The sequence below is a fragment of the Parapedobacter composti genome, from assembly GCF_900112315.1.
GTDB classification, from domain to species: Bacteria; Bacteroidota; Bacteroidia; order Sphingobacteriales; family Sphingobacteriaceae; genus Parapedobacter; species Parapedobacter composti.
Window position 1 is genome coordinate 1 of record NZ_FOLL01000003.1, and the last position, 57,671, is coordinate 57,671.

The following is a 57,671-nucleotide window of genomic DNA, read 5'->3' on the forward strand; positions in this document are numbered from 1 at the left end:
CAATCCGACCCAAAAACCCAAACAAACAACCGGAAAAAAAACCTCAACGAACAACCGCCTCCTCCGAAACGGGACGCAAAGGTAGAAAGGTTATCAACTATTTCCAAGCACTATCGCCTATTTTTTTTCAACGAATCCATTACATCCTCAAAACCAGCCAATAAAAATTAAACGGCAATTCTTTACTGTTTCCCTACCGTCGATACATTGCATAGCATGGCCAAAGCGGGCAAAGCCAAACAGAAATTTATGCTATATTTATTGACCTATTTATATTTCCAAAATGGAACCAATCTACTATATCGACCTGTTGGGCACAATGGTCTTTGCCATTTCCGGCGCCATGGCTGCTATGCGGCATAACATCGACATTTTCGGAGCCGCATTTACGGGATTTGTTACCGCCATCGGCGGCGGCAGTCTCAGAGATATTTTTCTTAATCTTCGGCCCGTGTGGGTAGATGACGGGAACTATCTTTTAGCGATATTGGCTGGTGTACTGGCCTCGGTCTTGCTAAAAAGGCAATTAGATAAGCTGGCCCGCACGCTCACCCTGTTTGATGCACTCGGCATCGGCTTTTTTACCATCGTTGGCGTTCAAAAATCACTCGCATTCGATAGCAGCTCAGCAGCCGCTGTGGTCTTAGGACTGTTTTCTGCGGTGATGGGTGGGGTCACCCGTGACACCCTATTGAACGAAACACCCTTGATTTTCCGTAAAGAAATCTATGCCACGGCATGCCTTTCCGGCGCCATCCTTTTTGTCGTACTGAACCGCTTCGGGGTTGACTACAACCTAAATGCCTTTCTGAGCGCTAGTGTAGTGGTTATTATTCGCATTATTGCCGTGAAATACCGGCTGGCCCTCCCTATCGTGGGAGGATAAAGGCATTCAGCGTTTCCGCTTCAATGCTGGAAACTTCATTCGGTAATCTACCGTCACATGTCCGCGAGAAATTGCATCTAATTTACTTTTAATCAAAGCTTTCCGCAACGGACTCAGTTTATCGGTAAACAACTTGCCTTCAATATGATCATACTCGTGCTGGATAATCCGCGCCGCTAACCCAGTATATTCTTCCTCATGCATTATCCATTTCTCGTCAACATAACGGATACGGATGTTCGGAAACCGGCTGATGTCCTCGCGGATATCCGGAATGCTCAGGCACCCCTCATTAAATGACCATTTATCACCGTGCTCATCCAATAACTGTGCGTTGATGAATACTTTTTTAAAATCCCGGAGGGATGGTTCATCATCGGCAAATGGACTTGCATCGATAACAAACAGTCGGATCGACAGGCCTACCTGAGGCGCAGCCAAACCAACACCATGTGCAGCATACATGGTTTCGAACATATTGGCAATCAACTCGTCCAAGCCCGGATAATCCTTCTCAATAGCCGCACTCTTCCGCTTCAGTACCGGGTCGCCATAGGCGATGATGGGTAATTTCATTCAAAAAAACATTTAATAATGTAAAAAGGTCTCGTAAGCCCACAATCCTTCGATCTGTATATGAGACACAGAATTTACGTTTTGCAAGGCACAAAGGTAGTGATTTTATGGAAAAAGCTTATCTTTGGTTATGCCGGAGAAACTGCCAGACAAGATTATTTTTTCCTTAGCGGAGGTCGCCCGCAGCATCCAGAAAACTATTTCAGAACGCTATAAAAGCGTTTACTGGATAAAAGCGGAGATGAATAAGCTCAACTACTATAGTCATTCAGGCCATTGCTACCCCGAGCTAGTTGAAAAAAAGGAAGGCAAAGTCATTGCAGAAATGCGATCGGTATTGTGGAGCGGCGATTACCAGCGAATCAACCGACGATTTATCGCTCTCACAAAAGAGACCTTGAAAGACGGTATTACTATTCTCTTCCAAGCAGCCATAACATATGATCCTGTATATGGCCTCAGCCTCCGCATTGTAGATATCGACCCCGCCTATTCATTAGGCGAGCTTGAGCGGGAAAAGCTGGAAAGTATTGAACGGCTCAAACGCGAAGGGTTGTTTTATGCCAACAAACAATTACCCTTTCCACTCGTTCCCAAACGATTAGCTGTGATATCGGTAGAAACCAGTAAAGGTTATTCAGACTTTCTGAAGATTATCACAGGGAATCCCTGGGGTTACCGATTTGAGCACAAGCTGTTTCCAGCCCTGCTACAGGGCGAAAAAAGCATATCTTCCATTGTCAATCAACTGACTGCCATCGAACAACAGCTTGACCAGTATGATGTTGTCGCTATAATCCGGGGTGGCGGCGGTGATGTAGGGCTATCGAGTTACAACAGCTATCTGCTCGCCTCGGCCATTGCACGCTTCCCTATCCCGGTGCTGACCGGCATAGGACATTCAACCAACGAAACCGTCAGCGAAATGGTGGCGCACCAAAAAGCCATCACCCCTAGCGAGCTGGCAGACTTTCTTATTCAGCGGTTCCATGAATTTGCTGCACCGGTTATACAAGCCCAGGAAACCATCGTGCGTAAAGCAACGCTATTGTTAGCTAACCATAAAGACACTCTTAATAACTGCGCGCGCTATTTCCGCTTAAACAGCATTCACCTGCTGAACCAACAGCGAAAAATAATCGAACATAACACCATTCGGTTAGGCATTGCCGCCTCCACTGCAACAAAGCGTCAGCACCAAGCCCTGCAATACCCCGCGCAGGCATTGCAAACGGCGTCCATGGCTGCGCTCAAAAACAACCATATAAGCCTAAATGCCATGGAAAAGTCCATTGAGCTTTTGGACCCCCAGCAGGTTCTAAATCGGGGATACAGCATTACGCGGCACAATGGTCGAGCCGTTAAGTATGCGGCAGAAATAAGTAAAGGCGATATATTGGAAACATTTTTCGCCTCCGGAAGTATCAAAAGTACCGTACAGAGTAAATCCGTACCTAATGAATAAATAATGAATAAATCGTATACCTATACAGATGCATTCAATGAATTGCAGGCAATTGTTTCCGAAATCGAGCGGGGAGATATCTCCATCGACGAACTCTCAGACAAAGTAAAACGGGCAACGTTGTTAATACAAACGTGCAAAACCAAACTCACGGCCACAGAAGAAGAGGTAAGCCGTATACTGGCATCATTGGCAGCCGACGAAAACCAGTGAACGTCAGTCGCCCAATTCTGACTCCAGCTGCTGCATATCCAATTCATTCTCCCAACGGGCCACCACCAACGTTGCGGCAGTATTCCCAATAAGATTAGTCAACGCTCGTGCTTCGCTCATGAAGCGGTCAATGCCAAATATCAACGCAACGGATTCCACCGGCATGTGCCCTACCACCGGTAACGTGGCTGCCAGAATAATAAATCCGCTCCCGGTTACACCCGCCGCTCCATTCGAGGTAATCGTCAGTACAAACAAAAGGAACAACTGTTCCCCCAAATCCATGGGCATATCCAGGGCTTGCGACAGAAAAATGGCTGCCATTGTAAGATAGATAGTAGTACCGTCCAAATTGAAAGAATACCCTGTAGGAATGGTCAGCCGCACAACGGGCCTAGAACACCCCATCTGTTCGAGCTTCTGCATTATGGCAGGTAAGACGGACTCTGACGAGGAAGTGCCCAGAACCACCAATAGCTCTTCCTTTATGTAACGCACCAACTTAAAAATACTTATTCCATGGTATTTTAAAACCAGTCCAAGCGCGAGGAATATGTAAAGCAGGCACGTAACGTAAAAGGTTACCATCAGCATACCCAAAGAAGAAAGCGAGCCGATACCGTATTTTCCGATCGTAAAACCCATGGCACCCATCGCACCTATTGGTGCCACTTTCATGATCATCTTGATAACGGCGAAAAGTCCATCTAAAAAAGACTGCATCACCCGCATTGCCGGCTCCGCTTTAGTGCCTATTTTGGACAGTCCATAACCAAACAACACAGCAAAGAAAAGTACCTGCAATAAATCCCCTGAAGACAAAGCCCCGAAAACATTTTCGGGAATAATATTCAGCAAGAAATCCTTAATCCCGCTCCCCCGATTGCTTTGATCGATATATCCGGCCACCTCCGTGGTATCCAGCGCATCCGCGTCTACATGCATCCCTGCTCCCGGCTTGACAATATTGATGACCACTATTCCCAAAACCATGGCGATCGTAGTGGAAACCTGAAACCATAGCAATGCTTTTACACCTACTTTTCCTATTTTTTTTACGTCTTCCATTCCCGCAATACCTAATACGATACTGCAGAATATCAGCGGTGCAATCACCATCTTAATCATCTTGATAAATCCATCGCCCAACGGCTTTAGTTGCACACCCAACGATGGATAAAAATGGCCGATCAAGACGCCTATGATTATCGCAATAATAACTTGGAAGTAAAGCAGACTAAACAGTTTTCTCATTGGGGCGAACCTCCCAAGAATACATGTTTAACTGAATATTGCTGGTCAAAAACAACGAGGTTAGCTACACTCCCCACCGATATCCGGCCCAAATCTTCCTCGCCGATCAATAAAGCCGGATACAACGACGCCATTCGCAAAGCTTCGTCCAGCGGAATACCCACGCGCTCCACACAGTTGGCTACTGCTTGCATCATGGTCAACGAAGAGCCGGAAAGCGTGCCGTCCGGCAGACTATAACGGTCTCCATTGAATACATGCCTGTAGATCCCGGTCTGTGTTTCGGCTACAGCATCGGTAATCAAAAACAGCCGCTCGTTCAGCAACTTTTTGCTAATGGCAATTACTTCATAATCCACGTGGATACCATCCGCTATGATACTCGCCACCACCTTATCCGACTGGAAAACGGCCGCCGGCAATCCAGGATTGCGGTGGTGTAGCGGAGACATCGCGTTGAACAGATGGGTAACGGCTTGGATACCATGGCTAAATCCGGCGGTGGCTTCTGAAAAGGATGCGTCGCTGTGGCCGGCAGAGAGCACCACCCCAGCGTCCAAAAGAAGCCGGATAGTTTCGCCGTTAAAACGCTCCGGCGCGATGGTCATCATTCGCAAGCGCCCCTTTGCTCTCTTCAGCAATGCGGCTATTTCCCATTGTTCCGGTTGACGGATATACTCCGCGGGATGGGCGCCCCTTCTGTTGGGATTAAGATAAGGCCCCTCCAAGTGCAGTCCAAGCAAAGCTGGATGGGTATAACCGTTCAATACCTGCAGCGATTGGTCTACCACCGCCATCGTATTCGTTGCCATGGTAATCATAAAGCTGGTTGTCCCGCCCGCTACCAAGGCATTCGCTATCTCGTCCAGCGCATCGCCAGCAGGATCAGCCGAAAAAAGCCTCCCGCCGCCTCCGTATACCTGTAAGTCGATAAAACCCGGCGCTACAACATCTCCTCCGACATCAAAAATTTCAGCCTCCTCGGGAATTCCGTCCGGGGGAATTAACCCTGCAATTTTACCGTTCGTTATCATCACCGCCAAGCCTTCAACAAAAGCGTTGCCCGTAAAAACGACCCCATTAGTGATTACAATTGGTGGTTCCACTATTCTATTTCCTGCCTTTAATTCCTATTGACTCATGTTACTGGGGCGTAATTATACTCATTTTCCGTTATTTTTCTATCTTTACCCAATTAAATAAACCGCTTATATCATGTTAAAAGAGGAACGGCAAGCCTTCATCATCCACCAGATAAACCTGCACAATAAGGTTTTATCTTCTGATCTCAGCGTCCAGCTTAATGTATCTGAAGATACCATCAGGCGCGATTTGAACGAACTGGCTGAAAACGGCCAAGTACTCAAAGTATATGGCGGCGCGCTCTCCAAATCATTCCAGTATCCGTTTCAGGAAAACAACGTATATGCACGTGACGCAAAAAAACAAATAGCGGGTAAGGCGCTTAAGCTTATACAGAACGGTATGACCGTACTGGCGGGTGGAGGCACAACTATGCTCGAATTGGCACGCATCGTACCAGAAAGTCTGCAATGCACATTTTTTACCATCAGTCCGTTGGTAGCCCTTGAATTGGCGGAACGAACCAATGCCGATGTCATTCTCCTTGGCGGTAAATTGTCCCGCAACACCAACATCAGCATCGGATCACAGGTAATCAACCAATTATCCGAAATCCGCGTAGATTTGTGTCTTTTGGGCACCAATAGCTTGTCTGTGGAAGACGGTGTTACGGATTCTGATTGGGAGGTGGTACAAATCAAGAAAGCGATGATCCGGTGCTCCAGTAAAACCGCCATCCTCAGTATAGCGGAAAAACTCAATTCCGTGCAGAAGATGAAAGTATGTAGCCTCAATGCTATTTCTTACTTAGTAACCGATTTAAACCCCAAACATCCCAGCTTGGCTGGATTCGGCAAAGTGGTAGAAGTCGTTTAAGGGGTAACGTCCATGAAACTTCCGTCCTTACCCGGGTTCAACCCCGACGCGTTCGATAAATACATCAAAAATACCGGTTGGTTGATGACGGCACGTCTGGGATCCATTATCATAAAAATGGTTGTAAGTGCCATGGCCATTCCCAATTACCTTGGAAGCGCACAGAACGGCACACTAAACTATCCCTTGGTTTTGGTCACTTTCTTTAGTGCGGCCTGCACACTCGGGATGGACAGTTTTGTAACACGGCAGTTGTTGCAACAACCGGATAAACAGGAGGCGATTCTGGGTACTGCGTTCCGGCTCCGGCTACTTGCCGGCATCGCTGCCCTCCCGCTCATCTATATCACTTACCTGTTAATTGACGGGCTTGGAGGCGCGCCCGCGGCACCCTACCGGTACGTTGCTATCGCATCGTTTATTTGCCTGTTCCAGTCTGTTAACATTATTGACAGCTATTTCCAAGCCAAAATACAGGGAAAACACATCATGCGCGTTCAAATAGGCGCCAATCTTATATCTGCCATGTTTAAGCTGGCACTCATCTGGTGGCGTGCGCCACTTGAATGGTTTGTATGGGGGCTTCTGCTGGATGCTGTCTTTCTCGCGATTGGATACTTGTACGTTTACCAAGGGCGTGGCAACAGCGTTTTCCGCTGGAAATTCGACCTCGGAATCGCAAAGCACCTATTACGGTATTCCTGGCCTTTGGCACTTTCTTCGTTTGCCATCATCCTTTACATGAAAATAGATCAATTGATGCTTGATGCTTACTTGGGCGAAGCCATATTCGGTGTGTATGATACGGTGGTGAAGTTGAGCGAAGGGTGGTATTTCGTCCCCACCGCTATCGTCAGCGCCCTCTTTCCGGCTATCATGAATGCCAAGCGGGATGATCCGGTTCGCTATCAACGCCGGTTGCAGCACCTGTATGAACTCATGACAATCATTAGCGTTGGCATCGCATTAGCTACAACATTCGCTGCTCCGTTCATTTATAAAAACTTTTATACATCAGACTATGCTCAGGGAGCGCAAGTGCTCACCATTCATATATGGGCCGGCGTATTTATGTTCCTTTACGTCGCAAGCGGTCAGTATTTATTGGCAGAAGGCTACACCATCCTTTCTTTGGCACGGGCGGCCACTGGCGCTGTGGTAAATATCACATTGAACATCTGGTGGATTCCTCAACACGGCATGACCGGCGCAGCCTATGCTACATTATTGACATATGCGAGCACAGCCCTGTTTGTTATCTTTGTGCCGAAAACGAGGGCCCAAGGATGGATGATACTGAAAGCGCTGTTTTTTATTCCAATGATTCAACGTTTATTGAGATAATATGCCCGTAATCACTTTTGACACATCGATTGCTACAACCAACTTAGGTGACCATATCATTATGGATGCCGTAAAGCAAATTGTAAACGAACTTTTCGTAGACGACTTTGTCATTAACATTCCGACACATTTTTCCATTCATCCCAAAGATCTTCCCAAGCTTCGCAAATATCAACTGGGTATCGTAGGGGGAACTAACCTGCTTAAAAACGATACGCTGCTCAACAGTCAATGGAAGGTCGGTTTGAAAGACCTCATCGTACTGCGCCATAAAGCGGTTCTACTGGGTGTAGGCTGGTGGCAATATCAAGAAAAGCCCGTCTCTGCCTATTCTCGAATGATGTACCGTAACCTGCTTTCCACTCGTTACAATCACGCTGTGCGGGATAACTACACACTACATAAACTGAATAACATCGGTATTAAAAACGTAATCAATACAGGTTGCCCTACCGTATGGGAACTAAATGAACCTCACTGTTCACAGATAAATCCCAAAAAACGAGATAAAGTGGTCACCACGGTGACCGACTATATGCGCGATCCAGAGCGTGATCGCCGAATGCTTGAAATTTTAAAAAAACATTATCAGGATGTCTACGTGTGGATACAAGGCGCTAAAGATCAAGCCTACATCGAAAGTCTGGCCCCTGATATCCGTTATCTGCCACCCAAACTCTCGGCGTTTGACACGTTCCTTGAACAAGAGCCTTGTGAATACGTGGGTACGCGCCTGCACGCCGGTATACGTGCGCTACAGAAAAAAAGGAAAGCTATCATCATCGGTATTGATAATCGTGCAATAGAAATGCGCAATGATATCGGATTAAACGTACTCGAACGACAGTACATAGATCGCCTGGAAGAAAAAATACATGAAGAAACAAGCACCAAATTGCATCTTGACACTGCCGCAATACAGCGGTGGAAAGCACAATTTGCACATTAGAAAATCACTGAAGTGTTTGCAGCTTCAAAGAACTATGTCATTCCGGTACAGAAACCCAAAAGCTTAATGGAGCCCCAATGAATACCGCTGCGCCCAAACTTTCTGTCATCACCGTAGTGTACAACAATGTGCGCGACATTGAGCGTACCATACAATCGGTCATTAACCAAACATATCCCCATATCGAATACCTAATCATCGATGGCGCCTCTACGGACGGTACCGTAGATATCATTAAACAGTATGCCAAACACGTAACTCGGTGGATCAGCGAGCCAGACAAGGGCATATACGATGCCATGAACAAGGGCCTTACCGTAGCCACTGGCGACTATGTGCTGTTCATGAACTCGGGTGATGAGATTTATGCGCCGGATACGGTTGCACAGGTTTTTGCTTCGGCACCCGACGCAGATATTTACTATGGCGAAACCGAACTGTTTAATGAGCATTGGGAGTCGCTCGGCCTGCGCCGGCACTCCGTCCCTGATCAATTTTCATGGCGGAGCTTTCGCTACGGGATGAACGTCAGCCATCAAGCGCTCTACATCCGCCGCTCACTTACCGGACCTTATGATGTGCGATATCAGCTCAGTGCCGATATCGATTGGGTGATTCGGGCCGCCAAACGTGCTGAAAAGACCGTTAACACCCGGCTCTTGGTTGCCAAATACCTGGTTGGCGGCCTATCAAAGAAAAGGCATTGGCAAAGTCTCAGGGAGCGCTTCCTGATTTTCAGCAGACATTACGGCTTGATACCTAATCTCATTAATCATGTGGTGATTGCCTTTAACCTTGCCGTGTATTATATTCGTCATGGCAAAACTAACGACTGATACGATGAAATCCGAAGAAGTTCTGCAAGACCTTGTCAGCACCAAAATGCCTTTCGGCAAATACAAAGATTCCTTCATTTGTAATCTTCCGGAGGCATACCTCGTGTGGTTCCATCGACAGGGATTCCCTGCCGGAAAACTCGGGATGTTGCTGGCCACAATGTATGAGATAAAGCTCAATGGACTGGAATACCTGCTGCATCCCTTGCGAAACAAAAACACGGGATGAGTGTTTTACCCATATGACCCGCCCTTTTGTTAAGCTTGGCTACTATTTCGCTACATGTATCATCGGGTTGGCGCTGGCCGCCTGCGGCGGCCAAAGCGGGAACACCGGAGATAGCGAAGCACGGAGTGTCGACGCTGCGCACACTATAGACACGTCCAACGGCTTACGGTTAGTACCCGGCCGATCGGTCGGCGGTATCCGACTCGATGATGCCGATTCGGCATTGTTTCGCAAGCTTGGCCAGCCCGACTTCACTAACGCGGCCATGGGTAAAGCTGTGTTAATGTGGTATATTCGCGCTGATACCCCCGCACACTCTTTATCAGTTTTTACCAGCCGCGAAATAGGAAGCGACGACGAGACTGCCCGTATCCGGCGGATACGCGTTACTTCGCCGCAGTACGAGACCTCAAACGGCATACGGGTGGGCGAATCCCTGCGCGAGTTATCTATTATGTATCCCCGAGACCTTCACATTGTAGAAACTTACGAGGACGACGGCCAGCAATATACCATCTACAGCACCCGGGGGGGTATTGCGTTTGAAGTCGACACGCACAACCGATGCGTCGCCATCTTTATCCAAAAACCGGAGGCCAGCAAAGAGCCCTATTTACCGTTACGTGGTAAGTGACGACGTCTAAAGACAGCTCTTGTCGTCTCTGCACTTCGTATTCATCGCGACGGAGCCCTAAAACAGTCAACCTATGGCTAACATAAAGACGGGCCGGTTACTCCCTACCGCTTTACCGCATCATGAAACTCCAATGCATACTGGTTTAGTATCCGGACGGTATTGCGTACATCACTCTCTGTTGTTTCTGGATGAATGGCGCATATCCTCAAGACTTTTTTCCCGTGAAGCTCCGTTGTGAAAACGCCCGCATAACCGTTTTCAATCATACTTTTTGAAATCCGTTGATTTAGCTCGTGGCGCTCGTCCTCAGAAAGGTCTGCCGGAGCATAACGGAAATTGACTATCGCTAGCTGTGCTGGGGACACAATTTCCCAATACTTCTTTTTACGCAGCTCATCTTCTGCCCAAGCAGCCAGCTGAAAGCCGTGTTCAATTGCTTCACTCATCCCCAGGCTACCGAGCCCTTGCAAGGTCAGCCATAATCTAAGGCCTCGCGCCGGTCTCGTTAATTCAACACCCAGGTCCATCGCATTTGCATGGCTGTGATCTGATTCTAAATCTTTCAGGTACTCGGGCCGTACGTGAAAACTCCGGATAAGATCCATCTTGTCTTTTACCAGCACCATGGCACATCCATACGTCTGAAACAGCCACTTATGCCCGTCCCAGCTAATGCTGTCGGCCTGTCCAATTCCATCCAACAGGTGCCTGTATTTCAGCGACAGCATCACCGAAGCGCCGTAAGCGCCATCCACGTGCATCCAGATTCCATATTCCTGACATATCGCCGCGATCTGCCGAAGCGGGTCAATGCTACCGGTATTAGTGGTTCCAGCGGTGGCAATTACCGCAAAAGGGATGAGCCCGGCTGCGAGATCCTGCTCAATCGCCGTGCGCAGCAATAGAGAGTCCATACGGAAGGAAGTGTCCGTAGCCACAGTGCGTATCCGGTGGCTAGGTATACCGATAATGCGCAATCCCTTCATCACGGAACTGTGCGATTGGTCAGACACATAAGCTACACCAAGGTGCAAGGTACGCTCATCCAGCACCTTATCCCGGGCGGCAATAAGCGCCGTCATATTAGCCATAGACCCTCCAGAAACAAACAGCCCGCCAGACGAATCCCCATAGCCTGCCTGCTGGCAAAGCCAATGGATGAGCTCCTGCTCTATACAGCTGGCCGCCGGACCGTTTGCCCAGCTTCCGGCATGGATATTATAGGCAGACGTCATGATATCGCCAAGCCACGAAAGCCGGGACGCAGGACCGGGAATGAAGCCGAAAAAGCGGGGATGATCTGTCCTTACACCGTAGGCAAAAATGTCGTCTACAAGTTCATTCACAATGTCCTGTATAGCCCGCCCCTTATTTGGGATACCCCTGTGCTTAAGTTGTTCGATCTGGTGCTCGTCAATTTCGTTAACGGCGCTTCTGGCATTGCGATCGCGCTTATCGGCCCGGAAGCGGAAAGTAAATGCTTCAATGGCCTCTTCCACTTTTTGGTCCAGTTCATGCATTTTGATACTCATGGTGCTTTGAATTTCTTTGTAAATTGATGCAGTTAACATCGAATATCTTGGATCGCAAGATAGCATTTTGCCGCCAATGCGGATTCCCTATAGTCAGTTTTATGTCTACGAAGTGGTGTGGCCGCATCCACATTTCTGCTTCGTTTTTCAGGGCCATCCAATGTCAAACAGAGGCAAAACCGGATGCCGTTCCCCATGGGTAGATAAACCTTATTCCTACCCCGGTGTCTTCTTTAAACAGCTAGACAAAAAAATTGATTTTATTTGTCTTGGTGTAAAAAATACACTATCTTTGTGTCATCATAATTTAGGTTTATAATTGGTTAGTTAAAAGGTCTCCATCCTCCCCGTTTGGAGACCTTTCATTTTTCCCGACGACTCAAACCATTCTTCCAGCCTGCCCGGTCGCCGTTGGTTCTCCTCAAGTGACCAGATATCCCTTCCTCAATTGAACGCTTTGGTAACGGTCCTCCTACGATGGTTTTGCTCTTTTGCTTGACCATAGCATCCGCCAAGGACTACTGCAGACAGACAACCTAAACCAATAAAACGTAATTAATCTCATCTGGCTGAAACAAGAATATCTACGATCGTGCCGGCATGCACATCTAAACCACATTCACTGTTGTTTTTTATATGGCTGAAATTCACTATCTTTGGAAAAAGGAGGTGCTTATGCATGCGCTGGCGTTTCTTCAGCAACATGCCTTACATAATGTATGGCTAAACACGATCAAAGGCAGCATTTCTGTGATTCTCCTTTTTTCCGCGCTGCGGCTCATTGCTCAGGAAAATGACTTCGACAAACAGGTGGCCGTCGATAAATTACCCGTCCCGAACGAACACCGGCAACTGTTTTACCTGCAGCGCGATCCCGACGAAAATACGGTCGTCTACCAGCTCAATATGGAAAACAATGCGGTAGATCCGGAAAAACCGGTAAATATCTACTGGATACGGTATGCCGAAGGAGGTAAACGCAAGGGATTGAATTTCGTACAGCAGACCATGGCCTACGGTATCAGCCATAAAATACTTGAAAACGGTGATTTCGAACTGCGTCTGGCCGCTTACAGGCAATTGCCTTTGCGGCTATCCTATTGCCAGAAGAGAAAAAAGCATGTTGTTTTGGCCACCATCAACAACCACGAAGTCATTTTAGATCGCATTTTCGTCCGTATTACGGGCGGATCGATGTTCAGTCCTGACATTGCATATTTTGAATTGAGCGGGCGCGATACCGCCACGTTAGCCCGCGTAACGCAACGGATAAAACCATGAAAGCATTGGCTGCAATAAGCGTCTTGCTCGCCGTCACGGGGCATGTCTACGGCCAAGCCGAAGAACACCGGCGGGCGCGGATGGTGCGGCAGCAGTTGGAAGCCCGCGGAATCAGCCATAAGGCAACCCTGGACGCTATGCAACACGTAGAAAGGCACTTGTTCGTGCCAGCAAAATACCGGCAACAAGCCTATGATGACACGCCGCTTCCTATCGGACATGGGCAAACCATCTCACAGCCCTATATCGTAGCGTATATGACACAATTGCTTGGCCTAAAGGCAACCGATCGTGTGTTGGAAATCGGGACCGGCTCCGGCTATCAAGCAGCCGTTCTGGCTGAAATTGTCAAGGAAGTTTTTACGATCGAGATCGTAAAGCCATTGGGCCAGAACGCCCAAAAAGTACTCAGCAAGTTGGGATATGACAACGTAACCGTAGTTATCGGCGACGGCTACAGGGGGTTGGATACCCAAGCCCCGTTTGACGCAATTATGGTTACCGCGGCGGCGGAAGATGTTCCCCCTCCACTTATCAGCCAACTCAAAGACGGCGGAAAATTAGTGATGCCAGTCGGCGCGCCGGGAGATGTGCAGACGCTCATGCTGGTAGAAAAAAGAAAAGGTAAACCCATCAAAACGGAACTTATGCCGGTACGGTTCGTGCCCTTTACGCGTGATCAATAAATAATAGTGAACTTAAAATCCAGCGGATTAAAAAGGCTGATTAGTTCCCTGATTAGCTGATCGCCATGCTTCACGTAAAGCAGTCCAAAATTTTCCGACCGCTCCTGCAAAACCCCGCCCGGAAACAGTTTTTCTTTAATCCGTTCAATTTGGATAAGGGCGTCTTCATGATTCCGCTTATCAGCCTTAATCAACTTCCTTTCAAGATTATTGATGGCCTTTTTCAGCCGCGCCTTCACAGCATCTGTACTGGGCCCCAGGCTGGGGTCTATTTTGTGTGCACGCAACCTCAGCTTACCAAAGATAGCATTGAGTTCCATCCATTCATCATTGAGATTCAGCCGGTGTTTGGTGTGGCGCCGCACATATTCTTTCTTCAGTTCTTCAGTGTCCTTGAAAATACTTTTAAATGTCAGATCCAACCGGAGTACCTTCACGGCCATGTTGTCATCGGTAATCATTGCCGAATTGCGTGGCACCAATATGGGAAAATCTACGCCATAATAGTCAAACACACCCTTAAGCTGCAGCCAGTAAACCATTTCGGCACCACCACCAATATAAGCCAGATTAGGTAAAATTATCTCTTCGTAAAGCGGGCGCATTACCACATTTGGGCTAAACCGCTCGGGACGTTGGTAAATCTCCTTTTTTAGCTCATCTTCCGTAAAAAACAGCTTTTGGTGCAGTACCTCATACCGGCCGTCGTCTAACCGAACCATCCGTTCCCGGTAGGTGTCAGTAAGGTAAAAGAAGTTAATCTCACGGGCATGAACCTGAGTTGCAAACCCCGCGTCCTGAAGCGCATCGGATGTACGGGCAATAGCACGATGGCTATGCTCACCAAGCATATCCTGCACAATATAGGGGGCGAAACTACGCTTGAAATCAGCGTCATCGGCATCTATGGTAACCAGTCCGTAGCGCCCAAATAAGCCATTCACTAAGTACCGCGTGGCGGCGGCAAGGCTGTCGTGCCGCAGATAAGCTGCTTCAACTAACTCAGCGAGCTTTGCCGAATTATCAGAAAGGCCCAGAAATTTCTGATATTGCCTTACCGCTTCGACCATGCCGGCGGGATTCATCCTCCCCGTAGCCCCGGTTGCCGCGGCTTCCCATGCAATCGTTTTTCCCTGAAGCCGCGCATGATTGATTTCTGCAAAATCATGATCCTCCGTGGCCATCCAATACACCGGCACGAACCGATGGTCAGGAAAAGCCTTTTGCAGATCCTGCGCCAGCCTAATCGTGCTCACGATTTTGAAAATAAAATAAAGCGGTCCAGTAAAAATATTGAGTTGGTGCCCCGTGGTAACGGTAAAAGTGTTTTCATCAAGCAGCGCGGTCACATTAGCGGCCACTTCAGGCGTCTGTTCCAGCAACCTGCCATACTGTTGCCGCAACCGCTGAACCAATAGTTGGCGATCCGTTTTGCCAACCTTAGCCTGCAACTGCTGGGCAAAACCTGCTATATCAGGCCTATTACCTGCAAAAGGAGCAAGCGCAGGGTCGTTGTCCAAGTACGACAGCAACGTTTTTGAAAAGCTGTTGGTATCGCGGTAGTCTATATAGGTGGCTTTCATCAACACACAAAAATAGCAGTTGCCTCTGAAAACCGTGAGGGATAACGATTATTTGACAATCGTTCCATACAAGTCAAAATCTTCCGCGCGATCTATCCGGATCTCCGCGAAACGACCCGGCGCCAGGTAATTATCGGCCGCCGGAATGAGCACCTCGTTATCTACCTCGGGAGAATCGTATTCTGTACGGCCGATAATGTAGTCACCCTCTACCTTATCCACCAGCACACGGTAAGTCCGGCCTATCTTCGCTTGGTTGATTTCATAGGAAATCCCTTGCTGAATCTCCATGATCTGATCTACGCGCTCAGTCTTCACTTCTTCGGACACATCGTCCGCAAGGTGATAGGCATGCGTATTTTCTTCATGAGAATACGTAAAACATCCAAGACGGTCGAAACGCGTGTCGGACACCCACTGCAGCAACTCTTCGAAGTCCTGTTCCGTCTCTCCGGGATATCCGCAAATCAACGTGGTGCGCAGGGCGATACCCGGTACGCGGTCACGGATGGCTTTGACGAGGTCAATGGTCTTCTGTTTCGTGATACCCCGCCGCATGGACTTGAGCATGTGGTCGCTGATGTGCTGCAGGGGCATGTCCAGGTATTTGCAGATGTTATTACGCTCATTCATCACGTCAAGTATATCCATCGGGAAACCCGAAGGATAAGCATATTGTAAGCGTATCCATTCTATTCCATCCACGTCAGAAAGCCTGCGTAACAGGTCGGCCAAGTTGCGCCGCCCATACAAATCAAGACCGTAGTACGTGAGATCCTGGGCTATCAGAATGAGTTCTTTGACGCCGTTTTTTGCCAAATGCGCTGCTTCCCTAACTAAGTTTTCCACCGGCTTGGAAACATGCTTGCCCCGCATCAGCGGAATAGCACAGAAAGAACATGGCCGGTTGCAGCCCTCGGCGATCTTGAAATAAGCAAAATGCGACGGCGTAGTCAGCATTCGCTCCCCCAGCAGCTCATGCCTGTAATCGGCACCAAGAGCTCCCAGCAACTCAGGCAGGTCGTTCGTTCCAAAGTAGGCGTCTACATTGGAAATTTCAGCCTGCAGCTCAGGCTTGTAACGCTCGGAAAGGCACCCAGTCACAATAACCTTGCCCACTTTCCCTTCGTCTTTAAGCGCACTGTATTGGAGGATAGTATCGATAGACTCCTGCTTCGCATTGTCAATGAACCCGCAGGTGTTGATGACCACTATATCGTCGGCCTGTACATCCTCCGCCTCATGCACCACTTGCAATTGGTTACCCCGCAACTGGCCCATCAGCACCTCACTATCGTGGAGATTTTTCGAACAGCCTAAGGTCACCACATTCACGCGCGTCTTATGTGATGCAGCGACTGATTTAATTTGCTTTGTTTTCATAGCATGGCGTCATCGCTTGAACAGCGAATCCACAAATTCCTTTTTATTGAACAGTTGGAGATCTCCCACCTTTTCACCGACACCGATATACTTCACGGGAATCTTGAACTGGTCGGAAATGCCGATGACCACCCCTCCCTTTGCGGTGCCATCGAGCTTGGTAAGGGCCAGTGCGTTTACATCGGTGGCCTGGGTAAATTGCTTGCATTGCTCGATGGCATTCTGACCGGTCGAGGCGTCCAGAACCAGCAAAATTTCATGCGGAGCTCCTGGCACCACCTTCTGCATCACCTGCTTGATTTTGGCCAATTCGTTCATCAGCGCCACCTTATTGTGCAGTCTCCCCGCGGTATCAATGATGGCGACATCATCGCCATTAGCCACGGCAGACTTAACGGTGTCAAACGCTACTGAAGCCGGATCCGAGCCCATGGCCTGGGCCACCACGCGCACCCCCACTCGTTCACCCCAAAGCCTAATCTGGTCAACCGCCGCAGCCCTGAACGTGTCGGCGGCACCCAGCACCACGCTGTTGCCTGCCTCCTTAAGTTGATGGGCAAGTTTGCCGATGGTGGTGGTTTTGCCCACCCCGTTAACACCCACCACCATGATGACGTAAGGTTTATGGTCGCCATACTCAAAATGCTCGAAATCGGCACTGTTATTTTCGGCAAGTAAACTCTGAATTTCTTCCCGAAGAATGCTGTCAAGCTCCGAAGCATTCACATACTTATCACGCGCTACACGGGCCTGAATACGCTCGATGATCTTAAGCGTGGTGTTTACCCCCACATCCGACGTTACCAGCACCTCCTCCAAATCGTCCAGCACCTCGTCGTCCACCGTGGATTTACCCACGACGGCCTTGGTAATCTTAGCGAAAAACCCTTCCTTGGTCTTTTCCAGCCCCTTGTCAAGCGCTTCCTGCGCTTCAGGGGTTCCTTGCTTTTTCTTGAAAAAATCGAATAATCCCATTGCGGCTACAGCTAAACTAAAACATAACAAAAAAGCCCTTCCGGTACATCCCCGAAACGGCTTTTTGCAATACCATAAACACAAAGACTATTGTGCGGCGGCCTCTATAACGGCTTCTTTTGCCGCTTCAACGGCGTCTTTAATGTGGTCGTTGTGCGCAATCAGCTCCTTGAAGGTATACGCACCTGTCTTCGGAGACCGAACGGCAGTGATAACCTTCGTGTAATCTTTACCTTTACCCGTTTTGAGTGATGCTACTGCTTTCTTTGCCATGTCTTCTATTGTTTGTGCAACCTGCTCAGCAGTTTGCGGTTTACTTAATCTCCTTATGAACGGTTACCCGCCTCAAGATGGGGTTAAATTTCTTAAGCTCCAACCGCTCGGTGGTATTCTTTTTATTTTTGGTGGTGATGTAACGCGACATCCCCGGAAGCCCGCTCTCTTTATGCTCGGTGCATTCCAAAATCACCTGTACCCTATTTCCTTTTTTAGCCATTGTTTTACGATATTATCATCCACCGTACCCGGCGGAAATATTTCCCAAATTAAACGTATCCCTTTTTGATAAATTTATTGATAACGGCAGTGATTCCGTTCTTGTTGATGGTTTTTATCGCTGAGGTGGATACTTTCAGGGTAATCCAACGGTTTTCTTCCGGAATGAAGAACCGCTTGGTTTGCAAATTAGGGTAAAATTTACGCTTCGTCTTCATGTTCGAATTGGAAACGTTATACCCGTTCATCGCGCCCTTACCTGTTAAATCACAAACTCTTGCCATGATTGTATGTTGTTTTTATCTTACTTAAATGCCTTTTCGCAAAGAGTTTGCAAATATCAGCATTTGTTTTTTATTATACAATTTTTTTTTGAAATGTCTGTCAAACCAGCCCACGGGACATTGAAGCCAATAATCAGAAAATTCCTTATCTTTGCCTTACAAGCAATAACTTCTTTCCTTAACAAATAAAGCACGCACACCATGGCTACAGAAAGCAAGAGGCAACAACGGTTCGCAGGGGTCATCCAACAGGATTTGGGTGAGCTGTTTCAGCGGGAAGGCAACGCATGGGCTCCGGGCGCATTTATCACCGTAACCCGTGTGCGGGTTACCCCTGATCTGGCCATTGCCCGTGTTTACCTGAGCTTCCTTAACACCAAACAGGCCAAAGAGGATATGGCCAGCATTAAATCGCACACCAATGAAATTCGCTATAAACTGGGAGCCCGCATCAAAAACCAGGCGCGCATTGTACCCCAGTTGGAGTTTTTCCTCGATGATACCAATGAATATGTAGAACACATGGATAAACTCTTTGACGAAATCAGCAAAGAACCCCGCCAACCGGAATAACCGGATGATTTTCCAGTTGGATACCCATCGCGTCCATTTTCCGGATCCGGCGCTGGCTGAACCCGACGGTTTGCTTGCCATAGGCGGTGATCTCCACCCTGAACGGCTCATGGAGGCCTACCGGCAGGGAATTTTCCCGTGGTATAGTGACGATCTTCCCATCCTTTGGTATTCGCCGCATGAACGGTTCGTGCTATTTCCAGAAGAGTTGAAAATCAGCAAAAGCATGCGTCGGGTCCTGCGGTCAGGGCAATTTCATATCACCTGCAATCATGCTTTTGCCCAGGTCATCGCCGAATGCGCTTCACAGCCGCGCCGCGGACAAGACGGCACGTGGATTACCGCTGATATGCAGCAAGCGTACTTGGCTTTGCATCGCCTTGGGAAAGCCCACTCCATCGAAACTTGGCATAACGGAAACCTCGTGGGCGGATTGTATGGCGTGGCCGTAGGGCAGCTGTTTTGTGGAGAAAGCATGTTCAGTAAGGAGGCGAACGCGTCGAAAGCGGCGCTGATATCACTTTGCCAATCGGGGGCCTACCGCTTGATAGACTGCCAGGTATATACCAACCATCTGGCCTCCATGGGCGCCCGCATGGTGTCGCGCGCCACTTACATGGACTACCTTCGCCGCTTAGGCAGGTAGTTCCCCTTATGCTGGCTGTTGACGTTCAGTTACCCAAAAGTTATTGAACCCCAAACCGCTCTGCAATTCCAATAGCTGTTGCTGAAGCATCTCCAAGATGGCCAGAAAATTATAAACGAACTGCACCTTATTTTCGGAGTTTTTCACGATGGTGCCGAAATCCAGCTTTTTGTTTATCGCAACCAGCGATGCAATGGCTTTTTTCTGCTGTTCAATCGTATAGGGATACTTCACCACCGTATGCCGCACTTCGTTATTACGGTTGGCATAGTGGTGCATTAACCGCTCATACACCACCATAAGCCGATAAAGGTCAACGGTGGCCAGTTCCTCTCCTTGCCCGCCATGCTCGCCCGCTCGCTGCAAGTCGTCAGCGATATTGCCCCGCCGCGCCTGCATTAACCGTTGCTCTTCAAGGATACGCAATTCTTCAGATACGTCTTTAAACTGCTTATATAGCACCAGCTTTTGCACGAGATCCTGCTTAGGGTCTATTTCATTGCCTTCCTCGTCCAGTTCCGGCCGGGGCAGCAGCATTTTCGCCTTAATGCGCATCAAGGTGGCGGCAACGAAAATAAACTCGCTGGCCAACTCCATGTTCAGCGCCTGCATCTGCTGGATATAATCTAAAAAATCGTTGGTAATTTGCGCAATGGGAATATCATGGATGTTCAACTCATCACGCTCGATGAAAAAGAGCAACAGGTCAAACGGCCCTTCAAACTGGGGTAGCCTTATTTCATATCCTTCAGACTGCATATCCATCTGCAAAATTAATCTTTTGAAGGCGAATATCTTGCAGTAAGCGTTAAAACATTTCGGACGATCCCTTGTTTTTGCTGAAATATTACTTACTTTGTACCAATTTGGAAAACCGGGACATTATGGAGATTGAAGCCGGAGAACTACTCAAGCACATACAGACGCCTGCTGATCTAAAAAGGCTTGGCCAAGCCGAATTGGTCAAGTTATGCGATGAATTGCGCCAGTACATCATTGATACCGTTTCGGTGCACGGCGGGCATTTCGCAGCCAGTCTTGGGGTAGTGGAACTCACAGTGGCTCTGCATTATGTGCTTAATACACCCTACGACCAACTGGTATGGGACGTGGGCCATCAGGCCTATGGACATAAAATCCTCACCGGCCGGCGGGAGGTCTTCCATACCAACCGTGTGTTGGGCGGAATCAGCGGATTCCCCAAACGTAGCGAAAGCGAATACGACACCTTTGGCGTAGGCCATTCCTCCACTTCCATCTCCGCCGCGCTCGGCATGGCCGTGGCTTCCCATTACAAGGGCGAAACGGATCGCCAACACGTGGCCGTTATCGGCGACGGCGCCATGACAGCAGGCATGGCTTTCGAAGCCCTTAATCATGCAGGCATCGAAAAGTCCAACCTCCTGGTCATCCTCAACGACAACTGCATGTCCATAGACCCAAACGTGGGGGCGCTCAAGGAATACCTCACCAGCATCACTACGTCACGATCGTGGAACCGGTTTCGGGACGACATTGCCCATGTGCTCGCCAAAATATCCGAAATAGGGCCCGATGCCTTAGGCATCGCCAAAAAAATCGAAAAGAGCATCAAGGGCACGCTGCTCAAAAACAGTAACCTGTTTGAATCGCTCAACTTCCGGTATTTCGGACCCGTGGATGGACATGACGTGAAACGGCTGGTAAATACGCTGGACGACTTGCGCGGCATTCCTGGCCCGAAACTACTGCATTGCATTACGGTGAAGGGCAAGGGTTATGCACTCGCCGAAAAGGACCAGACCACGTGGCACGCTCCCGGACTGTTCGACAAAATCACCGGAGAGATAAAAAAATCCAAAACAGACAAGCCCGTAGCCCCAAAATATCAGGATGTCTTCGGCCACACGCTGGTGGAGTTGGCCGAAATGAACAATAAGATCATGGGCATCACTCCGGCCATGCCTTCCGGCTCTTCCATGAACATCATGATGAAAGCCATGCCCAACAGGGCATTTGACGTCGGCATTGCCGAGCAACATGCCGTAACGTTTTCCGCCGGACTGGCCACGCAGGGCATGGTACCATTCTGTAATATCTATTCCAGCTTCATGCAGCGAGCCTATGACCAGGTGATACACGATGTGGCCATACAGAACCTCCAGGTTGTGTTTTGCCTGGACCGTGCGGGAATCGCCGGAGCAGACGGCCCAACACATCACGGCGCGTATGATCTGGCTTACATGCGCTGCATCCCCAACCTCACGGTGTCAGCGCCCATGAACGAAGAAGAGTTGCGCAACTTGATGTATACAGCCCAGCAGGAAGGCGTGGGGCCCTTTGTTATCCGCTATCCGCGAGGACAGGGGGTAATGCCTGATTGGAAACGGCCGCTTAAGCCCATCCCTGTGGGTAAGGGCCGTAAAATATGTGACGGCGAGGAACTGGCCATCCTTAGCATTGGCCACATCGGCAACGAGGCCATCAAAGCCTGCATCACCCTTAACGAAGAAGGCATATTCCCTGCCCATTACGATTTACGGTTTGTGAAGCCGCTGGACGAACCACTCCTGCACGAGGTGTTCGGTAAATTCAAGAAAATTATTACCGTCGAAGATGGCTGTATCCAAGGCGGTATGGGAAGTGCAGTGCTCGAATTTATGGCCGATAAGGGCTATCAGGCTTCCGTTGTGCGCCTCGGTATACCGGACGAAATAGTCGAACATGGCGAACAGCAGGAATTGTGGGCTCTCTGCGGATACGATAGCGCGACCATTGTACACACGGCCCGGAAAATGGCCGTTAGCCGCAAAACGGATAGCCTGGCAGGCTAACCGTTTATTAAGCGCAAGCGCTGGGCAGCAACGTCGCTGCCACCATCCATCGCGCTCACCAATCATGCAACGTGCTTGTTACGACAATGTTTCGCTTTCGCAAACGGATTTGTTAACTTAGCCGCGCTGAATGAGACATGCTTCAGCATCCATTCTCATAGATTAAGCATGAAATTGAAGAAGTTATTTTTAGCGGTTTTAGCGATAGGCCTGTTCTCTGCTCCTGCATTTAGCCAACAATCCATCCCGAGGCCCAAGCTGGTGGTGGGCATCATGGTAGATCAAATGCGGTGGGATTATCTATATCGCTTCTATGACCGTTATGGCGAGGGAGGGTTCAAACGGTTGCTAAACGAAGGGTTTTCCTGTGAAAATACTTATATCGATTACGTGCCCACCTACACCGCCATCGGGCACAGCACGGTATACACCGGCAGTGTGCCAGCGATACATGGCATCGCCGGCAACGACTTCATCATACAGCAAACCGGCCAGCGGATGTATTGCACGCAAGACGATCATGTACAGGGTGTTGGTACCGACGGAAACGAGGGTAAGCAATCACCTCGTAACCTGTTAACGTCCACCATCACCGACCAGCTCAAATTGGCCACCAATTTCCGCTCCAAGGTAATCGGCATCGCCATCAAAGACCGTGGCGGAATCCTGCCGGCGGGGCATTTTGCCGATGCAGCATACTGGTTTGAAGGAAAGTCAGGCAACTGGATCTCCAGCACGTTTTACATGAACGAACTGCCAGAGTGGGTAAAACAGTTCAATGCGCAGAAGCTGGCGGAAAAATACCTCCAGCAAGACTGGACCACACTGTATCCCATTGAGACCTATACCCAAAGTATTGAAGACGACAATCATTACGAGGCGACCTATCGGGGTGAGGAAGCACCCGTGTTTCCCAAAAAGCTCAGCGCACTGGTAAAAGATAACGGCCTCGGCCTTATACGCACCACACCGTTCGGCAATACGCTTACCTTGGATCTGGCCAGAGCCGCCATCGCCAACGAACAGTTGGGCCGCAACCCGGGCGGATTTACCGACTTCCTATGCATGAGCCTCTCTTCAACGGACTACATCGGTCACCAATTTTCGGTAAACGCCATCGAAATCGAAGACACTTACCTCCGGCTGGATGCAGAACTGGAAGAGTTCCTGAACTACCTGGATGAAACCGTGGGTAAAGGCCAATACACACTGTTTCTTACCGCTGACCACGGCGCGTCCCATAATCCGCTGTTCTTCATGGACAAACGGGGCAACGCAGGTTATTTTGACGAACGTAACGCGCTCACGGGCCTTAACGCACTGCTTGCCGATCGGTTTGGCCAGGAGAAAATCGTGCGTAGCTTGATGAATTACCAGGTGCACCTTGATTATGAAGTGGTTGAAGCCAACGGTTTAGACGAGGAAGACATCAAAGAAACTGCTATCAGATTCCTGCGTACCCAGGAAGGTGTGGCTTTCGTAACTGACATGGAAAAAGCCGGATCGTCCAGCATTCCTGCCCGCATACGCGAACGGATTGCCAATGGGTATAACCCAAAACGTAGCGGATGCATACAGATTATCTTGGAACCACAGTGGTATAGTGGATCGCCCCGGTCACGCGGTACCACACATGGCACCTGGGCCTCTTACGATGCACATATCCCCCTGGTATGGATGGGATGGGGTATAAAACATGGGGCAACAAACCGCGAAACGCACATGACCGATATCGCTTCCACCGTGGCGGCGCTGCTGCGCATCGAAGAACCGAACGGCAACATCGGTCAGCCGGTAGTGGAAGTATTGGGCCAATGACGCCAGCAGACCGGCCTGCCATTGGATACTAAAAAAATTATCCTTATTTTTGCATGCTTCCGCGTGGTAGGCCGCGGACTGGTAATTCCCGTATGAATACAGCTATCGCAACGCTCGATCCAAAAACCCATATCATCATCAAAGGCGCGCACGTACACAACCTGAAACGTGTGGACGTCGCCATCCCCAAAAATAAGCTCGTCGTCATTACCGGTCTTTCGGGCTCAGGGAAATCCTCGCTCGCTTTTGATACACTTTATGCCGAGGGCCAGCGCCGTTACGTGGAAAGCCTGTCTTCCTATGCCCGACAGTTTATGGGCAGGATGAGCAAGCCAGAGGTAGACTATATTAAAGGAATAGCGCCGGCCATCGCCATCGAACAACGGGTTATTACCAGTAACCCGCGCTCAACGGTAGGCACTTCCACTGAAATTTACGATTACCTGAAATTGCTCTATGCCCGCATCGGCAAAACGTACTCACCCGTGTCGGGGGCTCAAGTAAAGAAGGATACTGTCACTTCGGTAACGGCTTTCATAACCGCACTGGAGGAGGGTACCGTGACTACCATCAGTGCACCGCTGCATCCCAGCAACAACCGTAAACTGAAAGAAGAATTGGCTATCCTCCTCCAAAAGGGCTTCGTGCGTGTCGTATACAACGGCTCCATACAGAAAATTGAATCCCTGCTGGGCGATGACGCTGTCAATAACCGCACGGCCAGAACGGGCGACCTACGGATTGTGATCGACCGCATCACGGTAGATGGCCAAGAGGATACGGCCAACCGCATAGCCGATTCCGTGCAAACGGCCTTTTTCGAAGGCAAAGGCGACTGCTACGTGGAAGAAAACGGGTCCACGCGCGTATTCTCCGACCGCTTTGAACTGGACGGCATCTCCTTTGAAGAACCCTCGCCAAACTTCTTCAGCTTTAATAACCCTTACGGCGCCTGCAAACGCTGTGAAGGATACGGCCGCATCATCGGCATCGACCCTGATCTGGTCATCCCTGATAAGAGCCGATCGGTATACGACGGGGCAATCGCCCCCTGGCGCGGCGAAAAAATGGGAGAATGGCTGCAACGCCTTGTGCGCAACTCCATCAAGTTTGATTTTCCCATCCACCGTGCCTATGCCGACCTTACACCGGAACAAAAAGAACTGCTCTGGACGGGCAACCGCTATTTCGACGGACTGAACAAGTTTTTCGAAGAGCTTGAAGAACAAACTTATAAAATCCAATATCGGGTAATGTTGTCGCGCTACCGCGGCAAGACAGACTGCCCTGAGTGCAAAGGTACGCGCCTGCGTAAAGATGCAACTTATGTAAAAATAAACGGCAAGTCCATCGCAGATGTGGTGCTGATGCCCCTCGATGCCGCGTTGACGTTTTTCGAACACCTTGAACTCTCGGAAACTGAGGCCAAAATCGCACAACGCCTGCTTACCGAGATCCGCAACCGCCTGCAATTCCTTACCGATGTAGGGTTAAGTTACCTTACGCTGAACCGCTTATCAAACACACTCTCTGGCGGCGAGTCGCAGCGCATCAACCTGGCCACCTCGCTGGGCAGTTCGCTCGTGGGTTCTATTTATGTGCTCGATGAGCCCAGCATCGGCCTGCACCCCCGTGATACCCAGCGCCTCATCGGCGTGCTTAAATCGCTGCGCGACGTGGGCAACACCGTATTGGTCGTGGAACATGAACAGGAGATGATGCAAGCGGCAGATTATCTCATCGACATCGGGCCGGAAGCGGGCGTTAACGGTGGCCGGTTAGTATTCAGTGGCACCTACAACGAAATCCTGCGAGACGACCATAGCCTTACCGGAAGATATCTCAGTGGCAAAGATCAAATCCCTGTACCTTCGGCCCGCCGCAAATGGCATGATACCATCCGGATCAAAGGTGCCCGCGAAAACAACCTGAAGGGTATTGACGTGGCCTTCCCGCTTAATGTCTTTACCGTTGTAACTGGCGTGTCTGGCTCAGGTAAAACGTCCCTCGTGAAGCGTATCTTATATCCTGCCCTGCAAAAAGCACTGGGCAACTACTCCGGCGAACGTACAGGCCTATACGATGGTATCGAGGGTGATATTGAACGTGTTGAACAGGTTGAACTGGTAGACCAGAATCCTATTGGCCGGTCTTCGCGTTCCAATCCCGTGACTTATGTGAAAGCCTGGGACGAAATACGCGCCTTGTATAGCTCCCAGTCGGCGGCCAAAGCAGCGGGCCTCAAACCAGCCGCTTTTTCGTTCAACGTAGAAGGCGGCCGCTGCGATGTGTGCCAGGGGGAAGGCGATGTTAAAATCGAAATGCAGTTCATGGCAGATATCGTGCTTCCCTGCGAAGCATGCGGCGGCAAGCGCTTCAAACCGCATGTGCTTGATATCACTTGGAATGAAAAAAATGTAGCTGACGTGCTTGACCTCAGCGTTGAGGAGGCCTTGGCGTTTTTTGCCGAACAACCTAAGATACTGGCTAAGCTCCAGCCCTTGGCCGATGTGGGCCTCGGATATGTGAAGTTAGGGCAGTCATCCAGCACGCTGTCCGGCGGCGAAGCCCAGCGTATCAAACTCGCCTCCTTCCTCATCAAAGGCAATAACAGCAAAAATACACTGTTCATCTTTGACGAACCGACCACAGGGCTGCACTTCCATGATATCAAAAAGCTGCTCAAGTCATTCGATGCGCTTATCGCACAGGGCAATACCATTCTTGTCATCGAACATAATATGGATATGATCAAAAGTGCCGACTGGATTATTGACATCGGCCCGGAAGGTGGCGAAAAGGGTGGCGCGCTGGTTTTTGAAGGCACTCCTGAAGACATGGCCCGTACATCAAACACCCATACGGCGCAGTTTCTGAAGCGGCACCTCGCACCGTAAAGTGCGACAACGGCAGGCTTGGACATGCCCGCCAAAACTGCCCCCGGAGAAAGAGAAATACCGGTAACCGCGGCAGCCGATGCCTATTCGTAGCGTAGCGCCTCCACTGGATCAAGCCGGGAAGCTTTGGATGCAGGATAATAGCCAGACACCATACCTACCCCCACGCATACGGCCACGCCTAAGGCCATCCAATGCCAAGGAATTATGAAACTCGCACCCAGCAACACTGCAACAATATTGCCGATGAGTATACCTAAAAATATACCGGCAAAGCCTCCTATCAGGCAAATGACAACCGCTTCGGTAAGAAATTGCTGCCGGATTACCTTGGGTGTCGCCCCGATGGCTTTCCGGATACCTATTTCGCGAGTGCGCTCCGTCACCGATACCAGCATAATGTTCATCAAGCCGATGGACGCCCCTATAAGTGTAATCAGAGCGATAACCACCGCCCCAACCCGCACGTACATCAGACTGTCGAACAGGATCTGAGCAACGGCATCACTCTTGGTAATCTCAAAGTTCGACTCCTGCCCCACCCGCAATCCGCGCACATTACGGAACAGCGCCGTGGCCTCACCAATAGCAGCCTCTACCTGCTGTGGGCCGCTAGCCATCACAGTAATGGTATAGGAAGGTCGGCCCAGAGCCATCACTGCCCGAGCCCGCAACAACGGAATAATGCAAGCCTTATCACCGCCGAATCCGGCACTGGAACCCTTGTCTTCCAATACGCCGATAATAGCATAGCGCGCATTTCCAATGGTAATGAACTGGTTTATCGGATCCTCGTTGCTTTTGAACAACCGTCTTACTACCTCAGAGCCCACAATTACCACGTTGCTGCCGTACTCAATCTCCCGTTGCGAAAAGTTCCGGCCAAGCGACAGCTTGTACCCCGCTGTTTCCAGGTAATTCTCGTCAGCCCCCAGCACATTGATATTGGGATTAGTCTGTTCACTCTTATATTTTGCCGTGGCGCCAAACGAAGCGTAAGTGCTTACCGATACCAACGCTGGATGATCAAACGCGTCTTTGAACGCTTTCGCCTGATAATAAGTTATCGCCGGATATTGTTTCGGCCGTGTTCCGCTCCCGCCAATCTGTACGTTCACGCCCCGGTTCCGAATATTAAAGGAGTTGGAACCCATTGCCGAAAAAGATTCAGCAAGCGAATTTTTGATGGCGTCAATGGAAGTCAAGATGCCCACCAGTGCCGTGATGCCGATAGCGATAATCAATGCAGTCAAAAACGTGCGCAGCTTGTTGCTGCTTATCGATTGCAGCGACAGCTTCACATTTTCCCGGTTGGATATCTTGACCGACATGCAGAACAGTTTTATAAATTATTAGACCCGATGGCCGGCCAACTGTTACACCCGCTTTTATTTCTTTGTGTGGCTAAACAGCCAAGACAGCAATCCGGGTTCTGCAAATGCAGCATCCCAACTATTATGGTTGGCCTCAGGATAAAAGGTGGCTTGGGGTTTCGCACCTAACCTCCTTAATTCAGAAACAATCACATGAGAATGTGTCGACGGAACAACATCGTCACGTTCACCGTGGAATATCCATAACGGCACGTGCGCGTATTTTTTTACATTGGCAGTGTTGTCGCCCCCGCAGATAGCAAATCCGGCTGCAAACAATTTTCGCTTGCGCCGCAAGGCTTCAAAAGTCCCCATGGCACCCATAGACAGCCCGCCAATGTATACCCGTTCCTTGTCCACCGCCTCACTTTTCAACACATGCTTCACCAGTCGCAGGAACAAAGCCATTCCTTCGGTTGGCCTTCCACTTGTGCGGAAATAAAACTCCCGCTTTCCATCAGGCTGCCGCTCAATGTTCACATTGCTCCAGTAAGAATCCAGAGGACATTGCGGAAAAACCACGATGGCCGGAAAGGCGGTGCGTATACTGTCTGACAAGAAAAGCGACGCCCCATGGGTCAGTTGCTTGGCATTGTCGTTTCCGCGTTCCCCTGCACCGTGCAGGAAAAATAACACCGGATACGTCCCTTTAGGATCATAACCTTCGGGATACAATATCCTGTACGGTAAGGTATCTCCCCGATGAACCAATTGTCCGGAATGAAACGCAGATAAATCCTGGGTATGTCCATCTATTGCAAAAAACAGGCAACAAACAACAATAAACGGTGCTTGCTTCATGGTATGAAATGCGGTTAAAGTGTTACGCCAATCCATAAAAATACTACTTAATCCCGTTCAACCAAATAAAATCGCATTCATTGAACTGCGTTCCCAATCTCGCAAAATTAAGAATTATTGGCAAAAGTCGTGTTTTTCCGGACATATCGGCTCTGTAAATAGGCCGTGGCATTGACAACCCGCCACCCTGCATGTCCCGCCGATACAGGTTGAGCTTCCACAAGCGATTAGAAAGTTTCCCGTTCCGGCGCCACAGCGCTCCGGCATACGCTCGTGCCAACCCAGCCCGTGAATAAGGCCGGGCCGACATCCAAACCAAGCAAGGGGTATCGTTGTTGTAAGAAAAACCAAACAGATATGAGCGAGCTTCTTTTAGGGTTTACCCTGCTGTTGTATACACATCAACCATATCCTTCATTTGAACAGCAGCTGATAGATGACCAGATATCCATCGGCTATGGCCTGGCTATCGGCGACGTCGACGGCGATGGCCGTCCCGATATCCTGTTGGCCGACAAAAAGCAGTTCGCATGGTACCGCAACGGCGACTGGAAGAAGTTCATCCTAGCGGAAAACCTCACCGAACATGATAATGTGTGCATTGCTGCCCGTGATATTGACGGCGATGGACAGGTGGAGGTGGCGGTTGGCGCCCAGTGGAATCCCGAAGAAACCACTGATACCACGCGGTCCGGATCCGTCCATTACCTCATTCGTCCGGCCGACCCCACCCAGCGATGGACTCCTGTCAAGCTGCATCACGAGCCCACTGTTCACCGCATGCGCTGGGCAAAAGCTGCAGAAGGGAAATACCATCTCGTTGTGTTACCGCTCCATGGCCGGGGCAACAAGGATGGCGAAGGCAAGGGCGCAAAAGTAATCGCTTACGAAAAGCCCGACGATCCGCACCGCCCGTGGCCATATTGGGTCATCGATGAATCCATGCACCTCACGCACAACCTCGATGTACATGACGACGGACAGAACGAATACATCTATATTGCGGGTAAGGAAGGGGTAAAGGCCTATTCTTTTTCCAAGGGCAAGTGGCAAACACACGGCGGCCGCTGGTTAATAAAAGGCGACGGGTTCAGTGAAGTCCATGTAGGAAGTGCCGGCAATAATACGCCGGTATTGGCAGCCATCGAACCGCTGCACGGGCAGACACTTACTATATATGTTCCACGCACAGGCGTCCCCAAAATCAACCGGGCAGAACGGGTAGTACTGGATGATGCGCTAAATGAAGGCCACGCCTTGGCTGTCGCTGACTTTAACGGGCTTGGCCGGGATCAAGTTGTAGCAGGGTGGCGTAATCCTAATGGCTCCGGCCACGTCGGCATCAAACTATATGTTCCGTTCAATGCGTTATGGGAAGCGTGGACAACGCTCGCGGTGGATATCGGCGATATGGCATGCGAAGATTTGGCGGTGGCCGATCTGGATGGCGACGGGAAACTGGATATTATCGCCGCAGGACGCGCCACCCACAACCTAAAAATTTATTGGAACAGGAGCGAATAGCCATCAAACGGTTAAGCGTTGCCCCGCTTCGGCTTTTCACCCCGTATCAATTCAAACACGGTAATTTCCGGCAGGATGCCCACACGTCCTGGATAACCGAGAAAACCAAAGCCGGTATTGACGTAAAGCTGCTGTTCGCCTTCCCGATACAGTCCAGCCCATTCTTTATAAATATACTGAGCCGGGCTCCATTTGATATTACCTACGCGCACGCCAAACTGCATGCCATGGGTATGCCCCGCGAACATCGCATCCACATCCGGCCGCGACAGCACTTCGGCCCGCCAATGTGAAGGGTCGTGCGACAGCAATAGCTTTACCGGCAGCTCCTCGCTGCCTTGGAGCGCCTGATCCAGCCTCCCATGTTTTGGAAACCGCCCGGTACCCCAGTTCTCTACGCCAATGATACCGATTTCCTCATTGCTAACCCGGAGCCTACGGTTTTCATTGAGCAACAGATCCCAGCCCATTACCTTATGGGTGTCTTTCAAATCCTGTAAGTTCTTTGCTTTCGCCGCAGAGGCCTCTGGGCCGAAGTGATAATCGCCATAATCGTGGTTGCCCAATACGGAGTAAACGCCCAACGGCGCCTGCACCTTGGAAAAAATATCCTGGTAATCACGCATCTCCTTAGCGAGGTGGTTCACCAGGTCGCCCGTAAAGAAGACCACGTCCGGCTTCTCCGACAGCAACAACTCCACGCCCCCCAACACCGCACGCTTGTTGTAAAAACTGCCGGAGTGGATATCCGACAGCTGCCCGATCTTCATGCCGTGAAATTCCTTCGGCAAGTTCGGCAGATAAAGTTTTTGGCGGCGCACTTGGTAATCATATGCACCGGAAATCACGCCCCAACCCATCGGAGCAATGGGAACGGAAGCAACGAGAATACCCGCCTTGGTCAAAAACTCCGACCGTGTAATGCCATTCACGGGGCGCTCCGGCAGCGGTTCCTTCGCCGTTTCCGCTTGTTTAGGCTTCGGAAAAACCAACCTTTTCAACCATATCCCGCCCCGCCGGATGTCATCTGCCAGTAAAATCAACAGGTAAATAAATTTTGCGGTAAATGTCAAGAAAAATGCCACGAGAATAATGGACCGCACCATTAACGGCATACTGATGTAAATGCTCAGCAGCATCGCCCCGGCCAAGGCAAAGCTGTATGTCCACCATAGCCGTGAAAACAAGGTAGTCTTCGGCCACTTCAACGATGAAGCCCGTAATGCTTTGTAAATATAAAAGTCTATTACGAGTAATATAAAGGTATTGAAAATAATCATCTTATAACGTCAATCTTTCACTTGTCGGCCATCCTGTCAGCTCCCCGCGGGCCATCTGTTCCAAGGCTATAATCCATTTGGCGTGGTCATTGAGGCTTTCTACCAGTTGCACCGTTTCTCCTCCAAACTCCTTAAACTCAGTTGCATATTCTGTGCCAATCTCGTAAATAGTCTCCAAGCAGTCTGCTACAAACGCTGGACTAAATACCAGTAGCCGTTTCTTGCCCCGGGCGGCCACATCCTTGAGCACATCGCTAGTATAGGGCTGTATCCACGGCGTTTTACCCAAACGCGATTGGAAACATACCGTATAATCGTCCGCTTTCAGACCCAGACGTCCAGCGATGCTCCGGGTCGTCGCATAGCACTGTGCCACATAGCAGAATTTATTGGTTTCGTCTATCCGCTCGCGGCACCCTGCTTGGTCACAAACATGCTTACCGGTGCCGTCCACATCAAGCAATTGCCTTACCGGAAGGCCATGGTAGCTGAACAGGAAATGATCGTAGGTTTCGGGCCGGTGTTTTTCCGCGTTTTCCGCAAACACCTCCACCATCAGCTCGTTATCATAAAATTCGTTAACTACCGATAGCTCGGGGAAAGTCTGCCAGCCGCGCATAACCTCCATAACCTTTTCTATCACGGATCCTGTTGTGGCTGAGGCATACTGCGGAAACAGGGGAATGATGCGGATGCTGTCTACGTTCTTCTTCTTCAAGTTTGCTAAGGCCGCCGGTATGGATGGGTTCTGGTACCGCATGGCCAATTCCACATGGTAGCTATCGCCTAAGCGTTCCTGAAGCAGTTGCCGCTGCATCCTGCTGTAATAGAGTAAAGGCGATCCGGTCTGGCTGTCCCAGATAGCCTGATACACTTTTGCCGAGTTCGGTGCCCGAAACGGAACAATAATCCCCCTCACCAGCAGCGCCCGCCGCCAAGCCGGGATATCAATGACCCGCCCATCCATCAAAAACTCGATAAGATAACGCTTAACGTCCGGCACAGCGGGACTATCCGGTGTGCCAAGGTTGATTAACAATACGCCCTTCTTCGCTTTACTCATGGACAGCAAAGATACGGATTTATTAGGGGGTATCCGTAAAACGGTGATAATTTGATGCTTAGATGACCCGAAATTAAAACCCTTCCAACGTGGCTTTCACCTGTTCCATCAGCCACATCGGTGTTGACGTCGCTCCGCACACGCCCACCGTCTCGCCCGGACGGAAGTTTTCACGCCGCAGCTCTGAAGGGTCGGACACAAAATAGCTGTTGGGATTGCTGCGAAGACATACATCATACAGCACCCTCCCGTTGGACGATTTCTTTCCTGAAACGAAAACAACTTTGTCAAAGCGTACAGCAAAGGCACCCAAATCTTCATACCGGTTAGACACCTGCCGGCAGATGGTGTCGTTCGCCTTCACGTCATAACCCCGGCTGAGCAGTTCGTCCTTAATCGCATAAAACTTATCCACGCTCTTGGTGGTCTGACTGTACAGCGTGAAGCTATTCGGCAGTTCCACCCCGTCCAGCTCGGCAATATCCTGGAAAACAACGGCCTCGCCATTGGTCTGCCCTTGCAGCCCGATGACTTCCGCGTGGCCATGCTTACCATAAATGAATATTTTCTCCTGCTGGTCGTATGAAGTCTTCACCCGGTTCTGCAATTTGAGCACCACGGGGCAGGACGCGTCAATAAGCGTAATATTATTCTCCAGCGCTATGCGGTAGGTATCCGGGGCTTCGCCATGTGCGCGGATGAGCACTTTCTCGTTTTTCAGCGCAGGCAGCTGGTCGTGGCCAATAATGCGCAGACCCTTGGCTTTCAGTCGAGCCACTTCCTCGTCGTTGTGCACGATGTCTCCCAGGCAATACAGGTAGCCATCCTGTTCGAGGATTTCCTCGGCCATATCGATGGCATAGACCACTCCGAAGCAGAATCCGGAGTCCTTATCGATGGTCACCTGTAAATTATAGCCCATACCTTGCAAAGGTACACATAAAATCCTATAGCAAGAAGTTCCGGTACAAGCAGTTGTATACGGCGTGGAGAAAGTCGTTAATCACATCATCCGTAAACCCTGTATTACAGCCGTTGGTAATCGCTACAATGCCAAACTGCTCATCGGGCTGGAAATACATCGCACTGTACAAACCATAAGCAACGCCTTCGTGCCCGGTAAGTGCCTTGCCCCGAATAAGGTTGTTTAAGGTGCGCAACGCCAATCCATAACCCGACTTCGGGGTCAGTGCCGTTTGCATCGCGCGGCTGCTTTCTTCAGACAGGATGCGGACGCCCTGGGCTTGTCCGTAATGCATATGCATGATCATGTATCGCGCCAGATCGTTCACCGGCATTTTCATTCCGCCCGTTGGCGAAAACAGCGGTGTACTATAACCCGGCGTATAGGCCTTCAAAGCTTCAGCACGCGATTGATACGCCGCCGGAGACGGGGTAAAGCGGTCTGTTTTACTGTCATAGGTATAAAGCGTGGCAAACCGTGTACTGTCCAAAGCGTCTACGTTATAACCGCCATACAACCCCAAAGGTTCAAGAATGTGCCGCTGGATATACCGATCAAACCGCTGGCCGGAATGCTTCTCCAAAATGGCCCCTGCCAGGTTAAAGTTGAGGTTACAGTACTGATAGTCCGTCCCGGGGGCATAATCGTTGTACGCTTTGGCCCATCCGGCGTCCTTTTCCGGGTTGAGCGCATCCAGCGTAAAATAACCGTTTTTGTCGCTGATACTGGATCGGTGCGAAAGGATCATCCGCAATGTAATCACCGAATCCGGATAGGCAGGATTACGCACACGGAAACCGATAAGGTGACTCACATCATCGTCCAGCGAAAGTTTTCCCGCATCTACCAGCTGCATGATGCCCGTGGCCACAAAGGACTTGGATATCGAGGCTATGCGGAAAACGTCGCCTGCTCTGAGCGGCTCACTTCGCTCCCGATCTTTCCACCCAAAGGAATGGCTATAGATGATGTCGCCGCCTTTTACCACGGCAACTGATAAGCCTATGGCTTGATGGCGAGCCATAATGGCAGCAAGTTCGTCCTCCGCCGATGCTGCGCGTTGTGCTAAGCAGGGGTTCACAATAAAAAACAGCGCCAGCCCCATTACCGCCAGCCGATACAAATTACCTGTGTTCATGGTGTAAATATAATCATATTTTCAAGACGACCTGTCTATCGGCATCTTGCATAAGCAATGCAATATACCTAAGTTTGCAAAAATTTTTTTAATGGCAACTACAACAACGAAAACTTTCACCATGATCAAGCCCGATGCGGTGCGCAATGGCCACACCGGTGCGATTCTGAACGATATCATTGCAGGGGGGTTTAAGCTCGTGGCGATGAAGTACATTCGCCTGAGCCGGGAAACCGCCGGGGCATTTTATGCCGTACACAAAGAGCGCCCCTTCTACGGTGAGCTGGTAGACTTCATGACTTCCGGCCCCATCGTCGCCGCCATCCTCGAAAAGGAAAACGCCGTTGAGGAATTCCGGAAGCTTATCGGGGCCACCGATCCGGCAAAGGCCGAAGCTGGAACCATACGCAATAAATATGCGAAATCCATCGATGCAAACGCCATCCACGGGTCAGATTCGGACGAGAACGCAGAAATTGAGAGCAACTTCTTTTTTTCCCAGTTCGAACGGTTCTAAAACCGTAAAGCCAAAACTCAATACCGGCCCGCGGGTCGTGACAATGCTTCAAACTAACGTCGGCTTAACGGGTTATCGGTAGTCCGTTAAGCCGCTCTCTTTCCCCCCGAACCCCATCGGTCACAATTCCTCTTATCGTCCGGCCCCGCATTTAGCCGAAATTGGTAAATTTGAATGCAGCGTTCTTAAAACACCAGGCTATGGCATTTTTTAACAAGCTGATTCCATCCAAAAGTAAGTCCCTCTTCCTCTATGGGGCAACGTTGGCTTTTTTAGTGTTTGCACTGAAATGGTTGCAGTGGAAATATTTAATTGTACAAAACTCATTAGACATTTATGTCGGGGTGGTTGCTGTGTTCTTTACCCTGATGGGCATCTGGATAGCCATGCAGCTAACCAAACCGAAGATCAAGCAAGTGGTTATCGAGAAAGAGGTTTACCTTCCCCAACCAGAAACATCTACAATCGATGAAAACGCGTTACAAAAACTGGATTTAACAGCCCGTGAATATGAGGTGCTCCAACTCCTGGCAAAAGGATACAGTAACGCGGATATCGCCGATCGGTTGTTTCTATCCGTCAGTACCGTGAAAACCCATGTTTCCAATTTATTCATCAAAATGGACGTAAAAAGCCGCACACAAGCCGCCGATAAAGCAAAACGATTGCGAATCCTTGCCTGAGACTTTCATTTTGGTACTAAAGTATGAATGATTTCCCGCCTATTGCCGCTACTTTCGTCACCGGAAAAGAAACGAAAAACTAATAGTTATGAAAAAAACAGCTTTGATCTTCGGCTCGGTAATCGGCATTCCGTTATCCGGGGGGATGATTTACATGGTTGATTTCCTTTTTTACAAAAACCCGGATGTCAAAGGCAACGACTTCTTGGGTTATATCGTATTGGTCGTCCTGCTTTCTCCCATCTTCTTCGGCATCCGGAGCTACCGCAACAACCAATTGGGTGGGGCAATATCGTTTAAGAAAGCCTTAGGCACAGGTGTCTTGATTTCGTTGATCGCGTCCACGATATACCTCGTAGTGTGGCTTTTTGCCTATTACCTGTTTTTTTATCCCGATTTTATTGACAAATATACAGCGTACGCCCTCAGGCATTGTGCGCCAAGCGACGTAGAAGCGAAAGCGCAATCCTTACGGGAATTCGCTCAAATGTACAAAAACCCGCTTTTTGTAATGCTCAGTACGTTCATGGAGATATTTCCGTTAGGTGTTATCATATCATTGATTAGCGCGTTTCTTTTAAAAAGGAAACAAGGTGCCCCCGATGTACAGGGCACAGGCCCGACTAGATAACATTCCGGTTAAAAATCGCGCTTGATCAGGTAGAAGTCCTCCTTCTCGGTCATCTGTGCTTTCTCCGCCTTCTTTTTGTCGCGGTAGCCACACAGGTGAAGGATGCCGTGGATAATTACCCGATGCAGTTCATCGCGTTCTGGAACTCCGAATTTGCCCGCATTTTCCCGTATGCGATCGATGCTGATGAAAATGTCTCCTGCGATAACCCCTTCATGTTCGCTGGCATCAAAGGTGACGATATCAGTAAACGTGTCATGATTGAGGTACTGACGGTTGATGTCCAGTAAGTAGGTGTCACTGCAGAAAACGATATTTATCTCCCCTGTGCGGAAGCCTTCAGCCATCGCGGATTCGCTGATCCATTGCCTGATGGCACCCTTTTGCTTAGGTTGGAAATCCGTATCCTCTGAAAAAAAGCGGATGTTGCGCATGGCGTTTATTTATCAGGCAAAGGTAGAAAGTTTACCGCTGAAATGCGCGCTTTTCCAGGTACGATTGCAGGATGAGCACCGCCGATACACTGTCAACAAGTCCCTTGGCCTGTCGCTTCCTTTTCGTGCCGCCGCTTTGCGCAATACTTGCCGCAGCCATCTTCGAAGTAAAACGTTCGTCCACGGTTTCTACAGGAATGCTTGGAAACATCCGGCGCAAGGCTCTGACAAACCCTTTCACATGCTGGACAGACTCCGAGGGCGTACCGTCTAGTTGTTTCGGCAGCCCCACCACAAATGTTACCACGGTTTCCCGCGTCAAGTATTCCGCCACATAATCCAGCGCGTCTTTGGCGTGCACGGTATCCAGCGCTGTGGCAATGAGCTGTAACGGATCAGTCACTGCAATGCCGACCCGCTTGGTGCCGTAGTCAAAGGCCATAATGCGCATCCGGCAAAGGTACACCATTTACTGCGAATTATGCGTCCGCAGCCTAAAAGATATATATTAAGTAAATAATACCCAGTATCACCACCGCTATCGTAATGGCAATCCAGATAGTGGTGCTTGCCGGCCGATCATTACGCTCTTTTATCGCCTCAGGTGCGGGAGCCGGATCGTGCTGATGTGCCTCGTAGTTATCTTCTGCCTGAAGATTTCCCTCTCTGTCTGTTTGATGACCCTTCTGCATAACATCAACTTATTGATTCTACATCTTATAACAACGTTGCGCCCGGATTGTTTAGACCATCAAATCGCAATCACATTTCCCGAATACCAAATCTTTTCCTTATCATTGCACGTGATAATGTTCAGCCATGAGATTCATTGTTTCTACTTCGATATTATTAAAGCAGTTGCAGGCCATCAGCGGAGCCTCAAGTAGCAGCACCGTGCTTCCCATACTGGAAAACTTCCTGTTTGAGATCAAAGACAATGTACTTACCATTTCAGCCACGGATCTGCAGACCAGCATGGTTACCTCCCTGCCAATAGAAGCCAAGGAAGAGGGGCGCGTTGCGATGCCGTCTAAAATATTGATTGAAACACTAAAAACCCTGCCCGACCAGCCGGTAGCGTTCTCGGTGGACACCCAAACGCTCGCGGTGGAAATCAGTGCAGGGGATGGCAAATATAAGCTGAGCGGAGAAAACGCAGACGATTTCCCGAAGATTCCCGTAGTAGACAATGCGTCTACCGTAAACATCCCCGCCTCGGTACTGGCCGAAGCCATTAACAAAACCATCTTCGCTGTCAGCAACGACGAGCTACGCCCGGCTATGGCTGGCGTACTGGTACAACTGGCCGAGCAGTCGGTCACCTTCGTTGCCACCGATGCGCATAAACTGGTGCGCTACCGCCGCACGGATATCGGCAGTTCGAAACCAACATCGCTCATTCTGCCGAAGAAGGCTTTATCGCTACTGAAATCGTCGCTTCCAACGGAAGATGTCGCCGTTTCCATGGAATACAATAGTACCAATGCGTTTTTCAAATTCGGCAGTATCCATTTGATTTGCCGACTGATTGATGAACGGTACCCCGACTATGAGGCGGTAATTCCTCAGGTAAATCCCAACAAGCTGACGCTTGACCGCCAAACGTTCCTCAGCTCCTTGCGGCGCGTGGTCATCTTTGCAAACAAAACCACCCATCAGGTACGGCTTAGGATATCGGGCAGTGAACTGAATATCTCGGCCGAAGACCTCGATTTCTCCAACGAAGCACACGAGCGGCTGAGCTGTCAATTTGAGGGCGAAGACATGGAAATCGGCTTCAACGCCAAATTCCTTGTCGAAATGCTCAACAACCTTGACAGCGAAGAAGTAGTTATCGAAATGAGCACACCGAACCGTGCCGGATTGCTGTTGCCTGCCGTTAAGGAAGAAAATGAGGATATCCTGATGCTCGTAATGCCCGTCATGTTAAATAATCTGGGATAACGGCATTGGAACTGATCGCGTCGGTAATCGATTTTATCCTCCACATCGACCGTCACTTGGTCGAGATTGTCAACGACTACAAAACGTGGACATACCTTATTCTGTTCCTGATTATTTTTGTTGAAACCGGTGTCGTGGTAATGCCCTTTCTCCCGGGCGATTCCTTGCTGTTCGCTGCCGGAATGCTTGCGGCGCAACCCAATGATCTGAACGTTTGGTTGATGATACTTCTCTTATTGATCGCAGCAATTACAGGAGACTCCCTGAATTATACCATCGGGAAACACTTCGGGATGCGGATCACCAGATTCAAGCTCTTCGGCAAGCAGCTCGTAAAAGACGAGCAAATTGAAAAGACACAATCGTTTTACGCTAAATACGGCAGTAAAACCATCGTTATTGCCCGTTTCGTGCCCATCGTCCGCACCCTTGCCCCCTTCGTTGGAGGAATCGGGCGCATGCATTACGGGACTTTTCTGACCTACAATATCGTAGGCGCCATCCTGTGGGTAGTGGGCATCACCCTTGCGGGTTATTTCCTCGGCAACATCCCCATCATAAGGGACAATTTTTCCAAAGTGGTATTGCTGATTATATTCCTTTCCGTGCTTCCCATTATATTTGAGGTCGTAAAGGAGAGATTCAAAAAAGCGGCATAATCCTTGCTGCATCATGGCAAACACGCCCATGAAATTGTTTCTGTTTTTCACCGCATTTACTTTCTTCTCCTGCTTTTCAGTCCGCAACGATTCAGTAGTTCGCCCCCGCGTAGACCGCAGCGAAGCAAAAACAGCCTTTGCGCTGCTCAATGACATCCGTCAGCGCCCGGAGGCTTTCCAGCATGAACTTGGCCTAACCAGTCTTAATGGTATTTCAAGAACACCCCTTCGCTGGAACAGCACCTTGGCTAAGGTAGCTGAGGCAAGAGCCTTGGATATGGCACAGCGCGAGTATTTCGACCATACCGACCCCGATGGCTTCGGCCCCAATTACCATATAAATCAGGCGGGATATACGCTTAATCCCGACTGGCTAAAGCACAAAGAAACCAACAATTTTGAGTCCATCGGCGCCAACCACCCGACAGCCGTAGACGGCATTAAAGCATTAATTGCCGGTAAAAATTCGCCCGGGTTCCGCCACCGCGCCCATCTTCTGGGCATGGACGAGTGGAATGCTTCGCTTAACGATGTCGGCATCGGCTTTGTCCGCGCGCCGTCCGGCAGCCCCTACCAATCGTATATCTGTGTTATTATTGCCAAGCATGATTGGTAGTCACCTTCTTTGCCATACTCATTTATAATCAAACCGGCATTGCCTTTTGGTCGGTATTGAATTAATCGTTAGATTTGACTGTTAATGAATGGTGATTTTGATCACAAAGTTGATTGAAATTAAATAATTTGTTAACCTTACTGTACCAGTTATAGATTACTTTTGGCGTTGCTATTGCTACTCACCAATCATGTCGTCTTACAAATCGTATACCGATAGCGAATTGCTCAGTTTGGTTGCTGCCAACAACCACGGCGCGTATACGGAAATTTACAATAGATATGCCGCTTTGCTTTACGTGCATGCCCGCAGAAAGTTAGCAGACCGTGAAGATGCAAGAGATATTATCCAAGAACTATTTACCGCCTTCTGGAATAACCGGGCTTCGTTGGACGAGGAGATTGAATTATCAAAATACCTTTATGCCGCTGTACGCTATAAAATAATCAACCACTTTGCACGTAAGAAGCTGAAAACAGCTTATCTGGATACCTTAAGAAACACAGCGGAGATTGAACGGGCGGCGCCGGATCACCGGGTTCGGGAAACGGAACTCAAGCAATTGATAGAACGGGAAGTCAACCTATTGCCGCGCAAAATGCGCGAAATTTTCTGTATGAGCCGCCAACAAAACCTTTCCCACCGGGAAATCGCCGAACAACTCCATATTTCGGAAGCCACCGTAAAGAAACAGGTCAACAATGCGTTGAAAGTACTCCGCGTTAAGCTGGGTCCGCTTTTATCGTTGTGTAGCCTCCTCCTTTTTTAATAAGCAACACACTTTTTTAATTTTTTTCTACACCCAGCGTCCGAGTTAGCTGACTACCTCCTATGTAAGTGGGGAATACCCAATTCGTATGGATAAAAAGGATATTAAAAAACTTCTGGAGCGTTACTTGGCAGATGAATGCACAGACGCTGAACGCGCCATCGTGGAGGACTGGTACAACAGGCAGCACTCCGAAGCGCCCCACGACATACCAGCAGCGGAAATCGAGGCAGACATTGCGGCCATCAAAAAAGAACTGCCGCAACCTTCCGCCCGGCGACGCTTTGTAAATCTGAGGTATCATGCTGCTGCGGCCATTGTCATTATCGGCATTGGCGTCTGGATTGTCCAACCGCGGTTTTTTAATAAACTGGAAGATGCTCCGTTAGCTGTTATAGACGAAAACGATATCCTGCCGGGAGGAAACCGGGCGCTATTGACATTGGCAGATGGTACGGCTATCCTTCTGGATGACAAGCCCGTGGGAAAGATCGCACAAGAAGGAAATAACATTGTCTATAAAAATGCCGACGGCGAATTGGTTTATCGGCGGTCCGATGGTCCACCCTCAGAAGTTCGCGCAAACGAGTTCCACCGCATCACCACACCTCGCGGCGGGCAATGCCAGCTTACGCTGCCAGACGGGTCGCAGGTCTGGCTTAACGCAGAGTCGGCAATCAGATTCTCAGCCAATAATTCAGGAGACGAACGGATCGTTGAACTGACGGGCGAGGCCTATTTTGAAGTGGCCCGGGATGCAAACAGACCTTTCAAAGTGATCACCGGCAAGCAGGTCATCGAGGTTTTAGGAACACATTTCAACGTCAATAGCTATCCGAATGAACCTGTGGTGAGAACGACACTGGTCGAAGGATCCGTTAAAGTTTCGGAAAAAAGCGAAACACGATCCGTTGTACTCAAACCCGGCCAACAGGCATCTATTGGCGATCAACGCCGCCTAACGGTGCATGACGTGTCCGTAGCGGATGCCATTGCTTGGAAAAACGGGATGTTCAGTTTTAACGATTCAAATATCGAGTCCATTATGCGGCAGCTTTCACGCTGGTACGACGTGGAAGTCGAATTCGAAGGAAACAAACCCGAGTTCAAATTATGGGGCGAAGTATACCGGAATGTCAAAGCCTCGGAAGCGCTCGAAATATTAAGCTTTTTCAACCTGAACTATCGGATAGAAACGGTCAACGGCGTCAAGAAAATCGTCATTTCCGGATAAAAGATTTGTTAACCTTAAAATGTCAAATATGAAAAAATCAGCAGTTGCATAAAAAGAAAAATGAGGTAAAAAGAACGTCTTCTGACTGCCATCAGAAGACGCGGATTTGTTGAGTTTACCCATTGGGATGATTTTAACTAAGCATTATTAACGAGTAACCCAAGCATTACAAAAGTAATGAAATTAGGCTTTTACACAATGGCCAAAGCAACTATTTGGCCGCTTCCACAACGATTAAACGGGGCAGAAAGCCCTTACTTAAGCAACCATCTTATCACAAAAGGAAAATGGATCATGCGATTCAATCTAATTGTAGCAAGTTTGATACTGGTTTTCACACAAGTCGGAAAGGCAGGTTATGCACAGAAAGTCACCTTACAGGTAAAAAACATGCCCGTGGAGCAGGTGCTCCAATTGGTCAAACAACAGACAGGATATGTGTTTGTATATAACGACGAAAGCCTGAAGCAATTGAAAATCGATGTTTCGGTCAAACACGCATCCATTGACGAGGTTATGGAGGCCTGTTTAGCCGGCCTGCCGTTTTCGTATAAGCGTGTCGAGCGCAATATCCTGATTAGGCAGGATGCTGAGCAACTCCCTGCGCAGGCACCTGCTCGGCAGCCCCGGGAAATCACGGGCCAGGTTACCGATATGGACGGGCAACCGCTGGTAGGAGCCACGGTAGCTGTAAAAGGTACCGCCATCAGCACCGTAACCGACCACAGCGGCAGGTATCGCCTAGCCGTCCCTTATCCTGAGGCTATATTGGTATTTAGCATGGTCGGTCATGAATCCCTTGAACTGAATGCAGACCAACCTACGGTAAACGCACAAATTAAGCCATCCATCAGCCACATGGATGAAGTCGTGGTAATAGGATATGGCACGCAACGCAGATCCTTGGTCACAAGCGCCATCAGTAAACTGCCCATAGACGAGTCTAACCAGCGTCAGGTTGCCAGCCCCGCCCAGTTGCTGGACGGCCGGATTCCAGGTGTTACCGTCTCCACCGGCTCGGGCAACCTGGGCAGCGGCGAACGTATGAGTATCCGCGGTATTTCGTCGCTAAGCGCCAGCAATGAACCGCTATACGTCATTGACGGTATTCCCATTACCAACCAAAACAGCAACCTATACGATTTCGGTGAGTCGATGAGTTCGCTGGCCACATTGAGCATCACTGACATCGAATCAATAGAAGTCTTGAAAGACGCGGCTTCCGCGGCCATATACGGTTCCCGCGGCACCAACGGTGTGGTTGTAATCACCACCAAATCAGGAAAAGAGGGACGCTCCGATATCCGCCTGAATGTTAGTACCGGAATAACGAAGTTCCCTTATCTAAACAAGATAAAAACCGCCAATTCGAGCCTATACATCCGTGATTTCAATGAAGGCGTCGCCAACTACAATGAACAATACGGACTAAAAATTGGTGATCCGGGTTATAAGTTGCCGATAGCCAATCCATTTGGCGACCTGCCAGACACGGATTGGATGAAGGTTATTACCCAAACCGGTTCTTTTTACAACATCGATGCAGCCTTTTCAGGCGGAACGCAACGGAACAAAAATTACTTCGCCGCCAATTACACCGATCAGGAAGGCGTAATCAAAACCAACCGGATGCAAAAGGCGAACCTTAGGGCTAAGGTAAGCTATCAGCTGGCCCCCTGGCTCGAAATCGGCACAAATAATTCCGGCAATTACGTCAGAAATAACCAGATACCGGGTGCCAGTCTTGGCACAACTATCATTGGACGGGCAATCCAACAACGGCCATTCGACAGGCCTTATAAACCCAACGGCGATTATTACGTGGGCGGTACAGACGAACTGGTGTTCCATAACCCACTGCAGGTACTTAATGAGGAGAATGTGTACATCCAAGACCTGAGGTACCTCGGTAACTTCTACACCACAATCAAGCTGAAAGATAAATGGTCTTGGAATCAGTCGTTCAACGCAGACGTGACCCAGACCTATGACCATACTTATTACAACGAACGGCATCCCTACGGCTTGGGTATCGGCCGGCTATTGGACCGTAACCGGCTGATCCGGAATTACCTGTATGAAAACGTCGTCAATTATGACGATAAATTCGGAGACCTTTCCGTCAATGCAATGGCCGGACACGCCTTTCAAAAGGTAACAACGCGGACAACCTATATTGACGCCCGGGGCTTCCCTTCTCCTTCTTTCGTGGTGGCCAGCGCGGCAGCTGAAACTATGGCCTCATCCGGCCTTGGTATCTACGCAATGGAATCTTACTTCGGAAGAGCCACCTTCTCGTATTTAGACCGCTATATCCTTACGGGAACACTGCGTACCGACGGATCTTCCCGATTTGCCAGAGAAAACCGCTGGGGATGGTTTCCCTCCATTTCAGTCGGCTGGAATGTTTCCAATGAACCGTTTATGGCGGGGAGTGAAGCCGATGTCAAATTCCGCCTCAGTTACGGAAAAACCGGCAATCAAGACGGACTGGGCAGTTATGTTTACCAAGCACTCATGTCTGGAGGGTACAACTATGGTGGCTTGAGCGGCATTGCGGTAACGACATTTGGAAACCGGGATCTCACGTGGGAAAAAGCCGACCAATTTGATGTAGGCTTCGATGTCGCGCTGCTGAACGGCAAAATCAATATGATTTTTGACCTGTATCAAAAGAATACAGCAGACCTGATTTACTCCATGCCCGTCCACGCCACAACAGGCGTTACATCAATCACCACAAATATCGGTTCCATGCGCAACCGCGGAGGTGAATTTTCGTTGAACACACACTTTCGATTCGGACAGCTCCAGTGGTTGTCCCAGTTTAATATCGCCACCAACCGGAATAAAATCACGGCCCTAATCGGAGATAATACACCGATAAGCATCGGTGGAAACCGTGCCCTTCAAGTGGGTAAAGAAGTCGGCGCCTATTTCCTCTTTGTTCAGGAGGGAATTTACCAATATGACGGCGAGGTGCCAAAGGCACAGTATGATATCGGCATCCGGGCCGGGGATGTCAAATGGAGGGATGTAGACAACAACGGCATTATCAACGACAATGACCGGGTACTTGTCGGCTCAGCCAATCCGGATTTCTTCGGCGGATGGAACCATACGCTCCGGTATAAGGGGCTATCGCTCGATGTCTTCTTTTCCTATATGTACGGAAACGACGTTTATGCACAATGGCAAGTCGATGTGGGCCGTCTTGGCCACCGCAATGCCGTACTGGTAGAGCATGCCGAAAATCGTTGGACAGGCCCGGGTTCAACAAATGTATATCCCCGCTCTCTGAATGGCGATATCAACAATACCCGGAATTCCGACCGCTTCCTCGAAGATGGCTCGTTTATCCGGCTGCGCACCCTTACCCTAAGCTACAATTTCCCGCAACGCGCGCTCGGAAGGTACCACATGAAAGGGCTACGCGTATTTTGTCAAGGCGATAATCTTTTCCTGCTCACCCGGTATCCGGGCTGGGATCCACAGGTCAGCAATAACCTCGACCCCCGCTTCTTCAATGTGGATACGTTCAATGTACCTCAGCCGCGCACGTTTACGGTAGGTCTTAATCTCAACTTCTAACAGTGTCAGTGATGAAAAGATATGTAATATTAATTGCTGGCGTCATGCTTAGCGCATGTGCCAATCAACTCGATCAATATTCCTTTTCTGCCATTTCGCCAGATGCGGTCAGCATAAAGGATATTCCCGCCGTTCGGAACGGCATGTACAATAGTGTTCAGAACAGCCCGGGTGAACGTTCATTTATCCTGTTCGATATGCTTGGCGGCACCATCCAGACCAATACCGGCACTTCACGCGATCTGATCAACTCAACCTTGAGCCCGCTGAACACCTATATCGCTTCCGGTTGGAACGGCTATTTCAATGCGCTGTTTCAGGTGAATAATATGTTAGCCATTGCCAATCGCTTTCCAGAGGCCGACCTTGCAGCACAATCAAAAGGCGAAGCGCATTACTTCCGGGCATACATCTACTACAGTTTAGTAACCCGTTGGGGAGCCGTCCCTATACTCCGGGGGCATACGATGGAGCGGGTGCCTCGAGATCCGGTGAATGAAGTCTGGGCATTTATCGAATCAGACCTCGATGCAGCTATCGATTTATTGGGTACTTCTACCAATTACTACTATGTGTCGAGAGATGCTGCCAGGGCGCTCAAGGCTCGGGCACTGCTTAGTCAAGGGAAAAACCAAGATGCTGCGGCATTGGCCGAAACGCTTATTACCAGCGGTGCCTACCGTTTGGATGCATTCGAGAAAATTTTCCGGAAGCAGGGCAACACGGAAATTATTTTCGCTTTTGAAAACCGTACAGAAGAATCAAGCATCAATATCAGCGATCTGTTCTATACGTATGCACACCCAAACCGAGGCCAAGGCGTGTATAAGCCTACGCCGGAGGTATTGGCCCTCTTTGCAGACAACGATAACCGGAAGGCCATTTCGCTTATCAACATTGCCGGGACGGAATGTATCAACAAATACCCGAGCGGACAAACCGGACGCGATCCGGTTATCATCTCCCGGATTGCAGAACTGTATCTCATCAGTGCCGAAGCGCAGGGGCGATCTGCCGGTGTCGGGCGACTCAATGAATTGCGCAGGTTTAGGGGTTTGGACAATATTTTCCCCGCTAATGACGACGACTACCTGACAGCGATATTAACCGAACGTAAGCGCGAATTACTTGGCGAAAACTTCATGTACCATGATTTGGTTAGAACGGGCCGGGCCAAGGAAGAACTCGGACTGCTGGATCACCAATTGGTGCTACCCATACCCGGCCGCGAACTGCTGCTGAACCCCAACCTGACACCAAACCTTGGATATTAATAGAAATGAGGCATTAATAACGCAAGCTATCCACATGAGAACAATTAAAAATAAGCTATCGGCGGCATGGTTTATCGCCCTGTTTATGGTCAGCTGTTACAGCTGCGATAAAAACGTATATCATTTTGAATATTATGCGGAACCCAAAACCGAAACCGGCCGTAAACTGGTAGACGGGACGGATTTCTTCGCACAGATTTTTTCTGATACTACCTATGCGGTGGCCGACGGTGTGTCGGCCACCGAAATTCAATACCTGTCGCAGAAAGGACTGGCGATGAAGCTCTTTGTCTTTGACATAGACCTTAGCCACCCCGACGTATCAATCGAAGTGGCCACTCCATTCGGCCTGCCCGCTTATGCCATGCAGCCTATGACCGTGCAGGCCATTTATGCTGATGCCGAAGGGCATCGCGTTTGGGGAGGTATAAATGCCGACTTTTTCAACATGAGCACAGGTGAGCCCCGGGGCATTCTTTACAAGAAAGGCGAAGCTATCCGTACGCGGTTCGACAGTGGCACACGGAGCTTTTTTGCGATAAATAAAGCAGGAAAAGCATTTGTTGCGCCGAGTGAAGACTATCCGGCTATCGCGGCTGACGATGTTATTCAGGAAGCGGTGGGCGGCAGTGTCAGTTTGGTCAGAGATGGTAACGTCGTTAAACACACCGATACTACCGTTGAGCCCCGTACCTGTATAGGAGTAACCTCCGATAGCACAAGGGTGTTTATGGTGGCGGTTGACGGACGCAATTTCTCCTATTCCAACGGCATGCTGTTCGAAGAGCTCGGACAATGTCTTAAAGCGCTGGGAGCTGCCAATGGCATAAACCTCGACGGAGGGGGCTCCACCACATTTTTTATCCGCAATACACCTGCTTTCACCGAGGGCCGCTTCGAACTAAGAAATTGGCCCTCTGACAATGGCGGAAAGGAACGCGCCGTTGCCAACGGACTACTTATCATTTCCAAATAAATGACGGCTTAAGAAAACGCACTATGCAAACAATAACAAACTATATCGGTATCATTGGCTTATTGCTGGCCTTCTTTACCGCATGCACAGAAAAGAAAGGTCTTGGTAGCTTCGAACCCTTGACCCCTGAATTTTCTATCGAAACGAATACCATCAACGTGGGGAAGGAAGGAGGAGAATACCTTATCAACGTCGAATCAAACCTGCCCTGGCGGGCCAGAAGCAACGCAGACTGGATCAGCTTCAAAAGCGAAAATGCGTTGGCAGACGGAGCCTTTACCTTCGAAGTAACACGCAACCGAACAACCGAGCCGCGTGTCGCTGAAATCATTGTGTGGGTAACCAAGGAACACGAGAAAACCCTTCAGGTCGTCCAAGCACCAAGCGACCCAAGCGATTTGGCAACACACTATTACGTCAAAACGGACGGTAACGAAACCAATTCAGGATTATCTTGGGCAGACGCCATTCCGTTGCAGAAAGCCCTGGACGAAATGGTTAACGGCGACGTCATCCATATTGCTGCCGGTACGTACCTGCCTTCCAAAACCATATCCGGTGGCAGCGCCGCAAATACTGGTGACATCACTTTTGAGATACACAGCAATGTCACGTTAATCGGCGGATATCCCGCGGATGCCGCGGACGGCGCTATTGCAAACCCGCAAGTGAACCCCACCATCCTTAGTGGAAATACCCCAGCGGGTCGGGTTTATCACACCGTGGCCATCACTGCGCCGCTGCAAGACGGCCAACAGGTGGTTCTGGAGGGCCTGTCAATAAAGCACGGCAGGGCCGCCGCCAGCGGCACGGGAAGCATCAGCGTCAGTGGGGTTCCCTTTTACCGGTTTTACGGTGGAGGGTTGATTATCGGCAGGTCAACTGTTGACGTGATCAACTGCGAAATTTCAGATAATGAATCTGGCTTACATGCCGGCGGCGTGTATATAGCAGGCGGAGGCACGGTCAGGTTCGATGGCAGTGCTATTAGAAATAACCGGGCCACAACAAATTCCTCAAATGGCGGGGGTATTTTTATCGATGCATCTACCGTTTACTTCAACAACTGTGAAGTTTCCGGCAACATGACTACCGGTGTCGGCGCCGGCATTTATGCCTTCAATGCCACACAACCCACATACACCTACATCTACAACACCACCGTCGCAAACAACAACAATAACGCAAATAATGTAAACGAAACCCGTAGAGGCGGAGGTTTTTATGCACGCGAACATTCGGTCTCTGTAATCGTCAATTCAACATTCTACGGGAATACCGGCGGCCATGGGGCGGGCATCAGCCTTTATGGTACTGCAACCGGCGCCTCGCGGATGACAATCATCAGCAGCACGATAACCCGAAACAACGCTTATAACAATGGTGGTGGGGTTGAAATAACCGCCAACACCACGCTGAACGTATTCAATACCATCATATCGGGCAACCAAGCGGCCAACGGAAACGATGTATACGGCAACGGTAGCGATTTGTCATACAGCGTTCTGGGAAGCCGGATACTGGATGCTAATGGTGACGACGTTCCGGGGCAATCGTTCGACGCCGAAACGATGTTGGGCCATTTGGCTGACAACGGCGGCGAGACCAAAACCAGCCTGCTGACGGCAAGCTCTCCCGCTGCCACGCTGGGCATGACGGCATCCGCTTTGGAAGCGCTCGGCGCCACCCTTACGCCCGCTATCACGCCGGAAGTGATTGCCAGCGACCAAAACGGAAAATCGCGGACTGGGAAAACCGCTATGGGGGCCGCAATACCTTAAAGGCAACCTGCAGTCAAGACAAATATTCTATTATATGAAGGCGTCCTTTTTTCGAGGACGCCTTTTGCTTTACAGGAAAGCACAATGTAACCGTCCCGTGCTATTAAGAGCAGAGCCGCAAAGCCTTTTTTTATTACCTTTGCACATGATTAAATCCATGACTGGCTATGGCCTTGGCGCCAAAGACAACCAAAAGGTAAAATACACGGTAGAAATTAAGTCGCTGAACTCCAAGTTTCTGGAGCTCAACCTACGGTTGCCTAAGGCGTTTTCCGACAAGGAACTTACGCTTCGGGCCGAATGTTCGCGCCTCATCGAGCGCGGTAAGGTTAACATTACGGTCAACGTGGAATACGTCGATCAGTCGGCCGCTGCAGCGACCATCAATGCCGAACTGCTGAGAAATTACTACCGGCAGCTCGAAGCCATCGCTACCGAACTGGGCACCGATAAAGGCAACCTGTTTGAACTCGCGCTGAATATGCCCGAAGTCGTCAGCCACAACGAGGAGGTGGCCGACGAGGAAGAAGCCGCCCTGCTGATGGGAGCCTTCCAAGAGGCGGTCGCCCGGCTCGACCTGTTCCGCAAAGACGAGGGTGAGGTGCTCCGGCAGGACCTTTCGTCGCGGGCCTCGGAAATTCTGCACCTGCTCGGCGAAGTGGAAAAGGTCGAAACCGACCGCATACCGCTTATTCGCGAACGGATAAACCAGTATATGGATGAAACCGTCGGCAAGGAGAATGTAGACATGAACCGCTTTGAGCAGGAACTCATCTTCTACATCGACAAGTTGGATATCACCGAAGAAAAGGTCCGCCTGCGCAGCCATTGCAACTATTTCCTCCAAGCCCTTGAAGCGTCCGACGCAAACGGGAAGAAACTGGGCTTCATCTCCCAGGAGATGGGCCGCGAAATCAACACGCTGGGGTCAAAGGCTAACCATGCCGGCATCCAACAGGTGGTGGTACGCATGAAAGAGGAATTGGAAAAAATCAAGGAACAGCTGTTAAACGTGCTGTAATGGAAGGAAAGCTCATCATATTCTCTGCGCCCTCGGGCGCCGGCAAAACAACCATCGTCAAGCACCTGCTGGCCAAACATCCCGACAGGATCAGCTTCTCGATATCGGCCAGTACACGGGCGCCGCGCGAGGGTGAAGTCGATGGCCGGGATTACTATTTTATTTCCAAAGAAGAATTTCTGCACCGGATAGCCAAAAAGGAGTTCATTGAATTTGAAGAAGTCTACACCGGAACGTTCTATGGTACACTCCGGGCAGAAGTGGAGCGGATATGGGCATTGGGAAGGCACGTTATCTTCGACATCGACGTCGAAGGTGGCCTGCACCTTAAGCGCAAGTTTGGCGACCGCGCGTTAGCTATTTTTGTGCAGCCGCCGTCGATGGAAATACTGATCCAACGGCTGCGCGGCCGCGGAACGGACAGCGATGAAAAGCTCGCTGAGCGGATTGCCAAAGCGGAGAAAGAGCTGACGTATGCACACCGGTTCGATATTATCCTGCGGAACGATGACTTGGAAAAAGCTTGCGCCGAAGCCGAAAAGCTGATGCTGGACTTCTTATCGGCCACTTAACGTACATTACCCATGAAGCGCATCGGATTATTTTTCGGTTCGTTCAACCCCATACATACGGGGCACCTCATCATTGCTAACTACATGGCCAGTTACACCGACCTACACGAGGTCTGGTTGGTAGTATCCCCCCATAACCCGCTGAAGAAAAAAGGTTCCCTCATCAATATGTATGATCGGCTGGAAATGGTCAATCTGGCCATCGAACACGCCGAAGGCCTCCGTAGCAGCTCGGTCGAGTTTTCACTTCCGCAGCCCTCCTATACTATCGATACACTGATCCACCTGCAGGAAAAGCATCCGGAGAAGCAGTTTGTACTCATCATGGGGTCAGACAACCTGGCGTCCCTCCACAAATGGAAGAACTACGAAATTATCCTGCGCGATTACCACATCCATGTATATCCGCGTCCGGCCTATCCGGTCCCGGCGGAACTGGCCGCGCACCCTTCGGTCACCATCACCGATACGCCGCTCATGGAGCTTTCCTCCACCTTTATCCGCAGCGCCGTGAAAAACGGCCAGAGCATCCGCTATTTCGTGCCCGACAAGGTGCTGGATTTTATCGAAAGCAAGGGGCTTTATCTGCACTAAGGGCAACAACCGGTTCTCCATGTATTTCTATTTTTTCTTGACGAGTCACCCCAAGATTCAGTTTAGGTTTCCTAATAGAGAACTCGGTTTTTAACGCTGCATTTAGCGACACCGAAGAACATGAACGCCAAATAGTAACGCATTAACATTAAACTAACCCGTCTATTATACAGTTGTCTCATATACGTGATAATACGCGTGGGAGGTCGTTTGATTTTTGATGGTGAGTCCCTGCCGGCTACGACAGCTGTTATAACAGGGGAAATAGCATTTGCAGTCATTTCAATAGCGGCATTTTACTACTTCTTATGCAAAAAGAACTGAAAGGATACCGGCTGTCTGTCGCAGGCTGGACGGCCTCCGTCACTTAACGGAGCGGCCCGGCGAGCCCTCGATAAAACGCACCCTGAACCGACCGGCTGTATTTGCCGGAATTTCAGCATCAAAGCCAACCATTACCGTCCCTTTATTCTCTTGGTTATAGTCCCCGTAATTATAATCGCCGAACTCACATTTGTATTGCGAAGGATTCTCCGATGGCCGTATCACCAGTTTAAAGGGAACATTAGCATCAAATAGTAGCAGCATGATTTTTCCCTGCTGAGAAAGCCTAATGGTTTGCTTATCCACAATTTCGGCCGATGAAGGTGTTACCATATTCCACCGCAGATTCACCGGCTCGGCGTTCGACTCAACCAAATCTTCTACTTCAAGATATTCATCGGCTACTATTCGCGCTTTCCGGGTAGCCGTCTTTAGTTCATCGCGAAAGTTTAAAACCGGCGTCAGATCTACTTTAGCACCCAGCTCTCTGTCGCCTTCATAAGTTTCGATGATCTCCGCTTTGCCCATCACGTTGTGGCGCTGATTATTGATGGTCAGTGTGTTATGGTTAAGATTGTTATACCTAAAAATATCCCAACGCTGTGAATGTTGCTCCATATTCCAGAGATCCACTCCCTTAGACTCCAACGTAATATAACTCTGTAAGCCGAAATCCATTGCCCACCTCACATTCCCTACATCATACACGAACGTACCCTGATCCATATGGCCATGCGCGTCATAAGCTCTCCCCCCTTTAATTCCGAGGTATTTTCCTTCCCCTGTCTTCCAGCTTGTGCGGGCGATAGATACGGGCGTGATTCCCCGACCCGTGAACACGTTCTTTGACGGTGCCCTGACATCGGATAACGTCAAGTTCTTTCCGAAAATGAGGGCATTGGGCAACAATCTTTCTTCATCGGAGTTAGTTTTTCTGGTATATATTCCTTTATTGATTAAGGGTATTTCCTGATATATCAAAGTCGGGTCGTCCAACTTATCCGCAAACCAAAACATCGAGGCGGATGCAGAAACCGATCTGCCGCAATCGTAGTAGTTGAAATAGTATCCTGACGGACCTGACGCAAACAGCATGTAATATGCCGACTCCATAAATCCGGGAGCGTTGGAAAGACCGTTATCTGAACCCAATGCGCTTTCCAGCGCGTCCAAAAACATCACCTGAAAGCTTGTGCCGTAATTCCAATAGCTGGGCCCTTCCGGATAATTTCCATCCGGAGCATAAGTCTGCAATGGCAAAACAGTGGATTTCAACGCCCTTTCGATGATAGCTATCGATTGTTCGCGTTCGTCTTCGAAAATCGCCAGGGCACCATACACCAGCCCGCCATTGCATACGGGGTTCCAGTTGTTATGGCGCTCAAGAAACGATGCATATTCGGGCATATACGAAGGAACGAAAGCCTTTTCCACTATCGCTTTACGAACGTTTTCCCGCGTGCTTTCTTTCAGATCGTCATATAACCAGTCGTATGCAATGGCAACCGCCATGCACATCTCTCCCACATCAAGGAAGTGAGAAGGGTTCCAGGTCTCAAAAGAGCAGACCGCGTTAAGTTCCTTTTCCGCCCGGTCAAGATACCGGATATCCCCGGTCATGCGGTAACTGTATGACAAATAGTATAACCGCGTAAGCGCTTTCCTGGAAACGGCCAGCAAACGTTTACCCTGTTTTTCGAATACGAGCACGGGTTCAGCCAGTAACCCCTCACAGACCTCTTTGATGTAGGTGTCGATGCGTTTAAACTCCGGATTTCGCACAAGGGATGATTCAATCAGTTTTTCTTCCCCTTCGGCCAGCAAAAGCCTAGGGTGGTTTGCCAGTTTTAAATAGTCATATGACCGCGTCGCCGCTTGCTGTGTATGACACGATAAGAAAAAGCCCAACAAACCTATTGCCGAAAAAATCTTTAATATCACTTTCATTGTTACTTAGTTTTACTATGCCTGGGTGCCTTTCGCCTCATCAGAATACCGGTGCGAGCACCGCGGAAAACGATGCCCTGCCGCCGATATCGATCACCAATGCAACCGCTGGTCGAGCTTGGTATTTATTGTGACTTCCTGTAAAGGGTAAGGTAATAAGTAGTGCTTTGCCCGATCAAACGTAACTCCGGGCTCCAAATAGGTTTGGTGGAATGCATTGTTCTCCACATACATCGGCTGAAATTTAATCGCTTGGTTGGTTTCCACAAGCTTGTCTTCCAGCAGATTCCAACGCACCAAATCCTGCTTTCGCAGGCCCTCAAAGCATAGTTCCCTCAACCGTTCATCTACCAGTTCCTTAAAAAAATCATCGTGGTTTAGACTCCCAGCATAAGGCTCAAGCCCCGCCCGTTCCCTTACCGTATTCAGGCTGTTCACCGCTTCTGCTGTGGCGTTTTTAGTTCCGAACCTTCCTCCGATAATGGCTTCTGCATGCATCAGCAATACATCGGAATAACGTAAAATCGGAAAATTGATGCTTGTGTAATTCGGATCGGTTGCCGATCCCGTTACGTTGTTCAAAATCGTGTACGCGGCATCCACGATACTGCCCTGCGCCTTCAGTGCATTCAAGTCGGTCGGCTCCCACCGCCTGTATTTCCCGATTCCATACTCCTGATGCAAGGGATTATCGAAAATATAGCTCATGGTAAACCGCTGGTTGGCACTGGAGTAGTTGTTGCGGTATCCAGCAATGTTCCATTCCCTGCGGGTGTCTTCCAACAAATAAATATTGTAAACCGGTACGGCCACATTCACATTGGCAAAGCCCCGCGGGATGTCGGCTGTCCCCACGAACTCCACCCCGTTGATGTTGCCGATCCGTCCATGTACATTCAGCCCCAAGGCAATCAGGTTTCCAAATGAAATTTCGAATAACGATTCCCGGAGGTCATACCGGTTCTGCAAATAATTCATAAAGTGGTTCCGGTAGCTCTGCGGATCGGCCGAAAAAGGAACGATGCCATGCCACCCGTCCCGGATAATGATTTCGCACTGTTCCTGAGCTTTCTCGAAATATTGTTGGGGGTTCTCAAAATAACAATCCGCCTCGTTATCCGCCAGATAGGGCTGAAAGCCACCCATCCGCAGATACAACCGGGCCAGCAAGCCGTGCGCGGCCATCTTGTTGGGCTCTCCCGGCACATACTCCGAACTGCTGGCATGGTGTAGATGCGTGGCGGCAAACAGAAAGTCCTTTTCCACTTGCTGATATACTTCAAGAACTGGCGAAGGCGCAACGTTGTTGTCGGCTTGGGATGAACTGGGGGTCAGCCTCAACGGCACCGGCCCGAACCAGTTAGCCAGGGTAAAGTAGCAAAACGCCCTCATGAAGCGTGCTTTCGCCAAATAACCGTTGTATTTTTCCGGCGTAAAGGCTTCCTGATTTAAATGCTTTTCGAGCTGGTTCACCAGTTGGATGCAGCTATACAGGTGCAGCCATAGGTTTTTGACCTCATCACTTGATGACGTGTAACCGAGCCGGGCTGCAGCCCAGTTGGCGGCCGAGGAGTTGGTATACATCTCATCTGTACCGCTCTCCAGCATCACATTAAACTTGTAGCCATACATATCGTCATTAGCCATTTCACTATAAATGCCTGAAAGTGCCATCTCCACTTCCGCCTCAGACGAATAAAACGTTTCATCCTTCCACGATGAAAGGGGATCCAGGTCGAGGAACTTATTGCAGCCCGACAGGCCCAACGCCGTGAAACAACAAGTGGCGATAACATACATTCGGGATAGTCTCGTTTTCATGATCGATTAAATGAACGTGTTTACTTGATTTAAAAGGAAAGCTCCAATCCGGCTGATACCGTTAAACTCTGCGGGTATGCCGAGTAATCCAATCCGGGTGTCAATGCTCCGAACCTGCCCACCGATACATCGGGATCATAACCTTCGTATTTCGTCAGCGTCAACAGGTTCTGCGCAGAGAGCGACAGTCTGCACCGCTTCATCCGCAGACTCGAAAGCATCCGTTCGGGGAGGTTGTACCCCAGAACAACTGTTTTCAGCTTAATGTAAGACCCATCATCCACATGCCGCGAATCCAACTTGTAGCCGAAAGGTGTAAGCAGGTTGGTGCCATCGAATCGCATCCCGCCGATATCGGTTTCAGGATTGGTAGGGGTCCAGATATTTGCCAATGATTTCAACCCGTTTCTATTAGTATGGTAGATGCTCCCGTATTCTGATTTATTTCCGTTCAGGATATCGAAACCATAGGCCCACTGTAGAAGAAACTGGAAGTCAAATGACTTATAATTGAAGCTGTTGAATAAGCCTCCCGTATGTTTCGGGTGGGGGTTTCCGATGATGGTCCGGTCGTTCTGGTTAATAACCCCATCGCCGTTGATATCTTTAAACCGTACCATACCCGGTTTCGTGACGCTTTGATGCGTGGGTATCCCCTCTTTGAGCCGATACGCACCATCCTCGAACAAAAAATCATCCACTTGGTAAATCCCATCAAATACGAAACCGTATATCATGCCCACGGGCTGCCCCACCCGGGTGATGTACTGGTATTCCGTCTGCATGAACTGTACGTCCCATTCCGGATCGGTCAGAATCTGCTGTT

General features: G+C 49.6%; 55 protein-coding genes (1 of these 55 running past the window's edge). 32 read left to right on the plus strand and 23 right to left on the minus strand.

Annotated features, from left to right (window positions below):
* The first annotated feature begins 283 nt into the window (after nucleotides 1-283).
* Nucleotides 284-886, plus strand: a complete 603-nt coding sequence (locus tag BM030_RS04745) for a trimeric intracellular cation channel family protein (protein WP_090971724.1) — start codon at nucleotides 284-286, stop codon at nucleotides 884-886.
* 6 nt (nucleotides 887-892) lie between these two features.
* On the opposite strand, the gene def is transcribed toward BM030_RS04745, so the two are convergent.
* Nucleotides 893-1,462 (minus strand): peptide deformylase, encoded by a 570-nt coding sequence (def, locus tag BM030_RS04750; RefSeq protein WP_090971727.1) that lies wholly within the window; start codon nucleotides 1,460-1,462, stop codon nucleotides 893-895.
* 130 nt (nucleotides 1,463-1,592) lie between these two features.
* Here def and xseA point away from each other — a divergent pair, with 130 nt between their 5' ends.
* Together xseA and xseB are read left to right on the plus strand one after the other, a co-directional pair.
* Entirely contained in the window at nucleotides 1,593-2,927 is a 1,335-nt protein-coding gene (gene xseA, locus BM030_RS04755; RefSeq protein WP_090971729.1) for an exodeoxyribonuclease VII large subunit, read from the plus strand.
* A 3-nt stretch (nucleotides 2,928-2,930) separates the two neighbouring features.
* On the plus strand, nucleotides 2,931-3,140 hold the full coding sequence (gene xseB / locus BM030_RS04760; RefSeq protein ID WP_090971731.1) for an exodeoxyribonuclease VII small subunit: 210 nt from the start codon (nucleotides 2,931-2,933) through the stop codon (nucleotides 3,138-3,140).
* Nucleotides 3,141-3,143: 3 nt separating this feature from the next.
* On the opposite strand, the gene dctA is transcribed toward xseB, so the two are convergent.
* Nucleotides 3,144-4,394 carry a C4-dicarboxylate transporter DctA gene (gene dctA / locus BM030_RS04765; RefSeq protein WP_090971733.1) on the minus strand — a complete coding sequence of 417 codons (1,251 nt, stop codon included), beginning with the start codon at nucleotides 4,392-4,394 and terminating at the stop codon, nucleotides 3,144-3,146.
* Nucleotides 4,391-5,500, minus strand: a complete 1,110-nt coding sequence (gene nagA, locus BM030_RS04770) for an N-acetylglucosamine-6-phosphate deacetylase (RefSeq protein ID WP_244518682.1) — start codon at nucleotides 5,498-5,500, stop codon at nucleotides 4,391-4,393. Before nagA ends, dctA begins: the two co-directional genes overlap by 4 nt.
* A gap of 109 nt (nucleotides 5,501-5,609) precedes the next feature.
* Between nagA and BM030_RS04775 the strand changes: the two genes are divergently transcribed.
* From BM030_RS04775 to BM030_RS04800, 6 genes are all read left to right on the plus strand, one after another.
* Nucleotides 5,610-6,353 carry a DeoR/GlpR family DNA-binding transcription regulator gene (locus BM030_RS04775; RefSeq protein WP_090971735.1) on the plus strand — a complete coding sequence of 248 codons (744 nt, stop codon included), beginning with the start codon at nucleotides 5,610-5,612 and terminating at the stop codon, nucleotides 6,351-6,353.
* A gap of 12 nt (nucleotides 6,354-6,365) precedes the next feature.
* Entirely contained in the window at nucleotides 6,366-7,697 is a 1,332-nt protein-coding gene (locus BM030_RS04780; protein WP_090971737.1) for a flippase, read from the plus strand.
* A gap of 1 nt (nucleotide 7,698) precedes the next feature.
* A complete protein-coding gene (locus tag BM030_RS04785) occupies nucleotides 7,699-8,646 on the plus strand; it encodes a polysaccharide pyruvyl transferase family protein (RefSeq protein WP_090971739.1) in 948 nt (315 codons plus the stop codon).
* Between the two features lie 77 nt (nucleotides 8,647-8,723).
* Nucleotides 8,724-9,482 carry a glycosyltransferase family 2 protein gene (locus BM030_RS04790; RefSeq protein ID WP_090971742.1) on the plus strand — a complete coding sequence of 253 codons (759 nt, stop codon included), beginning with the start codon at nucleotides 8,724-8,726 and terminating at the stop codon, nucleotides 9,480-9,482.
* The gene (locus BM030_RS04795) at nucleotides 9,463-9,711 is read left to right on the plus strand and encodes a DUF3820 family protein (protein ID WP_317615093.1); all 249 of its coding nucleotides are present in this window, start codon (nucleotides 9,463-9,465) and stop codon (nucleotides 9,709-9,711) included. The genes BM030_RS04790 and BM030_RS04795 overlap by 20 nt, the downstream gene beginning before the upstream one ends.
* A gap of 13 nt (nucleotides 9,712-9,724) precedes the next feature.
* A complete protein-coding gene (locus BM030_RS04800) occupies nucleotides 9,725-10,345 on the plus strand; it encodes a hypothetical protein (protein WP_090971746.1) in 621 nt (206 codons plus the stop codon).
* A gap of 104 nt (nucleotides 10,346-10,449) precedes the next feature.
* On the opposite strand, the gene BM030_RS04805 is transcribed toward BM030_RS04800, so the two are convergent.
* Entirely contained in the window at nucleotides 10,450-11,880 is a 1,431-nt protein-coding gene (locus BM030_RS04805) for a pyridoxal phosphate-dependent decarboxylase family protein (RefSeq protein ID WP_170845635.1), read from the minus strand.
* A gap of 636 nt (nucleotides 11,881-12,516) precedes the next feature.
* Here BM030_RS04805 and BM030_RS04810 point away from each other — a divergent pair.
* Together BM030_RS04810 and BM030_RS04815 are read left to right on the plus strand one after the other, a co-directional pair.
* The gene (locus BM030_RS04810) at nucleotides 12,517-13,161 is read left to right on the plus strand and encodes a DUF4833 domain-containing protein (RefSeq protein ID WP_090971750.1); all 645 of its coding nucleotides are present in this window, start codon (nucleotides 12,517-12,519) and stop codon (nucleotides 13,159-13,161) included.
* Nucleotides 13,158-13,847, plus strand: a complete 690-nt coding sequence (locus BM030_RS04815) for a protein-L-isoaspartate(D-aspartate) O-methyltransferase (RefSeq protein ID WP_090971752.1) — start codon at nucleotides 13,158-13,160, stop codon at nucleotides 13,845-13,847. Before BM030_RS04810 ends, BM030_RS04815 begins: the two co-directional genes overlap by 4 nt.
* Here BM030_RS04815 and bshC read toward each other — a convergent pair.
* From bshC to rpmB, 6 genes are all read right to left on the minus strand, one after another.
* On the minus strand, nucleotides 13,841-15,430 hold the full coding sequence (gene bshC, locus BM030_RS04820; protein ID WP_090971754.1) for a bacillithiol biosynthesis cysteine-adding enzyme BshC: 1,590 nt from the start codon (nucleotides 15,428-15,430) through the stop codon (nucleotides 13,841-13,843). The two genes, BM030_RS04815 and bshC, sit on opposite strands and share 7 nt — an antisense overlap.
* A gap of 48 nt (nucleotides 15,431-15,478) precedes the next feature.
* A complete protein-coding gene (rimO, locus tag BM030_RS04825) occupies nucleotides 15,479-16,813 on the minus strand; it encodes a 30S ribosomal protein S12 methylthiotransferase RimO (protein WP_090971756.1) in 1,335 nt (444 codons plus the stop codon).
* A gap of 9 nt (nucleotides 16,814-16,822) precedes the next feature.
* On the minus strand, nucleotides 16,823-17,788 hold the full coding sequence (gene ftsY, locus BM030_RS04830) for a signal recognition particle-docking protein FtsY (protein WP_090971758.1): 966 nt from the start codon (nucleotides 17,786-17,788) through the stop codon (nucleotides 16,823-16,825).
* Nucleotides 17,789-17,875: 87 nt separating this feature from the next.
* A complete protein-coding gene (locus BM030_RS04835) occupies nucleotides 17,876-18,061 on the minus strand; it encodes a DUF4295 domain-containing protein (RefSeq protein ID WP_090971760.1) in 186 nt (61 codons plus the stop codon).
* A gap of 40 nt (nucleotides 18,062-18,101) precedes the next feature.
* Nucleotides 18,102-18,284 (minus strand): 50S ribosomal protein L33, encoded by a 183-nt coding sequence (rpmG, locus tag BM030_RS04840; protein WP_090971762.1) that lies wholly within the window; start codon nucleotides 18,282-18,284, stop codon nucleotides 18,102-18,104.
* Between the two features lie 49 nt (nucleotides 18,285-18,333).
* Nucleotides 18,334-18,567 (minus strand): 50S ribosomal protein L28, encoded by a 234-nt coding sequence (gene rpmB, locus BM030_RS04845; protein WP_090971764.1) that lies wholly within the window; start codon nucleotides 18,565-18,567, stop codon nucleotides 18,334-18,336.
* Nucleotides 18,568-18,768: 201 nt separating this feature from the next.
* Here rpmB and rbfA point away from each other — a divergent pair, with 201 nt between their 5' ends.
* A complete protein-coding gene (gene rbfA / locus BM030_RS04850) occupies nucleotides 18,769-19,140 on the plus strand; it encodes a 30S ribosome-binding factor RbfA (protein ID WP_090971766.1) in 372 nt (123 codons plus the stop codon).
* Between the two features lie 4 nt (nucleotides 19,141-19,144).
* Complete coding sequence (aat, locus tag BM030_RS04855) at nucleotides 19,145-19,786, plus strand: leucyl/phenylalanyl-tRNA--protein transferase (RefSeq protein WP_090971768.1); 642 nt, start codon at nucleotides 19,145-19,147, stop codon at nucleotides 19,784-19,786.
* A gap of 6 nt (nucleotides 19,787-19,792) precedes the next feature.
* On the opposite strand, the gene BM030_RS04860 is transcribed toward aat, so the two are convergent.
* Entirely contained in the window at nucleotides 19,793-20,545 is a 753-nt protein-coding gene (locus tag BM030_RS04860) for a segregation and condensation protein A (protein WP_090972197.1), read from the minus strand.
* Between the two features lie 125 nt (nucleotides 20,546-20,670).
* On the opposite strand from BM030_RS04860, the gene dxs reads away from it, so the two are divergent.
* From dxs to uvrA, 3 genes are all read left to right on the plus strand, one after another.
* Entirely contained in the window at nucleotides 20,671-22,599 is a 1,929-nt protein-coding gene (dxs, locus tag BM030_RS04865; protein WP_090972199.1) for a 1-deoxy-D-xylulose-5-phosphate synthase, read from the plus strand.
* 168 nt (nucleotides 22,600-22,767) lie between these two features.
* Nucleotides 22,768-24,417 carry an alkaline phosphatase PafA gene (gene pafA / locus BM030_RS04870; protein WP_090971770.1) on the plus strand — a complete coding sequence of 550 codons (1,650 nt, stop codon included), beginning with the start codon at nucleotides 22,768-22,770 and terminating at the stop codon, nucleotides 24,415-24,417.
* Between the two features lie 92 nt (nucleotides 24,418-24,509).
* Nucleotides 24,510-27,314, plus strand: a complete 2,805-nt coding sequence (gene uvrA, locus BM030_RS04875; RefSeq protein WP_090972201.1) for an excinuclease ABC subunit UvrA — start codon at nucleotides 24,510-24,512, stop codon at nucleotides 27,312-27,314.
* Nucleotides 27,315-27,397: 83 nt separating this feature from the next.
* On the opposite strand, the gene BM030_RS04880 is transcribed toward uvrA, so the two are convergent.
* Nucleotides 27,398-28,645: an ABC transporter permease gene (locus BM030_RS04880; RefSeq protein WP_090971772.1), complete on the minus strand. Its 1,248-nt coding sequence runs from the start codon at nucleotides 28,643-28,645 to the stop codon at nucleotides 27,398-27,400.
* A gap of 57 nt (nucleotides 28,646-28,702) precedes the next feature.
* Nucleotides 28,703-29,488 carry a carboxylesterase family protein gene (locus BM030_RS04885; protein WP_090972203.1) on the minus strand — a complete coding sequence of 262 codons (786 nt, stop codon included), beginning with the start codon at nucleotides 29,486-29,488 and terminating at the stop codon, nucleotides 28,703-28,705.
* Between the two features lie 357 nt (nucleotides 29,489-29,845).
* Here BM030_RS04885 and BM030_RS04895 point away from each other — a divergent pair, with 357 nt between their 5' ends.
* Complete coding sequence (locus BM030_RS04895) at nucleotides 29,846-31,012, plus strand: FG-GAP repeat domain-containing protein (protein WP_090971776.1); 1,167 nt, start codon at nucleotides 29,846-29,848, stop codon at nucleotides 31,010-31,012.
* A gap of 11 nt (nucleotides 31,013-31,023) precedes the next feature.
* Here the strand turns inward: BM030_RS04895 and BM030_RS04900 are convergent, their stop codons facing one another.
* The 4 genes from BM030_RS04900 to BM030_RS04915 form a co-directional block, all read right to left on the minus strand.
* Entirely contained in the window at nucleotides 31,024-32,292 is a 1,269-nt protein-coding gene (locus tag BM030_RS04900) for a metallophosphoesterase (protein WP_090971778.1), read from the minus strand.
* Nucleotide 32,293: 1 nt separating this feature from the next.
* The gene (hemH, locus tag BM030_RS04905) at nucleotides 32,294-33,355 is read right to left on the minus strand and encodes a ferrochelatase (protein ID WP_090971780.1); all 1,062 of its coding nucleotides are present in this window, start codon (nucleotides 33,353-33,355) and stop codon (nucleotides 32,294-32,296) included.
* A 73-nt stretch (nucleotides 33,356-33,428) separates the two neighbouring features.
* Nucleotides 33,429-34,277 (minus strand): 4-hydroxy-3-methylbut-2-enyl diphosphate reductase, encoded by an 849-nt coding sequence (locus tag BM030_RS04910; RefSeq protein ID WP_090971782.1) that lies wholly within the window; start codon nucleotides 34,275-34,277, stop codon nucleotides 33,429-33,431.
* 25 nt (nucleotides 34,278-34,302) lie between these two features.
* Nucleotides 34,303-35,457, minus strand: a complete 1,155-nt coding sequence (locus BM030_RS04915) for a serine hydrolase domain-containing protein (protein WP_244518684.1) — start codon at nucleotides 35,455-35,457, stop codon at nucleotides 34,303-34,305.
* Between the two features lie 91 nt (nucleotides 35,458-35,548).
* Between BM030_RS04915 and BM030_RS04920 the strand changes: the two genes are divergently transcribed.
* The 3 genes from BM030_RS04920 to BM030_RS04930 all read left to right on the plus strand — a co-directional run bounded on the left by BM030_RS04920 (nucleotide 35,549) and on the right by BM030_RS04930 (nucleotide 37,288).
* Nucleotides 35,549-35,974, plus strand: coding sequence for a nucleoside-diphosphate kinase (locus tag BM030_RS04920; protein ID WP_090971784.1), 426 nt, complete (start codon nucleotides 35,549-35,551; stop codon nucleotides 35,972-35,974).
* 200 nt (nucleotides 35,975-36,174) lie between these two features.
* Entirely contained in the window at nucleotides 36,175-36,657 is a 483-nt protein-coding gene (locus BM030_RS20405) for a response regulator transcription factor (RefSeq protein ID WP_090972207.1), read from the plus strand.
* 88 nt (nucleotides 36,658-36,745) lie between these two features.
* Nucleotides 36,746-37,288, plus strand: a complete 543-nt coding sequence (locus tag BM030_RS04930) for a DUF4199 domain-containing protein (RefSeq protein ID WP_090971786.1) — start codon at nucleotides 36,746-36,748, stop codon at nucleotides 37,286-37,288.
* 8 nt (nucleotides 37,289-37,296) lie between these two features.
* Here BM030_RS04930 and ybeY read toward each other — a convergent pair whose 3' ends face one another.
* From ybeY to BM030_RS04945, 3 genes are read right to left on the minus strand one after another with little or no spacing between them, the layout of a single operon-like run.
* Nucleotides 37,297-37,722 (minus strand): rRNA maturation RNase YbeY, encoded by a 426-nt coding sequence (gene ybeY / locus BM030_RS04935; RefSeq protein WP_090971788.1) that lies wholly within the window; start codon nucleotides 37,720-37,722, stop codon nucleotides 37,297-37,299.
* Nucleotides 37,723-37,753: 31 nt separating this feature from the next.
* The gene (gene ruvX, locus BM030_RS04940) at nucleotides 37,754-38,191 is read right to left on the minus strand and encodes a Holliday junction resolvase RuvX (RefSeq protein WP_244518687.1); all 438 of its coding nucleotides are present in this window, start codon (nucleotides 38,189-38,191) and stop codon (nucleotides 37,754-37,756) included.
* Nucleotides 38,192-38,216: 25 nt separating this feature from the next.
* Nucleotides 38,217-38,414, minus strand: a complete 198-nt coding sequence (locus BM030_RS04945) for a hypothetical protein (protein WP_090971792.1) — start codon at nucleotides 38,412-38,414, stop codon at nucleotides 38,217-38,219.
* Between the two features lie 127 nt (nucleotides 38,415-38,541).
* Here BM030_RS04945 and dnaN point away from each other — a divergent pair, with 127 nt between their 5' ends.
* From dnaN to nadD, 12 genes are all read left to right on the plus strand, one after another.
* The gene (gene dnaN / locus BM030_RS04950; protein ID WP_090971794.1) at nucleotides 38,542-39,666 is read left to right on the plus strand and encodes a DNA polymerase III subunit beta; all 1,125 of its coding nucleotides are present in this window, start codon (nucleotides 38,542-38,544) and stop codon (nucleotides 39,664-39,666) included.
* Nucleotides 39,667-39,671: 5 nt separating this feature from the next.
* Nucleotides 39,672-40,325: a DedA family protein gene (locus tag BM030_RS04955; RefSeq protein ID WP_090971796.1), complete on the plus strand. Its 654-nt coding sequence runs from the start codon at nucleotides 39,672-39,674 to the stop codon at nucleotides 40,323-40,325.
* A 13-nt stretch (nucleotides 40,326-40,338) separates the two neighbouring features.
* Nucleotides 40,339-40,941 (plus strand): CAP domain-containing protein, encoded by a 603-nt coding sequence (locus BM030_RS04960; RefSeq protein ID WP_244518689.1) that lies wholly within the window; start codon nucleotides 40,339-40,341, stop codon nucleotides 40,939-40,941.
* A gap of 190 nt (nucleotides 40,942-41,131) precedes the next feature.
* Nucleotides 41,132-41,710: an RNA polymerase sigma factor gene (locus BM030_RS04965; protein WP_090971798.1), complete on the plus strand. Its 579-nt coding sequence runs from the start codon at nucleotides 41,132-41,134 to the stop codon at nucleotides 41,708-41,710.
* 88 nt (nucleotides 41,711-41,798) lie between these two features.
* Nucleotides 41,799-42,944, plus strand: a complete 1,146-nt coding sequence (locus BM030_RS04970) for a FecR family protein (RefSeq protein ID WP_090971800.1) — start codon at nucleotides 41,799-41,801, stop codon at nucleotides 42,942-42,944.
* Between the two features lie 294 nt (nucleotides 42,945-43,238).
* Nucleotides 43,239-46,535, plus strand: a complete 3,297-nt coding sequence (locus tag BM030_RS04975; protein ID WP_090972211.1) for a TonB-dependent receptor — start codon at nucleotides 43,239-43,241, stop codon at nucleotides 46,533-46,535.
* 11 nt (nucleotides 46,536-46,546) lie between these two features.
* Nucleotides 46,547-47,809 (plus strand): RagB/SusD family nutrient uptake outer membrane protein, encoded by a 1,263-nt coding sequence (locus BM030_RS04980; protein WP_090971802.1) that lies wholly within the window; start codon nucleotides 46,547-46,549, stop codon nucleotides 47,807-47,809.
* A gap of 34 nt (nucleotides 47,810-47,843) precedes the next feature.
* Nucleotides 47,844-48,785, plus strand: a complete 942-nt coding sequence (locus tag BM030_RS04985; protein ID WP_090971804.1) for a phosphodiester glycosidase family protein — start codon at nucleotides 47,844-47,846, stop codon at nucleotides 48,783-48,785.
* A gap of 23 nt (nucleotides 48,786-48,808) precedes the next feature.
* Entirely contained in the window at nucleotides 48,809-50,566 is a 1,758-nt protein-coding gene (locus BM030_RS04990; protein ID WP_090971806.1) for a right-handed parallel beta-helix repeat-containing protein, read from the plus strand.
* Nucleotides 50,567-50,711: 145 nt separating this feature from the next.
* Entirely contained in the window at nucleotides 50,712-51,587 is an 876-nt protein-coding gene (locus BM030_RS04995) for a YicC/YloC family endoribonuclease (protein ID WP_090971808.1), read from the plus strand.
* On the plus strand, nucleotides 51,587-52,159 hold the full coding sequence (gene gmk, locus BM030_RS05000; protein ID WP_090971810.1) for a guanylate kinase: 573 nt from the start codon (nucleotides 51,587-51,589) through the stop codon (nucleotides 52,157-52,159). Before BM030_RS04995 ends, gmk begins: the two co-directional genes overlap by 1 nt.
* A 12-nt stretch (nucleotides 52,160-52,171) precedes the next feature.
* Nucleotides 52,172-52,753 (plus strand): nicotinate (nicotinamide) nucleotide adenylyltransferase, encoded by a 582-nt coding sequence (gene nadD, locus BM030_RS05005; RefSeq protein WP_090971813.1) that lies wholly within the window; start codon nucleotides 52,172-52,174, stop codon nucleotides 52,751-52,753.
* Nucleotides 52,754-53,116: 363 nt separating this feature from the next.
* Here the strand turns inward: nadD and BM030_RS05010 are convergent, their stop codons facing one another.
* The 3 genes from BM030_RS05010 to BM030_RS05020 all read right to left on the minus strand — a co-directional run.
* Nucleotides 53,117-55,024, minus strand: coding sequence for a heparinase II/III domain-containing protein (locus BM030_RS05010; protein ID WP_090971815.1), 1,908 nt, complete (start codon nucleotides 55,022-55,024; stop codon nucleotides 53,117-53,119).
* 93 nt (nucleotides 55,025-55,117) lie between these two features.
* Complete coding sequence (locus tag BM030_RS05015; protein WP_244518691.1) at nucleotides 55,118-56,845, minus strand: RagB/SusD family nutrient uptake outer membrane protein; 1,728 nt, start codon at nucleotides 56,843-56,845, stop codon at nucleotides 55,118-55,120.
* A gap of 29 nt (nucleotides 56,846-56,874) precedes the next feature.
* Nucleotides 56,875-57,671 carry the 3' end of a SusC/RagA family TonB-linked outer membrane protein gene (locus tag BM030_RS05020; protein WP_090971819.1) on the minus strand. The gene runs 2,326 nt beyond the window's last position, so the window shows 797 of its 3,123 coding nt (coding positions 2,327-3,123); its start codon lies off the right edge, out of view — the gene reads right to left on this strand; its stop codon occupies nucleotides 56,875-56,877.

What these genes read in the sequence shown, in the direction of transcription:
- BM030_RS04815 (WP_090971752.1), top strand. Translation starts at nt 13,158, where the DNA reads ATGAAAGCATTGGCTGCAATAAGCGTCTTGCTCGCCGTCACGGGGCAT.
- BM030_RS04835 (WP_090971760.1), bottom strand. Translation starts at nt 18,061, where the DNA reads ATGGCAAAGAAAGCAGTAGCATCACTCAAAACGGGTAAAGGTAAAGAT.
- BM030_RS04970 (WP_090971800.1), top strand. Translation starts at nt 41,799, where the DNA reads ATGGATAAAAAGGATATTAAAAAACTTCTGGAGCGTTACTTGGCAGAT.
- ybeY (WP_090971788.1), bottom strand. Translation starts at nt 37,722, where the DNA reads ATGCGCAACATCCGCTTTTTTTCAGAGGATACGGATTTCCAACCTAAG.
- BM030_RS05015 (WP_244518691.1), bottom strand. Translation starts at nt 56,845, where the DNA reads ATGAAAACGAGACTATCCCGAATGTATGTTATCGCCACTTGTTGTTTC.
- dctA (WP_090971733.1), bottom strand. Translation starts at nt 4,394, where the DNA reads ATGAGAAAACTGTTTAGTCTGCTTTACTTCCAAGTTATTATTGCGATA.
- BM030_RS04785 (WP_090971739.1), top strand. Translation starts at nt 7,699, where the DNA reads ATGCCCGTAATCACTTTTGACACATCGATTGCTACAACCAACTTAGGT.
- xseA (WP_090971729.1), top strand. Translation starts at nt 1,593, where the DNA reads ATGCCGGAGAAACTGCCAGACAAGATTATTTTTTCCTTAGCGGAGGTC.
- BM030_RS04975 (WP_090972211.1), top strand. Translation starts at nt 43,239, where the DNA reads ATGCGATTCAATCTAATTGTAGCAAGTTTGATACTGGTTTTCACACAA.
- dnaN (WP_090971794.1), top strand. Translation starts at nt 38,542, where the DNA reads ATGAGATTCATTGTTTCTACTTCGATATTATTAAAGCAGTTGCAGGCC.
- BM030_RS04910 (WP_090971782.1), bottom strand. Translation starts at nt 34,277, where the DNA reads ATGGGCTATAATTTACAGGTGACCATCGATAAGGACTCCGGATTCTGC.
- dxs (WP_090972199.1), top strand. Translation starts at nt 20,671, where the DNA reads ATGGAGATTGAAGCCGGAGAACTACTCAAGCACATACAGACGCCTGCT.
- BM030_RS20405 (WP_090972207.1), top strand. Translation starts at nt 36,175, where the DNA reads ATGGCATTTTTTAACAAGCTGATTCCATCCAAAAGTAAGTCCCTCTTC.
- BM030_RS04985 (WP_090971804.1), top strand. Translation starts at nt 47,844, where the DNA reads ATGAGAACAATTAAAAATAAGCTATCGGCGGCATGGTTTATCGCCCTG.
- BM030_RS04915 (WP_244518684.1), bottom strand. Translation starts at nt 35,457, where the DNA reads ATGAACACAGGTAATTTGTATCGGCTGGCGGTAATGGGGCTGGCGCTG.
- BM030_RS04945 (WP_090971792.1), bottom strand. Translation starts at nt 38,414, where the DNA reads ATGCAGAAGGGTCATCAAACAGACAGAGAGGGAAATCTTCAGGCAGAA.
- BM030_RS04780 (WP_090971737.1), top strand. Translation starts at nt 6,366, where the DNA reads ATGAAACTTCCGTCCTTACCCGGGTTCAACCCCGACGCGTTCGATAAA.
- BM030_RS04960 (WP_244518689.1), top strand. Translation starts at nt 40,339, where the DNA reads ATGGCAAACACGCCCATGAAATTGTTTCTGTTTTTCACCGCATTTACT.
- rimO (WP_090971756.1), bottom strand. Translation starts at nt 16,813, where the DNA reads ATGAAAACAAAGCAAATTAAATCAGTCGCTGCATCACATAAGACGCGC.
- BM030_RS05010 (WP_090971815.1), bottom strand. Translation starts at nt 55,024, where the DNA reads ATGAAAGTGATATTAAAGATTTTTTCGGCAATAGGTTTGTTGGGCTTT.
- BM030_RS04795 (WP_317615093.1), top strand. Translation starts at nt 9,463, where the DNA reads ATGGCAAAACTAACGACTGATACGATGAAATCCGAAGAAGTTCTGCAA.
- BM030_RS04810 (WP_090971750.1), top strand. Translation starts at nt 12,517, where the DNA reads ATGGCTGAAATTCACTATCTTTGGAAAAAGGAGGTGCTTATGCATGCG.
- rpmB (WP_090971764.1), bottom strand. Translation starts at nt 18,567, where the DNA reads ATGGCAAGAGTTTGTGATTTAACAGGTAAGGGCGCGATGAACGGGTAT.
- def (WP_090971727.1), bottom strand. Translation starts at nt 1,462, where the DNA reads ATGAAATTACCCATCATCGCCTATGGCGACCCGGTACTGAAGCGGAAG.
- BM030_RS04920 (WP_090971784.1), top strand. Translation starts at nt 35,549, where the DNA reads ATGGCAACTACAACAACGAAAACTTTCACCATGATCAAGCCCGATGCG.
- BM030_RS04790 (WP_090971742.1), top strand. Translation starts at nt 8,724, where the DNA reads ATGAATACCGCTGCGCCCAAACTTTCTGTCATCACCGTAGTGTACAAC.
- pafA (WP_090971770.1), top strand. Translation starts at nt 22,768, where the DNA reads ATGAAATTGAAGAAGTTATTTTTAGCGGTTTTAGCGATAGGCCTGTTC.
- BM030_RS04980 (WP_090971802.1), top strand. Translation starts at nt 46,547, where the DNA reads ATGAAAAGATATGTAATATTAATTGCTGGCGTCATGCTTAGCGCATGT.
- rbfA (WP_090971766.1), top strand. Translation starts at nt 18,769, where the DNA reads ATGGCTACAGAAAGCAAGAGGCAACAACGGTTCGCAGGGGTCATCCAA.
- ruvX (WP_244518687.1), bottom strand. Translation starts at nt 38,191, where the DNA reads ATGGTGTACCTTTGCCGGATGCGCATTATGGCCTTTGACTACGGCACC.
- hemH (WP_090971780.1), bottom strand. Translation starts at nt 33,355, where the DNA reads ATGAGTAAAGCGAAGAAGGGCGTATTGTTAATCAACCTTGGCACACCG.
- BM030_RS04995 (WP_090971808.1), top strand. Translation starts at nt 50,712, where the DNA reads ATGATTAAATCCATGACTGGCTATGGCCTTGGCGCCAAAGACAACCAA.
- BM030_RS04885 (WP_090972203.1), bottom strand. Translation starts at nt 29,488, where the DNA reads ATGAAGCAAGCACCGTTTATTGTTGTTTGTTGCCTGTTTTTTGCAATA.
- BM030_RS04745 (WP_090971724.1), top strand. Translation starts at nt 284, where the DNA reads ATGGAACCAATCTACTATATCGACCTGTTGGGCACAATGGTCTTTGCC.
- nadD (WP_090971813.1), top strand. Translation starts at nt 52,172, where the DNA reads ATGAAGCGCATCGGATTATTTTTCGGTTCGTTCAACCCCATACATACG.
- BM030_RS04895 (WP_090971776.1), top strand. Translation starts at nt 29,846, where the DNA reads ATGAGCGAGCTTCTTTTAGGGTTTACCCTGCTGTTGTATACACATCAA.
- ftsY (WP_090971758.1), bottom strand. Translation starts at nt 17,788, where the DNA reads ATGGGATTATTCGATTTTTTCAAGAAAAAGCAAGGAACCCCTGAAGCG.
- bshC (WP_090971754.1), bottom strand. Translation starts at nt 15,430, where the DNA reads ATGAAAGCCACCTATATAGACTACCGCGATACCAACAGCTTTTCAAAA.
- BM030_RS04965 (WP_090971798.1), top strand. Translation starts at nt 41,132, where the DNA reads ATGTCGTCTTACAAATCGTATACCGATAGCGAATTGCTCAGTTTGGTT.
- BM030_RS04900 (WP_090971778.1), bottom strand. Translation starts at nt 32,292, where the DNA reads ATGATTATTTTCAATACCTTTATATTACTCGTAATAGACTTTTATATT.
- BM030_RS04805 (WP_170845635.1), bottom strand. Translation starts at nt 11,880, where the DNA reads ATGAGTATCAAAATGCATGAACTGGACCAAAAAGTGGAAGAGGCCATT.
- BM030_RS04880 (WP_090971772.1), bottom strand. Translation starts at nt 28,645, where the DNA reads ATGTCGGTCAAGATATCCAACCGGGAAAATGTGAAGCTGTCGCTGCAA.
- uvrA (WP_090972201.1), top strand. Translation starts at nt 24,510, where the DNA reads ATGAATACAGCTATCGCAACGCTCGATCCAAAAACCCATATCATCATC.
- BM030_RS04930 (WP_090971786.1), top strand. Translation starts at nt 36,746, where the DNA reads ATGAAAAAAACAGCTTTGATCTTCGGCTCGGTAATCGGCATTCCGTTA.
- BM030_RS04775 (WP_090971735.1), top strand. Translation starts at nt 5,610, where the DNA reads ATGTTAAAAGAGGAACGGCAAGCCTTCATCATCCACCAGATAAACCTG.
- BM030_RS04990 (WP_090971806.1), top strand. Translation starts at nt 48,809, where the DNA reads ATGCAAACAATAACAAACTATATCGGTATCATTGGCTTATTGCTGGCC.
- BM030_RS04800 (WP_090971746.1), top strand. Translation starts at nt 9,725, where the DNA reads ATGACCCGCCCTTTTGTTAAGCTTGGCTACTATTTCGCTACATGTATC.
- gmk (WP_090971810.1), top strand. Translation starts at nt 51,587, where the DNA reads ATGGAAGGAAAGCTCATCATATTCTCTGCGCCCTCGGGCGCCGGCAAA.
- rpmG (WP_090971762.1), bottom strand. Translation starts at nt 18,284, where the DNA reads ATGGCTAAAAAAGGAAATAGGGTACAGGTGATTTTGGAATGCACCGAG.
- xseB (WP_090971731.1), top strand. Translation starts at nt 2,931, where the DNA reads ATGAATAAATCGTATACCTATACAGATGCATTCAATGAATTGCAGGCA.
- aat (WP_090971768.1), top strand. Translation starts at nt 19,145, where the DNA reads ATGATTTTCCAGTTGGATACCCATCGCGTCCATTTTCCGGATCCGGCG.
- BM030_RS04860 (WP_090972197.1), bottom strand. Translation starts at nt 20,545, where the DNA reads ATGCAGTCTGAAGGATATGAAATAAGGCTACCCCAGTTTGAAGGGCCG.